General features: G+C 69.8%; 54 protein-coding genes, 1 tRNA gene and 1 pseudogene (1 of these 56 only partly in view). 18 read left to right on the top strand and 38 right to left on the bottom strand.

Annotated features, from left to right (window positions below; translation table 11 throughout):
- The 4 genes from VFR64_09285 to VFR64_09270 all read right to left on the bottom strand — a co-directional run.
- Positions 1 to 991: the 5' portion of an aldehyde dehydrogenase family protein gene (locus VFR64_09285; protein ID HET9489929.1), read on the bottom strand. It extends 446 nt beyond the left edge of the window; 991 of the gene's 1,437 nt are visible here — the first part of the coding sequence; the start codon lies at positions 989 to 991; its stop codon lies beyond the left edge, outside the window.
- Positions 992 to 1,067: 76 nt separating this feature from the next.
- A complete protein-coding gene (locus VFR64_09280) occupies positions 1,068 to 2,669 on the bottom strand; it encodes a D-aminoacylase (GenBank protein HET9489928.1) in 1,602 nt (533 codons plus the stop codon).
- 3 nt (positions 2,670 to 2,672) lie between these two features.
- On the bottom strand, positions 2,673 to 3,107 hold the full coding sequence (locus VFR64_09275; protein ID HET9489927.1) for a peptidylprolyl isomerase: 435 nt from the start codon (positions 3,105 to 3,107) through the stop codon (positions 2,673 to 2,675).
- 133 nt (positions 3,108 to 3,240) lie between these two features.
- The gene (locus tag VFR64_09270) at positions 3,241 to 3,771 is read right to left on the bottom strand and encodes a peptidylprolyl isomerase (protein ID HET9489926.1); all 531 of its coding nucleotides are present in this window, start codon (positions 3,769 to 3,771) and stop codon (positions 3,241 to 3,243) included.
- A gap of 66 nt (positions 3,772 to 3,837) precedes the next feature.
- Here VFR64_09270 and typA point away from each other — a divergent pair, with 66 nt between their 5' ends.
- The 5 genes from typA (at position 3,838) to VFR64_09245 (ending at position 8,403) form a co-directional block, all read left to right on the top strand.
- The gene (gene typA, locus VFR64_09265; GenBank protein ID HET9489925.1) at positions 3,838 to 5,637 is read left to right on the top strand and encodes a translational GTPase TypA; all 1,800 of its coding nucleotides are present in this window, start codon (positions 3,838 to 3,840) and stop codon (positions 5,635 to 5,637) included.
- A gap of 20 nt (positions 5,638 to 5,657) precedes the next feature.
- On the top strand, positions 5,658 to 6,512 hold the full coding sequence (locus VFR64_09260; GenBank protein HET9489924.1) for a class I SAM-dependent methyltransferase: 855 nt from the start codon (positions 5,658 to 5,660) through the stop codon (positions 6,510 to 6,512).
- Between the two features lie 38 nt (positions 6,513 to 6,550).
- The gene (locus tag VFR64_09255; protein ID HET9489923.1) at positions 6,551 to 7,519 is read left to right on the top strand and encodes a cupin domain-containing protein; all 969 of its coding nucleotides are present in this window, start codon (positions 6,551 to 6,553) and stop codon (positions 7,517 to 7,519) included.
- Between the two features lie 13 nt (positions 7,520 to 7,532).
- A complete protein-coding gene (locus VFR64_09250) occupies positions 7,533 to 7,955 on the top strand; it encodes a MaoC family dehydratase (GenBank protein ID HET9489922.1) in 423 nt (140 codons plus the stop codon).
- Between the two features lie 202 nt (positions 7,956 to 8,157).
- Complete coding sequence (locus tag VFR64_09245) at positions 8,158 to 8,403, top strand: hypothetical protein (GenBank protein HET9489921.1); 246 nt, start codon at positions 8,158 to 8,160, stop codon at positions 8,401 to 8,403.
- A 1-nt stretch (position 8,404) separates the two neighbouring features.
- On the opposite strand, the gene VFR64_09240 is transcribed toward VFR64_09245, so the two are convergent.
- The 11 genes from VFR64_09240 to VFR64_09190 all read right to left on the bottom strand — a co-directional run bounded on the left by VFR64_09240 (position 8,405) and on the right by VFR64_09190 (position 16,357).
- A complete protein-coding gene (locus VFR64_09240; protein ID HET9489920.1) occupies positions 8,405 to 10,060 on the bottom strand; it encodes a Na(+)/H(+) antiporter subunit D in 1,656 nt (551 codons plus the stop codon).
- Positions 10,053 to 10,235, bottom strand: coding sequence for a hypothetical protein (locus VFR64_09235; GenBank protein HET9489919.1), 183 nt, complete (start codon positions 10,233 to 10,235; stop codon positions 10,053 to 10,055). Before VFR64_09235 ends, VFR64_09240 begins: the two co-directional genes overlap by 8 nt.
- An 8-nt stretch (positions 10,236 to 10,243) precedes the next feature.
- Positions 10,244 to 11,722 carry a proton-conducting transporter membrane subunit gene (locus VFR64_09230; protein ID HET9489918.1) on the bottom strand — a complete coding sequence of 493 codons (1,479 nt, stop codon included), beginning with the start codon at positions 11,720 to 11,722 and terminating at the stop codon, positions 10,244 to 10,246.
- A complete protein-coding gene (locus VFR64_09225; GenBank protein ID HET9489917.1) occupies positions 11,719 to 13,173 on the bottom strand; it encodes a proton-conducting transporter membrane subunit in 1,455 nt (484 codons plus the stop codon). The genes VFR64_09230 and VFR64_09225 overlap by 4 nt, the downstream gene beginning before the upstream one ends.
- A complete protein-coding gene (locus VFR64_09220; GenBank protein ID HET9489916.1) occupies positions 13,173 to 13,538 on the bottom strand; it encodes a cation:proton antiporter subunit C in 366 nt (121 codons plus the stop codon). The genes VFR64_09225 and VFR64_09220 overlap by 1 nt, the downstream gene beginning before the upstream one ends.
- Positions 13,535 to 13,972: an MnhB domain-containing protein gene (locus VFR64_09215; protein HET9489915.1), complete on the bottom strand. Its 438-nt coding sequence runs from the start codon at positions 13,970 to 13,972 to the stop codon at positions 13,535 to 13,537. Before VFR64_09215 ends, VFR64_09220 begins: the two co-directional genes overlap by 4 nt.
- A 7-nt stretch (positions 13,973 to 13,979) precedes the next feature.
- Positions 13,980 to 14,507, bottom strand: coding sequence for a DUF4040 domain-containing protein (locus VFR64_09210; GenBank protein HET9489914.1), 528 nt, complete (start codon positions 14,505 to 14,507; stop codon positions 13,980 to 13,982).
- A complete protein-coding gene (gene mnhG, locus VFR64_09205; protein HET9489913.1) occupies positions 14,504 to 14,821 on the bottom strand; it encodes a monovalent cation/H(+) antiporter subunit G in 318 nt (105 codons plus the stop codon). The genes VFR64_09210 and mnhG overlap by 4 nt, the downstream gene beginning before the upstream one ends.
- Positions 14,818 to 15,093 (bottom strand): monovalent cation/H+ antiporter complex subunit F, encoded by a 276-nt coding sequence (locus tag VFR64_09200; GenBank protein HET9489912.1) that lies wholly within the window; start codon positions 15,091 to 15,093, stop codon positions 14,818 to 14,820. Before VFR64_09200 ends, mnhG begins: the two co-directional genes overlap by 4 nt.
- Positions 15,090 to 15,557, bottom strand: a complete 468-nt coding sequence (locus VFR64_09195) for a Na+/H+ antiporter subunit E (protein HET9489911.1) — start codon at positions 15,555 to 15,557, stop codon at positions 15,090 to 15,092. The genes VFR64_09200 and VFR64_09195 overlap by 4 nt, the downstream gene beginning before the upstream one ends.
- A gap of 161 nt (positions 15,558 to 15,718) precedes the next feature.
- Complete coding sequence (locus VFR64_09190) at positions 15,719 to 16,357, bottom strand: NAD(P)-dependent oxidoreductase (GenBank protein ID HET9489910.1); 639 nt, start codon at positions 16,355 to 16,357, stop codon at positions 15,719 to 15,721.
- Between the two features lie 393 nt (positions 16,358 to 16,750).
- On the opposite strand from VFR64_09190, the gene VFR64_09185 reads away from it, so the two are divergent.
- Both VFR64_09185 and VFR64_09180 read left to right on the top strand, forming a co-directional pair.
- On the top strand, positions 16,751 to 18,640 hold the full coding sequence (locus VFR64_09185) for a sodium:solute symporter (protein ID HET9489909.1): 1,890 nt from the start codon (positions 16,751 to 16,753) through the stop codon (positions 18,638 to 18,640).
- 202 nt (positions 18,641 to 18,842) lie between these two features.
- A complete protein-coding gene (locus VFR64_09180; GenBank protein HET9489908.1) occupies positions 18,843 to 20,303 on the top strand; it encodes a DUF294 nucleotidyltransferase-like domain-containing protein in 1,461 nt (486 codons plus the stop codon).
- 20 nt (positions 20,304 to 20,323) lie between these two features.
- Here VFR64_09180 and VFR64_09175 read toward each other — a convergent pair whose 3' ends face one another.
- The 4 genes from VFR64_09175 to VFR64_09160 are packed head-to-tail and all read right to left on the bottom strand — an operon-like array spanning position 20,324 to position 26,312.
- Positions 20,324 to 23,581 (bottom strand): ATP-binding protein, encoded by a 3,258-nt coding sequence (locus VFR64_09175; GenBank protein HET9489907.1) that lies wholly within the window; start codon positions 23,579 to 23,581, stop codon positions 20,324 to 20,326.
- Positions 23,582 to 23,588: 7 nt separating this feature from the next.
- Positions 23,589 to 23,789: a hypothetical protein gene (locus VFR64_09170; protein ID HET9489906.1), complete on the bottom strand. Its 201-nt coding sequence runs from the start codon at positions 23,787 to 23,789 to the stop codon at positions 23,589 to 23,591.
- Positions 23,786 to 25,960, bottom strand: a complete 2,175-nt coding sequence (locus VFR64_09165) for an exonuclease domain-containing protein (protein HET9489905.1) — start codon at positions 25,958 to 25,960, stop codon at positions 23,786 to 23,788. The genes VFR64_09170 and VFR64_09165 overlap by 4 nt, the downstream gene beginning before the upstream one ends.
- Positions 25,935 to 26,312 carry a response regulator gene (locus VFR64_09160; GenBank protein ID HET9489904.1) on the bottom strand — a complete coding sequence of 126 codons (378 nt, stop codon included), beginning with the start codon at positions 26,310 to 26,312 and terminating at the stop codon, positions 25,935 to 25,937. Before VFR64_09160 ends, VFR64_09165 begins: the two co-directional genes overlap by 26 nt.
- A gap of 138 nt (positions 26,313 to 26,450) precedes the next feature.
- On the opposite strand from VFR64_09160, the gene VFR64_09155 reads away from it, so the two are divergent.
- On the top strand, positions 26,451 to 27,386 hold the full coding sequence (locus tag VFR64_09155) for a hypothetical protein (protein HET9489903.1): 936 nt from the start codon (positions 26,451 to 26,453) through the stop codon (positions 27,384 to 27,386).
- Between the two features lie 165 nt (positions 27,387 to 27,551).
- On the opposite strand, the gene VFR64_09150 is transcribed toward VFR64_09155, so the two are convergent.
- From VFR64_09150 to VFR64_09130, 5 genes are all read right to left on the bottom strand, one after another.
- A complete protein-coding gene (locus VFR64_09150) occupies positions 27,552 to 28,955 on the bottom strand; it encodes a sigma-54 dependent transcriptional regulator (protein HET9489902.1) in 1,404 nt (467 codons plus the stop codon).
- A gap of 10 nt (positions 28,956 to 28,965) precedes the next feature.
- The gene (locus VFR64_09145) at positions 28,966 to 31,935 is read right to left on the bottom strand and encodes an ATP-binding protein (GenBank protein ID HET9489901.1); all 2,970 of its coding nucleotides are present in this window, start codon (positions 31,933 to 31,935) and stop codon (positions 28,966 to 28,968) included.
- Positions 31,932 to 32,129 (bottom strand): hypothetical protein, encoded by a 198-nt coding sequence (locus tag VFR64_09140; protein HET9489900.1) that lies wholly within the window; start codon positions 32,127 to 32,129, stop codon positions 31,932 to 31,934. Before VFR64_09140 ends, VFR64_09145 begins: the two co-directional genes overlap by 4 nt.
- A 116-nt stretch (positions 32,130 to 32,245) precedes the next feature.
- Positions 32,246 to 32,419 (bottom strand): hypothetical protein, encoded by a 174-nt coding sequence (locus VFR64_09135; protein ID HET9489899.1) that lies wholly within the window; start codon positions 32,417 to 32,419, stop codon positions 32,246 to 32,248.
- A complete protein-coding gene (locus tag VFR64_09130) occupies positions 32,420 to 32,629 on the bottom strand; it encodes a hypothetical protein (GenBank protein HET9489898.1) in 210 nt (69 codons plus the stop codon).
- Positions 32,630 to 32,917: 288 nt separating this feature from the next.
- Between VFR64_09130 and VFR64_09125 the strand changes: the two genes are divergently transcribed.
- Complete coding sequence (locus VFR64_09125) at positions 32,918 to 34,003, top strand: SIS domain-containing protein (GenBank protein HET9489897.1); 1,086 nt, start codon at positions 32,918 to 32,920, stop codon at positions 34,001 to 34,003.
- 519 nt (positions 34,004 to 34,522) lie between these two features.
- Positions 34,523 to 36,016: a DUF222 domain-containing protein gene (locus tag VFR64_09120; GenBank protein ID HET9489896.1), complete on the top strand. Its 1,494-nt coding sequence runs from the start codon at positions 34,523 to 34,525 to the stop codon at positions 36,014 to 36,016.
- A gap of 401 nt (positions 36,017 to 36,417) precedes the next feature.
- On the opposite strand, the gene VFR64_09115 is transcribed toward VFR64_09120, so the two are convergent.
- From VFR64_09115 to VFR64_09070, 10 genes are all read right to left on the bottom strand, one after another.
- Positions 36,418 to 36,915, bottom strand: coding sequence for a hypothetical protein (locus VFR64_09115; GenBank protein HET9489895.1), 498 nt, complete (start codon positions 36,913 to 36,915; stop codon positions 36,418 to 36,420).
- A gap of 59 nt (positions 36,916 to 36,974) precedes the next feature.
- On the bottom strand, positions 36,975 to 37,337 hold the full coding sequence (locus tag VFR64_09110) for a DUF6152 family protein (GenBank protein HET9489894.1): 363 nt from the start codon (positions 37,335 to 37,337) through the stop codon (positions 36,975 to 36,977).
- Positions 37,338 to 37,375: 38 nt separating this feature from the next.
- The gene (locus VFR64_09105) at positions 37,376 to 38,809 is read right to left on the bottom strand and encodes a DEAD/DEAH box helicase (protein ID HET9489893.1); all 1,434 of its coding nucleotides are present in this window, start codon (positions 38,807 to 38,809) and stop codon (positions 37,376 to 37,378) included.
- Positions 38,810 to 38,816: 7 nt separating this feature from the next.
- Positions 38,817 to 39,563 (bottom strand): twin-arginine translocase subunit TatC, encoded by a 747-nt coding sequence (gene tatC / locus VFR64_09100; protein HET9489892.1) that lies wholly within the window; start codon positions 39,561 to 39,563, stop codon positions 38,817 to 38,819.
- Between the two features lie 13 nt (positions 39,564 to 39,576).
- The gene (gene thiD, locus VFR64_09095) at positions 39,577 to 40,365 is read right to left on the bottom strand and encodes a bifunctional hydroxymethylpyrimidine kinase/phosphomethylpyrimidine kinase (GenBank protein HET9489891.1); all 789 of its coding nucleotides are present in this window, start codon (positions 40,363 to 40,365) and stop codon (positions 39,577 to 39,579) included.
- 61 nt (positions 40,366 to 40,426) lie between these two features.
- On the bottom strand, positions 40,427 to 41,098 hold the full coding sequence (gene rsmI, locus VFR64_09090; protein HET9489890.1) for a 16S rRNA (cytidine(1402)-2'-O)-methyltransferase: 672 nt from the start codon (positions 41,096 to 41,098) through the stop codon (positions 40,427 to 40,429).
- Positions 41,099 to 41,214: 116 nt separating this feature from the next.
- The gene (clpX, locus tag VFR64_09085; protein HET9489889.1) at positions 41,215 to 42,462 is read right to left on the bottom strand and encodes an ATP-dependent Clp protease ATP-binding subunit ClpX; all 1,248 of its coding nucleotides are present in this window, start codon (positions 42,460 to 42,462) and stop codon (positions 41,215 to 41,217) included.
- 30 nt (positions 42,463 to 42,492) lie between these two features.
- Positions 42,493 to 43,143 carry an ATP-dependent Clp endopeptidase proteolytic subunit ClpP gene (gene clpP / locus VFR64_09080; protein ID HET9489888.1) on the bottom strand — a complete coding sequence of 217 codons (651 nt, stop codon included), beginning with the start codon at positions 43,141 to 43,143 and terminating at the stop codon, positions 42,493 to 42,495.
- Positions 43,140 to 44,408 carry a trigger factor gene (tig, locus tag VFR64_09075; protein ID HET9489887.1) on the bottom strand — a complete coding sequence of 423 codons (1,269 nt, stop codon included), beginning with the start codon at positions 44,406 to 44,408 and terminating at the stop codon, positions 43,140 to 43,142. The genes clpP and tig overlap by 4 nt, the downstream gene beginning before the upstream one ends.
- Before the next feature lie 118 nt (positions 44,409 to 44,526).
- A tRNA-Leu gene (locus VFR64_09070) sits at positions 44,527 to 44,612 on the bottom strand.
- 260 nt (positions 44,613 to 44,872) lie between these two features.
- Here VFR64_09070 and VFR64_09065 point away from each other — a divergent pair.
- The 3 genes from VFR64_09065 (at position 44,873) to VFR64_09055 (ending at position 47,473) form a co-directional block, all read left to right on the top strand.
- Positions 44,873 to 45,139 (top strand): hypothetical protein, encoded by a 267-nt coding sequence (locus tag VFR64_09065; protein HET9489886.1) that lies wholly within the window; start codon positions 44,873 to 44,875, stop codon positions 45,137 to 45,139.
- Between the two features lie 70 nt (positions 45,140 to 45,209).
- Complete coding sequence (locus VFR64_09060) at positions 45,210 to 45,440, top strand: hypothetical protein (protein ID HET9489885.1); 231 nt, start codon at positions 45,210 to 45,212, stop codon at positions 45,438 to 45,440.
- A 143-nt stretch (positions 45,441 to 45,583) separates the two neighbouring features.
- Positions 45,584 to 47,473 carry a transketolase gene (locus VFR64_09055; protein HET9489884.1) on the top strand — a complete coding sequence of 630 codons (1,890 nt, stop codon included), beginning with the start codon at positions 45,584 to 45,586 and terminating at the stop codon, positions 47,471 to 47,473.
- Here the strand turns inward: VFR64_09055 and VFR64_09050 are convergent.
- Both VFR64_09050 and VFR64_09045 read right to left on the bottom strand, forming a co-directional pair.
- Positions 47,470 to 47,625 (bottom strand): hypothetical protein, encoded by a 156-nt coding sequence (locus VFR64_09050; GenBank protein ID HET9489883.1) that lies wholly within the window; start codon positions 47,623 to 47,625, stop codon positions 47,470 to 47,472. The two genes, VFR64_09055 and VFR64_09050, sit on opposite strands and share 4 nt — an antisense overlap.
- A gap of 145 nt (positions 47,626 to 47,770) precedes the next feature.
- Positions 47,771 to 47,896: pseudogene (locus VFR64_09045) on the bottom strand (site-2 protease family protein).
- A 162-nt stretch (positions 47,897 to 48,058) separates the two neighbouring features.
- Between VFR64_09045 and VFR64_09040 the strand changes: the two are divergent.
- Positions 48,059 to 49,015, top strand: coding sequence for a sugar phosphate nucleotidyltransferase (locus tag VFR64_09040; GenBank protein HET9489882.1), 957 nt, complete (start codon positions 48,059 to 48,061; stop codon positions 49,013 to 49,015).
- Here VFR64_09040 and VFR64_09035 read toward each other — a convergent pair.
- On the bottom strand, positions 49,001 to 52,291 hold the full coding sequence (locus VFR64_09035) for an ATP-binding protein (protein ID HET9489881.1): 3,291 nt from the start codon (positions 52,289 to 52,291) through the stop codon (positions 49,001 to 49,003). The genes VFR64_09040 and VFR64_09035 overlap by 15 nt on opposite strands.
- A gap of 112 nt (positions 52,292 to 52,403) precedes the next feature.
- On the opposite strand from VFR64_09035, the gene glgX reads away from it, so the two are divergent.
- The 4 genes from glgX (at position 52,404) to VFR64_09015 (ending at position 56,877) form a co-directional block, all read left to right on the top strand.
- Positions 52,404 to 54,542, top strand: a complete 2,139-nt coding sequence (glgX, locus tag VFR64_09030; GenBank protein ID HET9489880.1) for a glycogen debranching protein GlgX — start codon at positions 52,404 to 52,406, stop codon at positions 54,540 to 54,542.
- Between the two features lie 55 nt (positions 54,543 to 54,597).
- On the top strand, positions 54,598 to 54,837 hold the full coding sequence (locus VFR64_09025) for a hypothetical protein (GenBank protein ID HET9489879.1): 240 nt from the start codon (positions 54,598 to 54,600) through the stop codon (positions 54,835 to 54,837).
- 88 nt (positions 54,838 to 54,925) lie between these two features.
- Complete coding sequence (locus tag VFR64_09020) at positions 54,926 to 56,299, top strand: amino acid permease (GenBank protein ID HET9489878.1); 1,374 nt, start codon at positions 54,926 to 54,928, stop codon at positions 56,297 to 56,299.
- Complete coding sequence (locus VFR64_09015) at positions 56,296 to 56,877, top strand: class I SAM-dependent methyltransferase (protein ID HET9489877.1); 582 nt, start codon at positions 56,296 to 56,298, stop codon at positions 56,875 to 56,877. The genes VFR64_09020 and VFR64_09015 overlap by 4 nt, the downstream gene beginning before the upstream one ends.
- Before the next feature lie 63 nt (positions 56,878 to 56,940).
- Here VFR64_09015 and VFR64_09010 read toward each other — a convergent pair.
- A partial coding sequence (locus VFR64_09010) for a proteasome ATPase (protein ID HET9489876.1) occupies positions 56,941 to 57,369 on the bottom strand: 429 nt, incomplete at its 5' end.

Below are 57,369 nucleotides of genomic sequence, written 5' to 3'. Positions count from 1 at the left end.
GCTGTTTGGACACGACGGGACCCATACGGGTCGCCTTGTCCATGGGATCGCCGACCTTGAGGCCCTTGACCCGCTCGGTGAGCTTGGCCATGAACTCGTCGTGCACGCGCTCCTCGAGGAAGAGCCGGGACCCGGCCGCGCAGACCTCGCCCTTGTTGTAGAAGATGCCGGTCATGGCGCCCCGGAGCGCCGCCTCCATGTCGGCGTCGGCGAACACGATGTTGGGCGACTTGCCGCCGAGCTCCAGGCTCAGGCGCTTGAGCGTACCCGCCGCCTCGCGCATGATCTGCTTGCCCACCTCGGTCGAGCCGGTGAAGGCGATCTTGTCCACCCGGGGATCCTTCACCAGGGCCATTCCCGCCTTGCCTCCGGGGCCGGTCACCACGTTGAGCACGCCCTCGGGCAGGCCGGCCTGCTGACACAGCTCGGCGAACTTGAGCGCGGTGAGCGGCGTCTGGGAGGCCGGCTTGAGCACGACGGTGTTGCCGGCGGCCAGCGCGGGGGCGATCTTCCAGGACGAGAGCAGGAAGGGGAAGTTCCACGGCACGATCGCCCCGACCACGCCGACCGGCTGCCGCAGGGTGAAGGTGAAGGCGTTGTCCCGGAGCTGCAGCGTCTCGCCGTGGATCTTGGTGGCCCAGCCCGCGTAGTAGCGGAAGACCTCGGCGGCGAACGGGATCTCGACCTTGCCCGAGTCGAACAGCGTCTTGCCGGTGCACTGGCTCTCCAGACGCGCCATCTCGTCCAGGTTGGCCTGGATGAGATCGCCGAGCTTCCACACGATCCGGCCCCGCTCGTGAGGGCTCATGCGCGGCCACGGCCCCTCGTCGAAGGCTTTGCGGGCGGCGGCCGCCGCCGCCTCGACGTCGCGCTCGTCGCCCCTGGCGACGGGGGTGATCGGCTCCTCCGTCGCCGGGTTGATGGGCGAGTAGGTCTCGCCGGACGCGGGTGGCTGCCACTGACCGTTGATGAAGATCTGAGCGCTCGGCATATTGTTCTCCTTCACTGGGCATGGGCCCCGGGGTTTGCCACGCCCATGCCCCGTTGGAATCACCATCGGCGGCGGGTCAGCGTTGGGGCTGGAGAATCCGGCCGGCGGCCGGGGTGAAGGTGCCCCGGTCGACCACGACCGCTCCGTTGATGATCACGTACGGAATGCCCGTCGGGTGTCGGTGCGGGTCCTCGAACGTCGCCTCGTCCCTGACGGTGACCGGGTCGAAGATCGCCAGGTCGGCGGCCTGGCCCGGACGCACCAGTCCACGGTCGTGGAGGCTCAGCCGGGCCGCCGGCATCCCGGTCATCTTCTGCACGGCGGCCTCGAGCGACAGCACCCGGTCGTCCCGCGCGTAGCGACCCAGCACCCGGGGGAACGTCCCGTACATCCGGGGATGCGGCTTGCCGGGGTGCGGCCCCGGCCCGCTCGTCAGCCCCAGGGAGTCGGAGCCGACCATGATGGCCGGGTGCGCCAGGACTTTGGCGACGTTGTCCGGGCTCTGCGAGAAGACCACCATCGAGACCGTCGCCCGTTCCTCGACCAGCAGATCCATCATGGCCTCGGGGGGCGACACCCCTCGCTTACCGGCCAGGTCGGCCAGCGACAACCCTTCCAGGTCTTTCTGACTGCAGGAGGCGATACGCACCTCGTCGAAGCCCACCGCTCCCATGGACTGCGTGCGCCAGCGCTCGCCGCCGACCAGGGATTCCTCCACGATGCGCCGGCGCGTGGCTCTATCGGCGATGCGCTCGAGCAGGCGGGCGGCCCCGCCGTCGTGCACCCAGGCCGGCAGCAGGTTGTCCATGCGAGTGGAGCCGGCGTGATACGGGTAGGCATCGCCGCTGACGTCGACGCCGCGGGCACGCGCCCGATCGATCAGGGCGAGCACCCGGTCGATCATCGCCCAGTTCTCACGGCCCGTGACCTTCACGTGAGCGATCTGGACGCCGACCCCGGCCTCCTCGCCGATCCGGATGGCCTCGTGGATCGAGTCCTCGACCATCGCCGCCTCACCGCGGATGTGCGAGAAATAGAGCCCGCGGCGCCGCGCCATCGCGCGGGCGAGGTCGATCAGCTCCTCCGTCGCCGCATAGGCGCTCGGCGGGTACACCAGCCCCGTGGAGAATCCGAACGCGCCGGCATCGAGCGCCTCGTGCAGCATGCGCCGCATGGCCTCCATCTCGCCCGCCGCCGGCGCCCGGTTCTCGGCGCCGACGGCGGCCAGGCGGAGCGCGCCGTGGCCGACGAAGGGAACGACGTTGATGCCGACCCGGGCCGCCCGCAGGGCGTCGAGATACTCGCCGAACGTCGTCCAGTCGATGTCCAGTCGGGCCCCGATGCCCGCGGCCCAGACCCGCAGCCGATCCCGCCCGGCGGCCGGCACCGGGGCCGGCGAGAACGAGCACATGCCGACGACCTCGGTGGTGCAGCCCTGACGGACCTTCGACTCGGCGGCCGGGCAGGCCAGGTAGAAGAGGTCGGAATGCGAGTGGATGTCGATGAACCCCGGGGCCACCACGTGCCCCCCGGCGTCGATCACCCGGCGGGCCTCGCCGGCGAGGTCGGGGCCCACCGCGGCGATCCGATCGGCCTCGACGGCGACGTCGGCCCGCCGCCGCGGCGCTCCCGTTCCGTCCACGACCTCGCCGCCGCGGATCAGGAGCGACCAGGCCACGGGCTATTCCTCGACGATGACCACGGAGGCCATTCGGTCGCCCTGCTTGATGCGATCCACGTGCTCCATGCCCGAGGTGACCCGTCCGAAGACGGTGTAGTTGCCGTCGAGGTGCGGCTGGGCGCCGTAGGTGATGTAGAACTGACTGCCGGCGGAGTCGGGGTGCTGGCTGCGCGCCATGGCCACCGCCCCCCGCTCGTGCTTGCGCTTGTTGAACTCCGCCTTGATGGTGTAGCCGGGCCCGCCCGTGCCGTCGCCCTTGGGGTCGCCGCCCTGGACGACGAAGGCGGGCACCACCCGGTGGAAGGCGAGGCCGTTGTAGAAGCCGTTCTTCGTCAGCGTCACGAAGTTTTCCACGGTGCGGGGCGCGTCCTCGGGAAAGAACTCCAGGCGGATCTCGCCCCCGCTCTCCAGCGTGATGACGGCGGTCTGCTTCACCGGCTCCTCCTCATTTGTAGCCTCACCTCGGACGGCGGGGCCCCAGCCCCGCGACGTCCTGCGGCTCGCACCTCATTTGTAGCCTCGCCTCGGACGGCGGGGCCCCAGCCCGCGACGTCCTGCGGCTCGCACCTCACCGATCGCCGACGGCGATGCTCTTGATGCGCTCGCCGACCTTGATCGTGTCCACGATCTCCATGCCTGTCACCACGCGTCCGAACGCGGTGTACTTGCCGTTCAGGAAGGGCGCCGGGGCCAGCATGAGGTAGACCTGGCTCCCGGCCGAGTCCGGGTCGTCGGTGCGGGCCATGCCCAGCACGCCGCGGTCGAACGGCCGCTTGTTGAACTCGGCCTTGATGGTGTAGCCGGGCCCGCCGCTTCCCATCCGCGGATCGTTCAGGGGCAGCGTCTTGGACTGCGGATCACCGAACTGCACCACGAACCCCGGTTCCACCCGATGCACCCGCTGGCCGTCGTAGAAGCGCTTGGCCGCCAGGTCCAGGAAGTTCTTCACGTGGTTCGGCGCGTCCGCCGGCCAGAGCTCCAGCGTGATCTGGCCGCCGCGCTCCAGCGTGATCACGGCTGTCGGCGACTTCGTGGGCTGGGCCCACACCGTCAGCGGCAAGGCGAGCCAGGCGACGATCAGCCACAGGACTCGAGGCATGCGACGACCTCCGGGCGCGCGAGGTGAGCGTCATTATACATGGCGTCGCGTGGTAGCATGATCGGGATGCAGCGACGCGACGACATTCGAAACATCGCGATCATCGCCCACGTCGACCACGGCAAGACCACGCTGGTCGACGCCATGCTGTGGCAGTCGGGGCTCTTCCGCGCCAACGAGTCGGTGCCCGAGCGCATCCTCGATTCCATCGACCTGGAGCGCGAGAAGGGCATCACCATCATGGCCAAGAACACGGCCATCACCTATCGTGGTGTCCACATCAACATCGTCGACACCCCGGGCCACGCCGACTTCGGCTCGGAGGTCGAGCGGACGCTCACGCTGGTCGACGGGGTGCTGCTGCTGGTGGACGCCGCGGAGGGCCCCCTGCCCCAGACCCGCTTCGTGCTGACCAAGGCCCTGGAGGCCGGGCTGCCGCCCATCGTGGTCGTCAACAAGATCGACCGCAGCGACGCCCGGCCGGCGGAGGTCCTCGACGAGATCTACGATCTCTTCATCGACCTCGACGCCACCGAGGGCCAGCTCGACTTTCCGGTGCTCTACACCAACGCCCGGGCCGGCACCGCCACCGCAGATCCGGCCGAGCCCGGGCGCTCGCTGGAGCCGCTGTTCGAGGCGATCCTCGCCACGGTGCCCGCGCCGCGCGTGGACCCGGCCCGGGGGCTGCAGCTGCGGGTGGCCATGCTCGACTGGGACGACTACGTCGGGCGGCTCGTCATCGGCCGCCTGGTGAACGGCCGCGCCCGCCAGGGCGACCGGGTGGCCGTGGTCCACCGCGATGGCGGCGTCGAGCCGGCCAAGATCACGGTGCTCTACGGCTACGAGGGGCTCAAGCGGGTGGAGATCCCGGAGGCCAGCGCCGGCGACCTGGTGGCCATCGCCGGGGTCGAGGCCATCGAGATCGGGGAGACCATCGCCGACGTCGAGCGCCCGGAGGCGCTGCCCCTCATCCGTATCGACGAGCCGACGGTCTCGATGCTCTTCTCGTCCAACACCTCGCCCTTCGCCGGTCGAGAGGGTCGCTTCGTCACCTCCACCCAGCTGCGGGAGCGGCTCTTCAAGGAGCGGCGGGTGAACGTGGGCATCCGGGTCGAGGAAACCGATTCCCCCGACACCTTCCGGGTCTCCGGCCGCGGCGAGCTGCAGCTGGCCATCCTGATCGAGATGATGCGGCGCGAGGGCTACGAGCTGGAGGTGGGCAAGCCCACCATCATCACCCGGACGGAGGCGGGGCAGGTCCACGAGCCCATGGAGCACCTGGTCATCGACATCCCCGAAGAGTTCATCGGGGCGGTGACCCAGAAGATCGGCCCCCGGCGGGCCGCCATGGTCAAGATGGTCAACCACGGCACCGGCCGGGTCCGCCTCGAGTACCGCATCCCGGCGCGGGGCCTCATCGGCTATCGCTCGGAGTTTCTCACCGACACCCGGGGCACCGGGCTCCTCAACCACCTCTTCGACGGCTGGGACGTCTGGCAGGGCGACATCGCCCACCGCCAGAGCGGCGCCCTGGTCGCCGATCGCCCCGGACGCACCACCGCCTACGCCATCGATCACCTGCAGGCGCGCGGAGTCATGTTCGTGGGCCCGGGCGAGGCCGGCTACGAGGGCATGATCGTCGGCGAGCACGCGCGCGACAACGACCTCGACGTCAACATCACCAAGGAGAAGAAGCTCACCAACATGCGCTCCTCCACCGGTGAAGAGGGCATCAAGCTCACCCCGCCTCGGGTCATGAACCTCGAGCAGAGTCTGGAGTGGATCCGCGAGGACGAGCTGCTCGAGGTGACGCCGAAGTCCTTGCGCCTGCGCAAGCGCCAGCTCACGGGCCGCCGCCGGTTCTAGCGCTCGGGCGGGCTCGGGGCGTGGCGCTTCGCCGCGGGCGGAGGTGGGTCGCGTGGGGCCTGGCCGGGCTCGTCACCCTGGCCGGCTGCCAGAGCACCCAGCCCGGCTTTCACGCTCCCGCCCTGCCCTACGTGGCCACTCCCGAGGGAGTCGGTGTCGAGATGCTCAGGATCGCCGGGGTCGGCCGCGACGACGTGGTCTACGATCTGGGCAGCGGTGACGGGCGTCTCGTCATCGCGGCGGCGCGCGAGTTCGGCGCGCGCGCCGTCGGCGTCGAGCTGGACGCCGACCTTGTGCAGACGAGCCGCGAGCGCGCGGTGAACGCCGGCGTGGCCGACCGCGCGCGCTTTCTCTGGCAGGACCTCTTCGCCACCGACCTGGGGGAGGCCACCGTCGTGGCCCTCTACTTACGCGAGGACGTCAACCTCCGGCTCCAGCCCAAGCTGGTGCACGAGCTGGCGCCTGGCAGCCGGGTCGTCTCGCACGACTTCCGCATGGGCCAGTGGGTGCCCGATCGGGTCGAGCGGGTCCAGGGCCCGGATCGCGTGCACACCATCTACCTGTGGACGGTTCCGGCCGACGTCGTCGGCCGCTGGGCCGGGACCCTGCGCGGGCGTGGCATCGAGCGGCCGGCGGTCCTCGACCTGGCCCAGCGCTTCCAGCAGGTGGTCGGCACGCTGCATCTCGACGGCAACCAGATCTTCATCACCGGACAGGTCGAGGGCGCTCGCATCACGGTCTCGGGAGAGCGCTTGACCCTCGTCGCCCGCATCGACGGCGACCACGCGAGCGGCGAGCTGGCCGGTGCCGACGGCACCAGGGGGGTGTGGACGGCTCGCCGCCAGGCGCAGCCGGCTGCCGTTCCCTCCCGGTGATCTCGCCACTGGCGACCTGGTTCCCCGATCAGCGGGCCATGACCAGATTTCGGCGCAGCCGCCTGGGGCGCTGGCCCACGTTGCTGGCCCCGCGGGATGGAGCCTGGCGGACCTTGACGCCGGGATTCGAGCGCGTCCGCCGGCTCACCGCCGCCGGCCTCCCCGTGCACCTCGTGACCGCCCGCCGCTGCCGCCGCGCCCCCACCCCGCGGCAGGTCGCTCGCGCGACGGCCGCGGGGGCGACCGTGTACCTGCCGCAGGTCCACCAGGTGCTGCCGCGCGTGATGCGCCTCATGGTGGCGCTGCGGGCCACGTGTCTCGGCCCGTTCCGCCAGGAGTGCTCGTTTCTCTTTCTGGTCGAGGGGCGGGACCGCCCGGGGATGGGCCTGCATCACGACGGCAACGTCCACGGCTTCTGGGTGCAGCTCGAGGGCCGGCGCACGGCGACGGTCGGGCCCGCGGTGCGACCCGAAACCCCGGCGGACCTCGACAGCGAGCGGGAGCGATCAGCACATCCGGGCTGGTGGACTCGCCACCTCGGACCGGGAACGCTGCTCTACCTGCCGCCGTACACACCGCACGAGGTCGTCTGCCGTGGTCGCTCGCTCGCCCTGTCACTGACCTGGTCGGCCGGGCGCCGGCGCGCGGCGGCCCCGGCCGTGACGGCGGCGGCCCTGACCGGTTGGGATGTCGCCAGCGGCCAGGCGGAACCCCGGCCACGCCGGAGCCGGTCCAGGCTGTGGACCCAGGTGCCGGCGGTGGCCGGCCCTCTCGATCCGGTCCGGGGGAAATTCCCGCTGTGGACGCCCGCCGGCGCCGTTTGGCTGCCGGCAAGCGCTCGCCACCTGGCGCGCCGCCTGCCCGAGATGCCGAGCCTCACGCGTCTCGAGGCCCGCCGTCACGACGGCGGCGCCGCCCTGGTCGCTCATGGCATTCTGGGCGACGAGGATCTGCCTCTGCTGGTCGTGCCCGATAACTCGGCCCGACTGGACGGCTGGAACTTCTGAACAGGACATCCCGATGAACAAGACGTTCGCGGCGCTCACCGTGGGCCGGAAGGTCGCGGTGCGCAAGACGATCAGCGAGTCGGACGTGTACCTCTTCGCCGGGATCACCGGCGACTTCTCGCCGAACCACGTCGACGAGGAGTTCATGCGCAACACCCGATACGGCCGCCGCATCGCTCACGGGGCGCTGTTGGTCGGCTATATGTCCCGAGCGTCGACTGCGATCTGCGAGGGACTGCCCGGCACGATCGTTTCCTATGGGTTCGAGAAGATCCGCTTTCCTGCTGCGGCTCTCATCGGCGACACGATCACCGTCACCTACGAGATCGTCGAGCGAGACGAGCCGGCGATGAAGGCCTTTGCTCGCGTCACCTGCACGAACCAGCGCGACGAGGTTGTCGCAGCGGCGATTCACATCCTCAAGGTCGTCGAGTAGCGTGTCCCGCGCCGGGACATTTTGACAAGGTTTCCGGCGGACCTTGCAGGTCAGGGCGGCGGACGGCGGGTCCTCCCCCTCAGTCGTGTGGCCAAGCTCGCGTCCTACCGGTGTTCTTCGACCCACTACAAGGTGCTCACCACTTCGGCGAGGTCTTTGCATCAGCTTCGGGCAAGACCGCGTGAGCACGGAGGTGGAGAGGGTGAACCGGCTCACTCAGGAGGAACGGCGCCGGGTGCGAATCGCTCAGCAGCGCGCGCAGGAAACGATGCTGGCGCAGCTGAGCGCGCCGCCCCGCGTGGTCATGCCGGAGGAGCATCGCGGCCGCTGGCGGCTGCTCAAGGTGCTGGCGATCGCGGCGCTGGTCGGCGGCGGGCTGCTCGCTTCGCAGGCCCTGGACTTCAAGCCCCCAGCCTCCCTGGTCGAAGCGCTGCTCCCCCGGCTCTAGCTCAGCGAAACAGGCCCAGCACCACGATGCCGGCGCCGAGAAGCAGCACGGCGAGCAGGGCATCGTAGCTCATCGACGCCAGCGCTCGAACACGCGGCAGGTGTAACGGCCGTGTAACCCCCGCGATTGCCCACTCTTCCAGCGCATCAGCCGCCCGGGCTACGCGTTGCCCGAGGCCGGCGACCAGCCGCCCGAGCGCCCGGTAGGCGCGGTCGGCATCCAGGGTGACGGTTGGCTTGCCCTTCAGCAGACGCAGCAGGAGCGTGAAGCCGAGTGCCGTTCCCACGAGAAGCTGAACGGCTCCGAGGACGTGATCCGTGGTGTAAGGCCTGTACGCGACGGCAAACGGCAACAGGCGGTACAGCATCTGGGGAGCGACGCCACTCAGGAAACACAGCGCCGCGGTCAGCCCCATCGCCAGCAATGCCGCCTTCGGCACGGGGCTCGGCGTCGCGCCGGACGACGCCCCACCGAAGGTGAAGAATGGCAGCTTGAGGCCGACGCTGAGGAACGTCCCCACCGAGGCCAGCGTCAGGAGCGCCGCGACCACGTCGCGGTGACTTGCCTCGGCCGCCGCCACGACCAGCGACTTGCTGATGAACCCGTTGAGCAGCGGCGCGCCGGAAATCGACAGCGCGCCGATCATGTACAGGGCCAGCGTCGCGGGCATCGCTGCGGCGAGCCCGCCCAGATCGGTCAGGCGGCGACGCCCCGTCGCCTGGACCACGGCCCCCGTGGCCATGAAGAGCAGTCCCTTGTACAGGATGTGCGAGAAGGCGTGCGCCACGGTCCCGCTGATTGCCAGCGACGTGCCCAGACCGACCCCGGTGACCATGTAGCCGACCTGGCTGACGATGTGGTAGCCGAGGAGCCGTCGAATGTCGTTCTCGAGCACGGCGAAGACCACGCCGTAGAGCGTCATCATCGCGCCGACCCACACCAGGGCCTCGACGCCGGGGAACACCCGCGCCAGCGCATAGACCGCGGCCTTGGTGGCAAAGGCCGAGAGCAGAACCGCGCCGGCGGGCGAGCTCTCCGGGTAAGCGTCGGTCAGCCAGGCATGCAGGGGCGGTGTTGCCGCATTGATCGCGAACGCCACGAGAATCAGAGCCCAGGCGCTCCCGGCCACCGGCCCGGCCACCAGCCCGCCACCGCCCCCGCCCAGGTGCACGCTGACGCCCGCGAGCAGACAGGCGCCCCCGAGGATGTGCATCAGCAGGTAGCGGTACGCGGCTGCCGACGCTCGGGGTGACGCCCCGTCCTTGATCAACACGAACGACGCCACGGCGAGCGTCTCCCAGGCCAGGTAGAACGTCACCCAGTCGCCCGCCAGGGCGATGCCGAGCGCCGCGCCGGTCGCGGTCAATCCTGCCGTGTGCAGCCGCCGCGACCCCGACCAGCCGTAGAGCAGGCCGAGCCCCCCCAAGAGGGCGAAGATGATCGTGAACGGCCGGGCCAGCGCGTCCGCGCGCAGCCAGAGGAGATCGTGCCCCATCACCGTCGCCTGCAGCTGTGCCCCCTGGGGTAGCAGCCAGGCCAGGGTTACGCCGACCGCCGGGGCGACGAGCACGACGATGCGCCGGGCGGCGCCCGGCGCCAGCCCGGCCAGCACCGCGCCGATCAGGAACGGCCAGGCGGGGTGCATCCACTCAGTCATCCGCCGGCTCCACGCGCTGGAGGCCGAGGCCGCCCAGCAGCTTGGCCACGGCCACGATCACGACGCACCCCATGAGCCCGAACGCGGCCGAGGCCCCCGGCGGCCAGTGGCCACTCGAAGGCAGCGCCAGCTCCAGCCCGAACAGGACGATCGCGATCGCGACCAGGACGCCCACCGGCCGCCTCATCGCACCCCCCCGACGCTGACGGCCACCGCCTGGGCCAGCGACCAGAGCCGCGCGCCGGCATCCGGGTCGACTCCTAGCAGCAGCCCCCCGGCCGCCGTCACCAGGAGCGGCACCAGCAGTGGCAGAGGAGCCTCCTGGATCGGCCCCTCGCGCCCCGGTCGAAAGGCGCGGATCACGATCGGCGCGAAGTACGCGATGTTCAGCACCGTGCTCGCGGAGAGCGTCGCCACTGCGAGCCAGGCGTGCGCCCCGACGGCGCCGGCGAGCAGGTGCCACTTGCTCGCGAAGGCCAGGCCGGGCGGCAGGCCGGCCAGCAGGAAGGCGGCCAGCGCGAAGGCCGCCATCGTGAAGGGCATGCGGCGGCCGATTCCATCCAGCTCGCTCACCCGCTCCGCGCCCGCCGCCACGTAGAGCGCTCCCGCACAGAAGAACAGCGTGATCTTGAGCAGGCCGTGGCTCGCGATGTGGAGCACGCCGCCCGCGAACGCCTCGGGCACCCCCAGGGTCACGCCGAGGACGATGTAGGACAGCTGGCTGACGGTCGAGAAGGCGAGCAGGCGCTTGAGGTTGTCCTGTCTCAGCGCGGCCAGCGAGCCGAGCAGGATCGTAGCCAGCGCCACCGCGGCCAGCGCGTGGTCGGCGCCCATCTCACCGAGCAGCTCCGGGCCGAACACGAAGCCGGTGACGCGGGCCAGGCCGAAGACACCGGCTTTGACCACCGCGACGGCATGGAGCAGCGCACTGACCGGCGTGGGCGCGATCATCGCCAGCGGCAACCACGTGTGGAGCGGCACGAGGGCCGCCTTCACGCCGCACCCCACGACGCAGAGCAGGAGGAGACCCCAGAGCGCCGCGGGGGTGACGCTCAGGCCGCCCAGGATACCGCCGGCCTGGAACTCGGTCCGGCCCGCCAGCACCTGGATCCCGGCCACGGCGCCCAGGAGCGCGGCCCCGGCGGTCAGCGTGTAGGCGAGATAGACCCGGCCGGCCCGCGCCGCTTCGGGCGTTTCTTTGTGGATGACGAGCGGGTAGGTCGCCACGGTGAGGATCTCGAAGAAGCCGAAGAACGTCACGAGATTCCCGGCCAGCGCCACACCGATCGTGGCGAAGAGGCTCAGGGCGAACGACGCGAAGTACCGGGTCTGCGCGTGCTCGCGGAGCGCGCGCGTGTAGCCGATCGAATAGACCGTGGTGAGCACCCAGAGGGCCGAGGCCAGCGTCCCGAAGAAGACGCCCAGCGGGTCGGCGCGCAGGACCAGCGGAACCCCTTCGGCCAGGGCGATCGGAGACCAGACGAGCTCTGTCCCGCCGAGCGCGGAGGGGATCATCGCCGCCAGGACCACCGTCTGCGTGATCGCGGCCAGAATGCTCCAGGTTTCCCGCACCACCGGGCGGCGGCGCGACAGGAGGATGAGGACGACGGCCAGCGCCGACGGGGCCAGCGCCAGCCCGGGGAGCGCCGAGGCCTGGCTCACCTGGCGGCCCCCGCAGCGGCCGGCTCGAGGACGTCCATGAACAGCTCGGCGTTGCCAAGCCCGACGACGACGGTCGCGACGGTCAGAGCCACCAGCCCCACGAGCAAGGGCGTCGGCGCCTCCGGCGGCCCGCCCGCGGCTCGCGGCGGGCCGAACCACACCGCCTCGGTCAGCCGATACATGTAGACCGCCGCCAGGAGGCTCCCGGTCAGGATCGCCCCGGCCAGAACCGGCTGGCCGGCCGCCACCGCGCCCTGGAGCAGGTACCACTTGGAGAAGAACCCCGCCACCGGGGGCACGCCCACCATCGAGAGCGCCGCGATCACGGCGCAGGCGCCGGTCACCGGCATGCGCTGGCCGAGACGCAACGCGGTCAGCGTGGGCCCGCGCCCGTCGAGGACGGCCGCGGCGAGCGCGACGAAGAGTGCCGCCTTCATGAGGGCGTGGGCCAGGATGTGCAGATACGCCCCGGCCAGCGCCTGCTGCACGCCGAGGCCGAAGCCCAGGGCGATGTACCCCATCTGGCTGACGCTGGAGTACGCGAGCAGCCGACGGGCGTCGGGCTCCCGGGCGGCCAGGGCGCCGCCGGCCAAGATGGCCACCGCACCGGCCCACGCGAGGGTCGCGCCCACGGGGAGGCTCTCCGGCTTGAGGACATAGAGGAGGACGCGCGCCAGCACGTAGGCCGCGGCCTTCGTCGCGATCGGAGCCATCACGGCGGTCACCGGAGCCGGGGCCCACGTGTAGGCGTCGGGCAGCCAACTGTGGAGGGGAAAGAGGCCCATCTTGATGGCGAGCCCGACCACCATGAATGCGATGCCACCGGTGAAGAGGGGGGAGTCCGTGGCCGTCGGGAGACGAACGATAAGGTCGGCGATGTTGAGAGTGCCGGTCAGCGCATACAGGCAGCCCACGCCCAGCAGATAGAACGAGGCGCCCACGGTGCCCATCACGACGTAGCGGAACGCCGCGGCCAGCGCCGGGCCGCCGCCACTGGCGACCAGGGCATAGCTGGAGATCGAGGCGACTTCCAGGAACACGAAGATGTTGAACAGATCGCCGCTGACGACCATCCCCAGGAGACCGGTCACCAGCAGCAGGGCCAGCGCGTAGTAGGTGCGCTCCTCGCCGCCGAACGTCGCCCGGGCCGATGGCCCTCCCGCCAGCAGGGTCAGCGTCGCCACCACGGCGATCACGCAGACGGTGAACGCGCTGAGTGGATCCAGCACGATCTCGATCCCCCAGGGTGGCGCCCAGCCTCCCACCCAGTATCGGCGGGGCCCGCGGGCCAACACGTCGAGGAGCCCGGCGATGCCGGCCCCGGCGGTGACGGCGGCCGTCAGGACGGCCAGAGGCCACGAGGCTCGCCGGGTCGCCAGTCCCACGATCGGCTGAAGCAGCGCGCCGAGGAGCGGCAGGAGCACGGGCAGGACAGGAAGCTGGGCCCGCATCAGGCGGGGCCAGCATCGTCGCTCGCGACGCGCCCCGCGATGACGTCCTCCTCGAGGGAACCGTACCGGGCGTACAGCCGGATCAGGATGGCCATAGCCACGCCGCTGGTGGCCACCATGACCACGATCGCCGTGAGCATGAGCGCGTGCGGCAGCGGATTCATGAACCCGGCCGGGTCGACGGGACCCGGCGAGACGATGGGCAGGCTGCCCTCGCGCTTGACCGCCAGCAGGAGGAAGAACAGGATGATCGCCGTCTGGAAGATCGTCATGCCCACGGCCTTCTTGAGAAGGTTCCGGTGGGCGATCATCGTGTACAGCCCGAGCATGAGCAGGCCGAGCGCCACCCAGTAGGGGTAGTTCATGGGCCGGTCTGCCGCTCGCCCAGTCGGCAGAAGAGGATGATCAGCGTGGCCGCCACGCCGAGCGTCACCCCGCTCTCGATGAACAGGATGCCGAAGTAGCGGGCCCGGACCGGCGTGACGGGCAGGGGGAGCAGAGAGTAGTCGAGGAAGTTGCCGCCACCGAGCATGCCCGCCACGCCGGTCAAGACGTACAGCAGGACGCCGGCGGCGCCCAGCGCGACGCACAGCGGCTCGTTCACTTTGCGGTCAAGCGTCTCGCGTCCGAGGGCGAGCGCCAGGAGGATGTACGACGCGCCCAGGATGACGCCGGCCTGGAATCCTCCGCCGGGGCTGTAATGACCGAAGGTGAGAACGTAGAGGGCAAACAGCTGAGCGAGCGGCGTCAACACCCGGACGAAGGTCTGCACGACCACACTGGCGTGACGCTCGATCACCGTCCCGTCACTTTCGACCTGGACTGAGCAGCAGCCAGCAGCCGAGGCCCGCCGTCAGGATCACCGTCGTCTCGACCAGCGTGTCGTAGCCCCGATAGTCGGCGAGCACCGACGTGACCGCGTTCGGCGTGCCCGTCTCCTCCAGGGTGCGGACCAGGTACCGCGGCGAGACGTGGAGCGCGGGCGGCGAGGCTGGGTCGCCCCACATGGGCAGGCCTCGGGTCACGCCCAGGAGCACCCCGCCGGTGCCCAACGCCACGGCCAGCGCGAGCCAGCGCACCGGGCTGGCCGCCGGCGAGCGCCGGCGGGACGTGCGCAGCAGGGTCGCGAGGAAGAGAACCGTGGTGGCGCCGGCGCCCACCACCGCCTCCGTGAAGGCCACGTCGACCGCACCGATCGCCGCCCACATGAGGGACAGGACGAAGCCGTACGCCCCCAGGGCGATGGCCGCCAGCAGCAGGTCGGCGGCGCGTACGGCGATGACGGCCAGGAGGACCAGCAGGAGCAGCAAGACGGCGACGAGGAGCTCGCTCATTCGTCTGGAGGTCCCGGGGCCGGCGCCCGTTCCCACGGCCGCACGCCGGTCCGCAGCGCGGCGCGACCGATGGCGTGGGTCGACGTCGGGTTGGCCAGGAACAGGAACACCGCGACGAACACGATCTTCAGCGCCAGCAGGCTCGGGCCGACCCAGAGGACGAGCGCGGTGGCGGTGAACACGACTCCCAGCGTCTCGGCCTTGGAGACCGCGTGCAGGCGCGTGTAGAAATCCGGCATCCGGAGCACGCCGACGGCCGCCACGGCGTGAAAGAAGAGGGCCGCGCCCAGGACGAGGACGAGGAGGACGATCACCGACGAGGGCCTCCGTGCTCGAAGTACTGCGCGGCGGCCAGCGACCCGATGAACATGAGCAGCGCATAGGCGAGGCCGACATCGACGAACATCTCGAAGCGCTCGTACACGGCCCCGATCAGCAGAAAGACCAGGGTGGCCTTGGTGCCGAACCCGCTCAGCCCGAGCAGACGATCGAACACGGTGGGCCCGGCGGCCAGGCGATAGAGATAAGCGGTCACCAGCACCAGGAGCGTGACCGCCATCCCCAGGAACAGCCCGGGGGGCGTCACGGCCACGCCTCGCCGAACACCGCGGCGATGCGGCGCTCCATCGTCCCGCCGGCGAGATCGGCCATGCCCCGCGTCAACGCATGCACCACCAATTCCGAGCCTTCGCTGTCGAGGGTCACGGTGCCGGGCGTCAGCGTGATGGAGTTGGCGAACGTCGTACGGGCCAGGTCGGTCGACAAGCGCGTGTCGAACCGAACGATCACCGGGTCGATGGGCAGGCGGGGATCCAGGACGAGGCGGGCGACCTGGATGTTGGCCACCGCGATCTCCTTGAGCAGCCACGGCACGTACGTGACCAAGCGCGGCGAGACCCGCACGGCGCGGCTGACCAGCTCGAGGTCGCGATTCGCCCAGGCGACGACGGCCGAGCTGACCACGCCCAGCGTGAGCGGCAGCGGCGCGAGGGAGCCCGACAGCGCGAGCCAGAACGCGAAACAGACCGAGAACACGAGCATCATCGCCATCGCCCCTCCCGCTCGTCGCCAGGACCGCCGTGGCTTTCCGCCGACCGCGTCCGCCCGCCGCCGACGGTATTGTACGAGGAAGCCGGCCGTTTCCGATGGCGTCGCTTGTTGCCGAGCGCGGCTCAGGAGGGAAGGGGCCGGGGAAGAGCTGCGGCGGGCGATCAGTCGCCGGGCGTGGCGACCCCGGCGCCGCCGAGGAGGGCCGCGATGTGGGTGTCGGCGGCGGCGGCACCGTCGCGCTTGATCACGGCGAGCAAATCGGAACGGACGATCCGCTCGAACAGAGAGCGCCGCAACTCGTGGTCGGCGACCTCCCGGCCCAGGCGCTCCCGCGCCCGGTCCAGCGCGGCGATGAAGTCGCCGTACTCAGGACTCAGCGCTCGTTCGAGATCCTCGCTGATGCGCCGGGCCAACGCCGTGTTGGGTGTGCCGGCGTGCAGGGCCAGGGTGAGCCCGCCCCGGTGCACGAACGAGGGAACCACGAAGTCGCTGAGAGCCAGCTCGTCGGCGACGCTGACCAGCACGTTCCACTCCAGGCCCTGCCGGGCCGCGTGCAGGTTGACCGAGGGGTCGTCGTCCACGGCCAACGCCAGCAGCGCGTCCTCCAGATCGCCGTTCTGCAGCCCGCGCTTGATCAGGGTGAGGTTGGGCGCGCCTCGAAACCGTGAGAAGCCGGCCGACAGCCGGGGACTGATCACGCGCACCTCGGCTTCGCAGGCCAGCAACGCCTCGACCGTCCGCACGGCGAGATCGCCACCGCCCACGACGACGACGATGCGCCCTGCCAGACGCACGAACATCGGAAAGAATCCCGCCACGCCTGACAAGGTACACCGGCGACGGCAAGCCCCCTAGAGGTCACCGGAGATCGTCCGCTGGCCTGAACACCATGGCGCCTTGGTAAGGAGGCCGTCATCTAATCCCCGAGAAAGTCACGCATGAACACAACTGCAGGCGCCGCTCCATGGTCCTGCTACCAGATCCGGCCCTGGCCACGCTAACCGTCGCACGAGGCCCTAAGGCCCTGATTTATCGCCACATACAGATCTTCGGGCTGCCGAGAGAGCAAGCTGGCATACCGGGTGCTTGCAGCGTCCTCCGCTCCGGCTTGCCCGGCCGGGCGAAGCCCTCACGCCAGGCGTGCGGACGACCCTGGTGGAGCGCGCAGCGAGCCTCAGCGAAAGGAGCCGCGCATGAGTCCAGTCGCATGGGTGTGGACCCTCGTCATCCTGTACTGGATCTACTGCATTTACTGGGGGATCCAGGGCGCCCGCAAGTCGAGAACGGCGGGCGCCTATATGGTTGCGGGGCGGGCCCTGCCGATGTGGATCTTCATCCTGGCTGCGACCGCCACGTCCTTCTCGGGATGGACCTTCATCGGACACCCCGGCCTGATCTGGCGTGACGGGCTCTCCTACGCCTTCGCCTCCTTCTACGTCCTGACCATCCCGATCACCGGGGCCTTCTTCGCCAAGCGGCAGTGGCTCCTGGGTAAGCGCTACGGCTTCATCACGCCGGGCGACATGTACTCCTACTACTACGGCTCGGAGTTCATGCGCTGGCTGGTGGTCATCGTGGCCTTCCTGTACTCCTCGTTCTACTCGGCCGTCCAGCTCATCGCCTCTGGCAATCTCTTTCACCTGGTGACCGGTAAGCAGATCCCCATCGTGTGGGGCTCGGTCCTGCTGGCGTCCATCGTGGTGTTCTACGTGGCGGCGGGCGGCATCCGGTCGATCGCGTGGGTGGACGCGCTGCAGTGCATCCTCCTGATCAGCGGCATCATCACACTGGGCGCATTCGTGCTGCATTCCACCGGCGGCTGGTCGGTCCTGGCCCCGAAGATCAGCGCCCTCGACCCGAAATACCTCGAGATCCCGGGAGGCCCCGGAGCCACGGCCGGATCACCCGGGATGATCCAGTTCACCTCGGGCAAGACGATCTGGACCGGGGCGATGATCCTCACCTACATGTTCTCGCTCATGGGGATCCAGTCCTCGCCGGCCTTCACCATGTGGGCCTTCTCCAACAAGAACCCGCGCCCCTTCCCCTGGCAGCAGGCCATCGCCTCGACCTTCTTCGTGGGCTTCGCCCTCTTCTTCTTCACGGCCATCCAGGGTATGGGCGGCCGCGTGGTCGCCGAAGAGGTGTCCAAGGCCCTCGGGGTGGTCGTCTCGGATCGCAACCTGGTGCCGGCGCTGATGGAGCACTACCTGCCCGGCTTCTTCCTGGCGTTCGTGACCATCGGCGCCCTGGCCGCCATGCAGTCGACCGCGGCGCCCTACATCGGCACCGGCTCGACCATCCTGGCTCGCGACGTGTACTTCCGCTACATCCGGCCCACCGCCGGCCACGGCGAGCAGATCTGGATGGCCCGGGTCTTCGCCGTCGTCATCGCCTCGGTGGCCATGATCATCTCGATCTATTCGGCGGCCGCCCTCGTCATGCTCGGCGGGCTAGCCACCGCCTTCGGCACGCTCATGTACGTGGCGCTACTGGGAGTCGTCTATGGCTGGCCCATTCGCGGCGTGGGCGCCGTCGCCGGCCTCCTCATCGGCATCTTGGTGGTCATCATCACCGACATCAACATCAGCCCCTGGGCCCAGACCTTCGGGTACCTCTGGACGATCCACTCGGCGGGCTGGGGCCTCGGGGTCGGCCTGATCGTGGCGCTCGTCCTCAGCAAGATCTTCACGGACTCCCCCGAGATCCGCGAGCGGCAGCGCGAGATCCGGACCTGGCTGAACGACATCGACCGGGCCTCGGAGTCGCAGAAGGCGTGGCGGAAGGCGATGTGGGTGATCGTCCCTGTCTGGTACCTCTTCGCCATCGGGCCGTTCGCGGTGTGGGGGAACACGGCGTTCTCGTTCCTCGGCTTCCCGCCGCTGTGGGCCTGGCAGATCGTCTGGTGGCTGCTGGGCGTCATCATGATGTGGGGCCTCTGCTTCAAGGCCGGGCTCTCGTTCTTGGGTGAGGCCCAGATCCAGCGTGCCGAACGCGACGTCAAGCTCGTGGTGCACGAGGTAGCTCCGGCCCTGGCCGGCGGCAGCGACGCCGAGCCGGCCGGCAAGGAGAGCAGGGCATGAAGATCGGACTCCCCGAGATCTGGACCTTCGGAACGGTCATCTTCGCGCTCATCTTCATGTTCGTGTACTTCGGCTAACTGAAGTCTCGTCGGCCCGGCGGGGCGGAGGAGGACCTCCGCCCCGCCGCTCGCTCCCGCCTCACCGTCGTTTCCGACTATACTGACTCGCCGAGAACGCAAACGCTCCAGGAGACGAACGCAGCCTGGTCGACGCGACCTCCCCGCTCAGCCTTCAGATCCGCTCGCTGCTCAAGCGCCCGCTCATCACCTGCCTGATGACGGACACTATCGCCACGGCCAGTCGGGCCATGACCGCGCAGGGCGGAACGTCGATCATCGTCCTGGACCCCGATGGCCAGCCCCGGGGCATCATCACCGATCGGGACCTGCGGGAGCGGGTGCTGGCAGTGGGCCGATCGCCGGCGGAGCCGGTCATGGCCATCATGACCACGCCGCTGGTAAGCGTCTCGCCCGAGGCGTTCGTACTCGAGGCGGTCGTGGAGATGGCCCGTCACGGCATCCACCACCTGCTCGTCGTCGAGGGCGGCCGCCTGCTGGGGCTCGTGACCAGTGACGATCTCCTGCGGGTGGAGGCCACGCAGCCCCTGGAGCTGGTGCGGGCGATTCAGGCCAGCACGTCGTTCGATGATTTGGCCACCCGCGTTCCCGACCTAACGGCGGTGGTGCGGCAACTGGTCGATCAGGGCTTGAGCGGATACGAGATCGGCCGGATCGTATCGGAAGTCAACGACCAGCTCATCCGCCGCACGCTCGGTTTCGCTGAGGAGGGCCTGCGGGACGAGGGCTTCGCCGCGCCTCCGGTGGCGTTCTGCTGGCTGGCCCTGGGCAGCGAGGGGCGTCGGGAGCAAACGCTGCGCACCGATCAGGACAACGGGCTGGTCTACGAGGACCCACCGGCGGGGATGGGGAATGCGGCCCAGCGCTACTTCCTGGCCTTCGCGGAGCGCGCCATCGAGGGGCTGGTCCGGCTCGGCTACCCGCGCTGCCGCGGCGGGTCCATGGCCTCGAACCCCCGGTGGTGCCAGCCGCTGTCGGTGTGGCGCGGGTACTTCGAGGATTGGGCCCGCGACACCACGCCGGAGCATCTCATGTACGCCTCGATCTATCTGGACTTCCGGCCGGTGGCCGGGGAGGCGCGCCTGGCCCGAGATCTCCGGGACGAAGTTCGCGCCCGGGTCACGACCTGGCGGTCCTTCCCGAGGTATCTGGCCAAGATTGCGGTGTCTCACGCACCACCCCTGGGGCTCTTCGGCCGATTCAAGTGCCAGCGGTCCAACGGCCGCCGGGGGGTCAACGTGAAGCTGGGGGGCATGCTCCTCCTCAACAACGCCCTCCGGGCGTATGCGATCGAGCTCGGGCTCGACGAGACGAATACCATCGAGCGCCTGGAGGCGGCCGCCCGCGTCGGCCGCTGCTTCACCGAGGGCGAGACCGACGAGATCCGCGCCGCCTACGAAACGATCTTTCGGCTGCGGCTGCGCCACCAGCTGGCCCAGCTCGATGCCGGCCAGGAGCCCGACAACTTCCTCGATCCCTACGCGCTCGGCCGCGCTGATCAGCGCCGCCTGCGGGATGCCTTTCGGGCGATCCACCACCTCCAGGGCAAGGTCGAGGATCGTTACTTCACGCAGATCCTCAACTGAGGCCGACGTCGGGAGCGGCGTCAGGAGGCGCCCAGGGGCAGGCTCATCCGAAAGCAGCTCCCCCGGCCCGATTCGCTCCGCACGGTGAGCGACCCTCCGTGGTGCTGGACGATTTCCCGGCTGATGGGGAGGCCGAGCCCGGCGCCTTCCGGCTTGGCGGTCAGCGTGTCGCCGACCTGACGGAACCGCTCGAAGATCGTGTCGATCTGCGTCGGTGGAATGCCGGGACCGGTGTCCTCCACCTCGACGATGGCATCGGCCGCCGCCCGCAGCGTCCGGATCCGGACCCGCCCCCCGGCCGGGGTGAACTTGGCGGCGTTGGACAGGAGATTGGTCAGAACCTGGATGATCTTGTCGCGGTCGGCCACCACCGGAACGGCGCCGTCCACATGGTCGGTGGCGATGTCAATGCCCTTCATATCGAAGAGCGCCCGGTGGGTGTCGACGGAATGGGCCACGACCTCACCGAGGTCCAGCCGCTCCAGGCGCCACTCCATCTTGCCCGCCTCGATGCGCGAGAGGTCGAGGAGCTGGTTAATCATCCGGGACAGCCGCTGGCTCTCCTCGGTGATGATGGCCAGGAACTGCTCTTGACGGCTGCGGGCGATGTCGCCGCCGGCGCGGAGACTCTCGAGCAGGCTTTCGGACAGGGACCGGATCGACGTCAGCGGCGTGCGTAGCTCGTGGGACACCGTGGACACGAAGTCGCTCTTGAGCCGGTCCAGCTCCGTGAGCCGCCGGTTGGCTTCTTCCAGCTCAGCCGTCCGCTGGTGGACCTTCTCCTCCAGGGCCCGCGAGAGGTCGCCCAGCTCCCGGTAGAGCTGGGCGTTCTGGAGGCCCAGCCCCAACTGGGCGGCCAGGGTGCGAAAGAACTGTAAGAATTCAGGTGAGAAGTACACGTGGCCAGTGGAGGAGTAGGCCGACAGGACGCCGATCGGCCGTTCTTCTATGGCGATGGGAGCATGGACGAAGGATCGGGGCGCCGGGCCTTCCGGCCCCGGGAAGACCAGGGGCTTGCGGATGAGCGTGGTGTCCTCGACCACGATCACCCGGGCGTCGACGAAGCATTCGCCGAAGTAGGTGTCGCGCGACACCGGGTCGCCCCGCGAGAGGTCGGCACTGGGCGGGAGCCCGGCATGGCTCTTGATCCGGAGCCGGCCGTCGGCGTCGTGCAGGCGAACGGTCAGCACGTCGAACTGGAACTCCCGGCTCAACAGGTCGACCACGCCGTCCATCATGCGCTGGGGGTCGAGGCTGGAGGCGATGCGGCGGGTCACCTCGTTGAGCAGCGACAGCTCGCGCACCCGCCGCTGCAAGTCCTCCCGGCTCTGCTCCAGCGACTGCGACACCTTGCCGAAGACGTCGAAGATCGCCTCGAAGCGCCCGGTGGCCACCTGTCCGACGCCCTCGATGATGGCCTGGGCCGAGGCGGTCCCGACAGCGCCCGACAGCGTGCGCTCGGCGAAGGCCAGCAGCTCGCGGCGGTCGACCTCGGTGAGGTGCTGCCGGTCCCCCGTCCCCCGGCCCTCGAAGAACGCCGCGAACGCGGCCTGAGCCTTGTCGCGGCCGGTGAACTTGGCCACCAGCTCTTCGAGCCCCTCGGCGGCCAGCGCGTGGCCGGCCACCGGGGCCGGCGGCCGCAAGGCCGGCTCCTCGAATGCGCCCACGAAGCGGTCGGCCTGGGCAATGTCCAGCACCGACGGCCGGGTATAGAGCGATACTAGGGCGAAGGCGGTCACGTTGAAGGCCAGGGACCAGAAGACGGTGTTGGACCACGAGCCCATGACCACGCCGAAGAGCTGCTCAGGGCGCAGCCAGTCGACGCCGAAGGGGCCCGCCACCACCAGGCTCTCCGGCACCCAGCCGGAGCGGACGAACGAAGGCAGGAGCAGTGTGTAGAACCAGATGAGGAACCCGGCCGATAGCCCGGCCAGCGCGCCCTGCCGGGTCGCCCCCCGCCAGTAGAGGCCCCCGAAGAAGGCGGGGGCGAATTGGGCGACGGCGGCGAACGAGATCAGCCCGATGTTCACCAGCGTGTACGACTCCCCGATCAAGTGGTAGTAGGCATAGCCGAGGACGATGGTCACCACGATGGCCAGACGCTTCACGTTGATCAGCAGCCCCGAGATGTCCCGGGTCATGCCCAGGCGGACCAGCCACGGCACCACCAGGTTGTTGAGGATCATCGTGGACAGCGCGATCGACTCCACGATGACCATCCCGGTGGCCGCCGAGATGCCACCGATGAAGGCGAACAGGGCCAGCCCCTGCTGGTGCTGGGCCATGGGCAGGGTCAGCACGAAGTAGTCGGCGGTGGTGGCGGACGCCTGGGGGAAGATCAGCACGCCGCCGAAGGCGATGGGGAGGACGAAGATGTTGATCAGCAGCAGATAGGTGGGAAACATCCACATGGCCGTCTTGATGTGCGCCTCCCGGCTGTTTCCGATCACTGCCATGTGGAACTGTCGAGGCAGGAACATGATGGCCATCATCGACAGCCAGGTCAGGGCCGCCCAGTCGCCGTAGGAGAACGCCGGATCGCCCCCGAGGAACCGGGCGTACTCCGGGTCGCCGGCGATACGGTCGAAGATGTCGACGAATCCGCCGAATATCCCGTAGGTGACGAAGATCCCGACGGCCAGGAAGGCCAGGAGCTTGACCAGCGACTCGAAGGCGATGGTGGCCACCAACCCCTCGTGGCGGCGCGAGGAGTCGAGGTCACGGGCGCCGAACATGATGCTGAAGACGGCCAGGATGACGGCGGTGCCGAAGGCGGTGTCGGTGTAGAAAGGTCGGGTGGCCGAGGCGACCAGGTTCAGCGGTACGGCCGGGTACTGGCGGAGGACCTCGAAGGTCTGGGCGATCGCCTTGAGCTGCAGCGCAATGTAGGGGGTGATGCCCACGACCGTGACCACCGCGACCACCGCGCCCAGCAGCGCCGACTGGCCGTACCGGGAGCCGAGGAAATCGGCGATCGACGTGATGTTGTTGGCCTTGGCGATCCGGACCGTCTTGCGCAGCACGAACCACCACAGGACCGCCATCAACGTCGGCCCGAGGTAGATGGGCAAGAAGCCCACGCCGGAGGCCACGGCCCGCCCGACGCTGCCGTAGAACGTCCACGATGTGCAGTAGACGGCGAGCGACAGCGAGTAGATGACCGGGCTGTCGATGACGCGGTGTCCGGCCCGGGCCCGCCGGTCGCCGACATAAGCGATGGCGAAGAGTCCCAGCACGTAGATGAGGGCGACGGTGAGGATGGCCCACGGCGTCAGCATGGCCGGCTCAACCCTCGTCGTCCCACGGGGTGCGGGCCAGGACGTACACGGCGGCGATGCCGACGATCCAGAGGCCGAACAGATAAAGGTACAGCCCCGGGACCCCGCCCACGACCAGGCCGCGGTTGAAGATGGCGAGCAGCGGGAAGTTCAGGAGGAGCGCGCCCCCGATGAACAGCAGCACCAGCTTCCCGGTCACGCCCTTCACGGGCCCGCCCCGGGGGTGACGTCGTCGGCCCGCGCTCCGTGGACCTTGCGCGTCGCGTCCAGGGCGTGCCCCAGTGTCACGATCTCCCGCCTCTTCAAGAGCTCGACCAGGCGCACGAAGATGTCGGCGGTCGTGAGCGCGTCGCCCAGCGCCGAGTGCCGCCCGCGGACGGCCACCCGCAGGCGCGCGGCCACTGCCTCCAGGCTGTGGCCCGGGAGGACCCCGTGCACGAGCTCGGAGAGGACGAGGGTGTCCAGGACGGGGTGGACCAACGTGATCGGCGGCAGCCCCAGACGCGCCGCCTCGAGAGCGAGGAAATGGACGTCGAACCACACCTGGTGACCGACCAGCACGGCACCATCGGCAAACCGCAGGAAGGCCGGCAGCACGACGTCGATGGGGGGCGCCTCGGCCACCATACCGTCGGTGATGCCGTGGAACTTGACGCTCGACGACGGAATCGAGCGCCGGGGGTTGACGAGGGCGTCGAAGGTTTCCCCCCGCTTCACCATGCCGCCCCGGACCCGCACCCCCGCGATGGACACGATCCGGTCGCCCTCTTCCGGCCGGAGCCCGGTGGTCTCGATGTCGAAAACCACGCAGGGGACGTCGCCGAGGGGCCGTTCCCGGTCGGTGGCCACGACGTGGCGGTCCATCTCGTCGAAGAGCGAGAAGTCGTAGAAGTCGGGGCGCTCGGCGTCCGGCTCTTCGCGGGCGAGCCCCGATGCGGTGCCGGCGCCGATGAAGCCCGCCCCCGGCGCCACTCCCGCCGCCCCCACGGCGGGCTCCCACGGCTCCACATCGGGCAGCGTGATCCGGAAGCCGACCCGGCCGTCATCGCCGTAGGCCCACACCTCGCCGGCGTGCTGTCGGACGATGTTCCGTACCGACACCGGGCCGGTCCCACCCACCGGAACGGGCACGTCCAGCAACGCATCCAGGCCCATCCAACCGGCGCGGCTCTCGGCGCCCGCCTCGATCTGGAGCAGGCGCCCGCGCCGTCGCGGACGCAACCAGGCCTTGCCCCGTCGGTCGCGCTGGGCCAGGAGGGACCGCAACAGGTGGCCGAGGGCCGCGCTGAGCGCGGAGACCTCGGCCCTGAGCCGTGGCGACGGGGACGGCTCGCCGATAACCTCTACCTCGGCGAAGGCGACGCCGTCCTCACGCAGGCGGCGGAGGGCGATGGCGGCCAGGTCCTCGAACGAGATCTCCTCGAAATGCCAGGGTGGCCGGGCTAGCCCCAGTCGCGAGGGCTCGCCCATGTCCCGGACCACGGCGGACAGGCGGACCGCTTCGGCATAGATAGCCTCCAGCAAGCGTCGATCCGGCGCCCGGGCGAAGGCCGGCTCGCCGAGAAGGCTCTCCGACAGCGACCGGACAGAGGCGATGGGACCGCGCAACTCGTGGAGGATCTCGGCCAGCGAGTGACGCCGGGCCTCCGCCGTGCGGGCGGGCCCGGTGACGTCGTGGAACACCAGGGTGAAGCCGATCAGCCGGTGGGCGTCGTCGAACAGCGGCGTCATGACGCTATCGAGGATGGCGCCACCGGGCGGGTGGAGGCTGAAGCGCTCGGCCCCCGCCGGCGCCGTTCGGAGCCGGTCGAAGAAGTGGATGACCTTCTCGCGGTCGACGAGATCGAAGAGGCTCCGGCCAAGCAGACCGCCCGGGCCGACCCCGAGCACCGCATGGGCGGCACGGTTGGCCAGGACGACGCGCCCCTCGGACGTCGCCACCGCCACGCCCTCGCCCAGCGTCTCCAGCACGCCGGCCAGCCGGCTCCGCTCGGCGTCGAGCTCTTGCGTCGCCCGCTGCACCTCGCGTTCAAGCCCCTGCCGAGCCTCGCCCAGGCGGTCGGCCATCCGGTTGATCTCCTCAGCCACCGGTGCCAACCAGTCGCCGGGCCGGATGGGAAGCCGGTGCTCGGGATTGACCGTCGCCATCAGTTCCGCTCCCAGCCGGATCTCCTCGAGGCGGCGGCCAGCCAGGCGGCGGACCATGAGCGCGGCGAGGCCGAGGCCAACCAGAACGATCGCCGCGGCCACGGCCGACGAGAGCGGAGGCCGGACGCCGAGGAACAGGGCGGCGACGACTGCGGAAGCAGCCAGGATGATGATCGCCAGAAGAGTGACGAGGCTGAGGGGAAGCTTACGCTCGAACGTCGAGAACGGCACGGATGGATTCCAGGATCTCGGCATTGCCGAAGGGCTTGGTCACGTATGCGGCGGCGCCCAGCTCGAGTCCTTTCATGACCTCCACCTCCTGCCCCTTGGCGCTCAGCATGATCACAGGAATCGCGCGCAGCTCCGGATCCGCCTTGATGGCCTGGCACACCTCGTAGCCGTTGCGCTTCGGCATCATGACGTCGAGCAGGACCACGTCGGGACGCAGGCGCCTGGCCAGGGCGAGGCCTTCCTCGCCGTCGGTGGCCGAGGCGGTTTCGTACCCCGCGCGCTCAAGGAGGAACTCGAGCGACAGCAGAATATGGGGCTCGTCCTCGATGAGCAGGACACGGGACTTCCCCATCGACGTGTAACCCTCCGGAGCCGATTATAGTCCCGCGCCCCCGACACCGCCGCCCCTCCCGCGCTATACTCGGGCCGTGGATCGTGGCCGCCCGATATCTCGATGGTCGGGCCTGCGGCGGGCGCGAATCACGACGCCATGAGCGGCTCGACATCTCGGGGTGGGCGGGCCCGGCTGGCCCTCGTGGCGCTCGGTGTGATTGCTGCGGTGGTCGCGCTCACCTGGGTCCTCGAGCATGCCCTGCCGCCTCCCTACTCCGGCTATCTCGCCGTCGTAATCATCGGGCTGGTGAGCCTGCAGATCTACAAGCGCCAGCCCCGGCAGCGCGCCCAGAGCCTCTTCCGCGCCTACCTCGCCGCGAGAGCGCGCGGCGTCGACGAGCCCACGGCCCGCCAGCGGTTGCTGGCGCGCCTGCCCACCGATGAGGAACGCCAGCGTCAGGGCCGGCAGGACCTGGAAACGGCCTGGACCGGGCGTTCCGAGAAGGAGCGGGCGGTGGGCGGCGTCGGCGCGCTGCTCGGATGTCTGGGAGTCCGCCTGGACGGCGAGGTGCTCGGCCACGTCTACGATCGCGTCCGCGACCGCCTGACCATCTCCGGATGGGAGACGCTTCCGGTGGAGTTCGTGGACGAGGTCCGCGCCCGCCTGGACGAGAGCGAGTGGGCCCAACTCGACAGTCTCGTCGACCGCTATCGCCTCTTCCACCAGCGGTTCTTCCGGAGGGCCTCCTCGCTGGTCGCGGATCAGGCGGCGAGCGTCGAGGACTTCGCCCGCCTGCTCCACAGCCTCGGCAACCGCATGTCGAAGGAGCAACCGGGGGACGCCGAACGGGCCTACCGCCTGTCGCTCCGCCTGCGTCCCGACCGGAACCTCGCTCATGCCGGGCTGGCCTTGGTGCTGGCCCAGACGGGCCGCACCCGGGAGGCCGGACGCGAAGCCCAGCGGGCGCTGGTCGTGCTGGACGAGTTCGCCCAGCGGGCCACGAACGAGCCTCCATCCACCGAGGACATCTCACCCTTCCGATCGCCCAAGAGCCTGCGCGAGGCCCTCGAGCGCGTGGCAGCCACGTCCTGAGGGAGGGCCTGGCGTGGATCGAGAGCGGCTGCGCCGCATCGTCTGGGTCGTCTCGCTGGTCCTGGCGCTGGCCGGGTCCGTTCTCCTCCTGGCCCGCTACGGCGCCGAGTGGGGTATCGGCGCCGCGCCCTGATCCCGGCGGCGGGCGTTCTTCGGCGGGACCGGCTATGCGGGGGAGGCGCTGTCGGGGGACGGATCGTCGCTGTGGGGGCGGCGCAGCCCGTACTTGGCGACTTTCTCCCAGAAGTTCTTGGGATCCATGTCGGCATGCTTGGCGGCGGCGGTCAGCTTGCCGCCGTGCATCTCGAGCACGCCCGCGATGTACGCGCGCTCGAACTCCTCTACCACCCGGCCTTTGGCGTCGCGGAACGGCAGGGACAGATCGACTGGCGGTCGCTCGCCGGCGCCAGCCAGGAATGCCTCCACGTCGGCGATGGCCTCGCCCTTGGCCACGATCACGGCGCGCTCGATGACGTTCTCCAGCTCGCGCACGTTGCCCGGCCACGCGTACCGGCAGAGGGCGTCCATGGCGCCCGGGGCGATCACCCGCACGGGTTTCTTGGCCCGCCGCGCGCTGACCTCGAGAAAGTGCTGGGCCAGGAGCGGGATGTCGCCCGGCCGCTCGCGCAGGGGCGGCACCCGGATGGGCACGACGGACAGGCGATAGAACAGATCGCGACGGAAGGCCCCGCGCTCCACCTCGGCCTGGAGGTCCTTGTTGGTGGTGGCGATGAAGCGGACGTCGATGTCGACCGCCCGGTCGGCCCCGATGGGCGTCACCCGCCGCTCCTCGATCGCCCGCAAGAGCTTGGACTGCAGGCCCACCGGCATCTCGCCGATCTCGTCGAGCAGCAAGGTGCCGCCGTTGGCCGTCTGGAAGAAGCCGCGCCGGCTCTCGCTGGCGCTGGTGAACGCGCCCTTGCGGAAGCCGAACAGCTCGGACTCGAACAGCTCGGCCGGAATGGCCGCACAGTTCACGGCCACGAACGGTTTGTCGCGCCGAGGGCCGGAGAAGTGGATGGAGCGGGCCAGAAGCTCCTTGCCCACCCCGGTCTCGCCGTGGATCAGCACGGTGGTGTCCATCTCGGCCACCGAGCGCAGGAGCTCGAAGACTTCCTGCATGGCTTCGGACCGGGCCAGCACGTTGCCCAGCGTGAACTGCTCCTGATTCCGGCGCAGGCTGGCCCGGCTGGCCGCCCGCAGCTCCTGGAACTCGATGGCGTGCCGGATCACCATCAACACTTCGGCCGTCTCGAAGGGCTTGACCAGGTAGTCGGACGCGCCCAGCCGCATGGCCTCCACGGCGGACTCGATGGTGCCGTAGGCGGTCATCACGACCACGGCCTGGTCGGGATGCTCGGCCTTGAGCCGCCGGACCAGGTCGACGCCGTCCACGCCGGGCAGCCGCTTGTCGGTGAGGACCAGGTCCACGTCGTCCCTCTTGAGCGCGTCGATGGCCTCCTCCCCGCTGGCCACCACCAGGACCTCGTAGCCCTCGATCTCCAGCGTCCGTTGCAGCGGCCGCAAGAAGATCTGGTCGTCTTCGACGATCAGGACGCGACGCTTCATGGACTCCCTCCTATCCGACCCTGGTTGACGCCGCCAGCGGGGCCGGCGGGAAGACGAGCCGGACCGTCGTGCCCTGGCCCGGCCGGCTGTCGACCTCGATCTCGCCGCCGTGCAGATCCATGATCTTCTTGACGATGGCCATGCCGAGCCCCGTGCCCGTCGGCTTGGTGGTGAAGAAGGGCAGGAAGATCTTGTCTCGATGCTCGAGATCGATCCCCACGCCGTTGTCGGCGACTTCCACCACGGCGGCGGAGTACCGCTGGTACAGGCGGACGGTGACCCGGCCCTGGGGATGGCGCTCGGTCGCCTCCAGGGCGTTCTTCATGAGATTGCTGACGACCTGCCGCAGGCGCGGTCCGTCGACCGCGGCGACGAGGTCGTCCTCCAGACCTTCCGCCCTCACCTGCACGCCGCGCTGCTCGCCCTCGGTGGCGGCCGCGGCGACCACCGGCCCCAGGATGAGGCCCAGCGGGTACTCCTGGGGATCGAGCCGGGTCTCCCGGGCGTAGTCGAGCAGATCGGTGATGATCCGCTCGATCTCGGCGATGCCCGTCACGATGGTGTGGGCCATCTCCTGCGGAATGCGACCGCGGCTGAACTCCCCCGAGGCGAGCAAGCGGGTGGCCATCTTGATCCCGCCCAGCGGGTTGCGGATCTCGTGGGCCACGCCGGCCGCCATCTCTCCCAGGGAGGCCAGCTTCTCCCGCTGGATCAGCCGCTGCTGGGTCGCCACCTGCTCGGTGAGGTCGCGCAGGACGCCGACCGTGCCCAGGACCCGCCGCTGGGCGTCGAAGACGCAGGCGATGGCCAGGTGGGCGGGGAATCTCTGGCGGCTGCGCGTGAGGGCGCTGACGTTGCCGCGCCAGGCCCGCCCGTCGGCGACGGCCTGCTCGATGGCCGGGCCGACTCTGCGTCGATCGGCTTCGTCCAGCACGTCGAGGTAGCTCTGGCCGGGCGTGGCACCGGCGCTCAGGCCCAGCAGCCGCTGGCCGGCCCGATTGACGGTGATCAGCCGCCCGTCGATGTCGGTGGTGAAGATGCAGTCGTCGACGCTCTCGACGACGGATGCCAGCAGCTGCTCGCTCTGCCGCAACAACCGCTGCATGGCCTGGAAGGATTCGACCAGCTGACTGGCCTCCTGCTTGGAGATGGTGAAGCGGTCCTCGATGATGTAACGCGCCGCCGCCGCGCCCAGCGAGGCGGCCATGATCCGTTCCAGGCGGATGCGCAGGTCGAGCAGGTCCGGCAGTGACAGCTCCCGCGGAGCCTTGCCGACCAGCAACTCGCGCAGGATGGCGTCCGCCTCCTCGGCGGGCACGTAGAGGTGGAGCAGGCGCTCGATCTCGGGCACCGAGAGGATGGCCGGCGTTCGCGAAGGCTCCACCGCGGCGCCCCCGACGAAGGCCACCGCCTGGGCGCGCTCGTCGGCGTCCTGGGTGGCGATGACCGACACCAGCAGGTAGGAGCCGATGTTGAGGAGCAGCGACCAGAACACGCCGTGGCTGAGGGGATTCAGGCCCTCCAGGCCCAGCAACGCCGTCGGGCGCAGCCACCAGAAGCCGAACGGCCCCTGCTCGAGGACAGAGATCGGCAGCACACCCTCCTTCACCAGGGCCGGGATGATGAGCGTGTAGAACCACAGCGCGAAGCCCAGGGAGATGCCGGTCAGCGCGCCCGTGCGGCAGCCCCGCCGCCAGTACAGCCCGAGGAGCACGGCCGGGGCGCACTGAGCGACCGCGATGAACGAGAGCAACCCCATCTCGACCAGCAGGAACTGGCCGCGCTCGAAGTGAGCCCAGAGGTAGCCCAGGATGACGACGACCAGGATGCCCAGCCGGGTCGAGGCCAGGCCGACCCAGTAGACTTCCTCGAGGTGGCGGCGCCGCAGGACGATGGGCAGCACGATATCGTTGGAGATCATCTTGGAGAGCGCCAGCGAGTCGACGACGATCATCGCCGTGGCGGCCGAGAAGCCGCCCAGGAAGACGATGACGGCCATCAGCTCCGTCCCAGCGTGCAGCGGCAAGGCCAGGATGAAGCTGTCCGCCGCCGTCCCGCTCCCGAAGGTGAGCAGGCCGGCAAAGGCGATGGGGAGCACGAACGCGTTGATGGCCAGCAGGTACAGTGGGAAGGCCCAGGCCGCGGTGTGCACGTCGCGTTCGTCCGGATTCTGCACCACCAGCACGTGGAACTGCCGGGGCAGGAACATCACCGCCGCCATCGAGACCAGGAGCATCGCCGCCCAGCGGTCGTAGGAGGCGGTGGGCGCCGCGCCCAGGGTGACGAGCGCCGACCACTCGGGGTGCTCGACGATCCGGGCGAAGATCGCGGCGAATCCGTCGAAGAGCCCCCAGGTGACGAAGGCCCCGACGGCCAGGAAGGCGACCAGCTTGACGAGGGACTCCACCGCCACTGCCGTCATGAGCCCCGTCTGCTGGCGCGTGAAGTCGAGGTTGCGCGCGCCGAACAGGATGCCGAAGAGGGCCAGGGTGCCGGCCACCAGGATCGCGGGGTCGTACCCCGACAGCACCGAGTCCTCCCGGATCATCATCTGGAACGTCACTGTCACCGCCTTGAGCTGGAGCGCGATGTAGGGAATCATCCCGCACACGACCAGCGCCGCCACCAGGGTGCCCAGCGACGCCGACTTGCCGTAGCGGCTGGCGATGAAATCCGAGATCGTGGTGATCCGCTGCTCCTTGGCGACGCGGACCAGCTTGCGGAGCACCGTTGGCCACATCAGCGCGACCAGGGCCGGCCCCAGATAGATGGTGAGGAACTCCAGCCCGCGGTTGGCGGCCAGGCCCACGCTGCCATAGAACGTCCACGCCGTGCAGTAGACCGAGATGGCCATCACGTAGGTCAGGGTGCGCAGGCGCGGCGCCATGAGCCGGTGGCGGAAGCGTTCGGCGACGGCGGCAACCAGGAACAGGAAGACGAGGTAGGCCAGGAGGACGGCGACGAGCGGAGTGGCCCTCATGGGCCGTCCCCATTCCCGCGCCGGGCCGCCCAGACCAGCGCGGCGACGATGATCATCCAGATGACGAACAGGTAGAGCACCAGGGAGGGGAGCCCGGCCACCAGGACGGCCCGGTTGGGGATGCTCAGGAGCGGCCAGACGAGCAGCGCGGTGAACAGCAGGAAACAGGCAGGCAGCAGATCCCGCGCTCGCACGGCGCGAAACTACCCGCCGCGGCCCAACACGGCACGCGTCCCGCTCATCTTGGGCCGGAAGTATTACATGCCGGGTACATGCCCACAAGCCGCGCCGCGGCCGTCGGCCGGTCGGCTCACTCCCACAGACCCGCCACCAGCACGCCGAGAGCCGTGAGGAGCAGGGCTCCTGCGAACGACGCGGTGTAGACCCGGATGGCCTGGGCTCGGAGCAGGCGGGTTTCCTCCGAGTCGGGCACGGCCTCGGGCCCGGCGTCCATGTCACGCGCGCCGCGCGCGGCGAGTCGCACTCAAGTCCCCTGGCGAGCCTGAACGATCCCCAACGCCCCGGCGAGGAACAAGGGAAAGGCGAGGAGCAGCCAGGCCGGCGTCGCGTCGCCGGCGATGAGGGCGACCACGACGATGACGCCGACGGCCAGCATGCCGATACCGAGTGCTAGTCGCCGGCGCCGTTCCCGGGGGCCGATGTTGACGGCGTGGAACGGGCTCACTTCACTCACGGCTCAGAAGACGGCGATCGGATTCACCGGCGAGCCGGTGGCGTTCTGCAAGCGGAGCGGGGCAATGGTCAGCATGAGCGCCCCGGCGGCCCCAGTTGCTCATGCTGTCGATCATCTTGACGACGTCGGTCTCGCTCGGCGCGTGTGTCATGCCCTGCTCCCGGTCGCCGTCCCGCGACAGGGACGGGAATCGAACCGGCGTCACTATACACGATGGCGCCCGGCTGCCCGGAGCCGGCGCGCGATGATTGTTGACACCTCGTGGCGCCCCTGCCTACAGTCCGCGCCATGACCTGGACACCACCGCCCCCGCGCTCCGGCCATCCTTACTACATGCACGACGCCATCTACGCCCAGCCCGGCGCCCTGCGCCTCGTCCTCCGCGGGCAGGAAGCGGTGCTGGACGAGGCCGCCCACCGCCTGCGGGCCATGGACCGCGTACTGCTCTCGGGCATCGGAACCTCCTGGCACGCCACCCTGGTCGGCGAGCTGCTGCTGGCCCATGTCGGCCGCCTCGGCCATCGCGTCCGCGCCTTCCACTCGTTCGAGTTCCAGAACTACTGGGCGGGGCCCGATCCCAGGACGGGCGCGATCGTGGTCAGCCACCGCGGCACGAAGCGTTTCTCCCTGGAGGCGCTGGCCACGGCCAAAGCCGGCGGCGGCGTGGCCCTGGTCATCACCGGCAAGGGCAGCGGCGAGGGCCTGGCCATCGCCGACTACACGCTACGCACGGTGGAGCAGGAATCCTCCGCCGCCCACACCGTGAGCTACACGTGCGCGATGTCCTTGCTGGCGGCCCTGGCCGCCGCGCTCGGCGGCGATCACGGGGTGCGTCGCGACCTGGATGGCATTCCCGACCACCTCGCGACGCTGCTCGGCCAGGAGGCCTGGGACGACCTGGCCGCGCGCTTCGCCGACCGCCGTTGCTACTGCTTCGTGGGAGGCGGCCCCAACACGGCGACCGCGCTCGAGGGCGCCCTCAAGATGAACGAGGCCAATCACGCGGTAACGGTCGGCTACAACTGCGAGCAGTTCCTGCACGGGCCGTGGGCGGCGCTGGACCCCCGCGACGTCGTGTTCGTCATCGCCCCGCCCGGCCGCTCCTACGAGCGCTGCCTGACCGTGGCCCGCGCGGCGAAGGAGGTGGGCGCGCCGGTCGTGGCCCTCGTGCAGGAGGACGACCAGGAGATCAGCGCGCTTGCGGCCGAGACGATCGCCATTCCCCCGGTGAACGAGCTGCTCTCGCCCATCCTCACCGTCGTGCCGTTGCAGCTCTTCACGTATCACCTGGCGCTGCGGCGCGGCGTGAACCCGGACACCATGCGCGCCGATCAGCCCCCGCACGGCCGCGCCCGCGCCCTGATGGCGCTGTGAGCAGAGCGAGCCGTCGGCTTGACACCCTCAGGCGGAACCCTACGATGTGTTGGATTCGTGCCGGGGCGCATTCCTTCAGCGCTCCAGAGGTGAGCGTGATCCGCCGACCGAAAGCGTCGGCGTCGAAAGCCAGGTGACGTGTTGCCGTCCGCAGCCTGCGATTGTGATCGGCTGCTCGTCCGGGAAAGAAAGCCTACCGAGCCGAACGGATGTGGGGGCTGTCGGCGGAGCCCCCGGATGCTCGAGACGGGTCAGAACACGGCCGTACCGGACGTGCCGTACGTCGCTCCGCAGGAACGGGTGTATCTGAACTTAGCTCTTGACAGGGTTTGTTTTCGGGCTGACCGCGCTTCGCGAGTGACTCCGAAATAGCGGCCCAGCGGCCCGCTGGCACCCGTACAAGCCCGCCGGAGGTTCGTGTCTCGCAAAGAACTTGATTTCTGCGAGATCACTGCGCATCGCGCCGTCCCGGTGGCGCCGAAATCGGAGTGTAAAGTCGCCCCAACGAAGGGGGGCGGCATGGAGATTCACTCGCCGATTCGTGTTCCCACCGACGATCGCACCGCAGAGCTCGACCGGCTGGGCGACGAGATCGCTGAGCTGGCGGCCCACCTGGACGCCGCCATCGCCCGCCTCCTGGATCTCATTCGCGAGTTCGACGCCCGCGGCGGCTGGGGCAACGGGTTCAAGTCCTGCGCCCACTGGTTGACCTGGCGGATCGGACTCGCTTCCGGCGCTGCCCGTGAGCACGTGCGCGTGGCGCGCGCTCTCGGGACGTTGCCGTTGCTGGCCCAGGCGCTCGCCCGCGGGGAGCTCTCGTACTCGAAGGTCCGGGCCCTGACACGTGTCGCCAGCCCGGTGACCGAAGAGCGGCTGCTCGCCGTCGGGCGGGCCGGGACGGCCGAACACGTCGAAAGGATCGTGCGGGGCTGGCGGAAAGTCGACCGGCAGGCCGAGGCCCGGGAAGCGGCACAGCGGCACAAGAGCCGAGCGCTGCACGTGTATCACGATGAGGACGGCATGGTGGTTCTGCGGGGGCGGCTGGAGCCCGAGGTCGGCGCGCTGGTCATGCAGGCGCTGGCCGCCGCCCGTGAGGCGCTGTATCAAAAAGCGCGCGCCACCGACCCGGGCGACGTTCCAGCTGGAACGTCTCCGGCCGGCGTTCCTGCAGGAACGTCGACTGCGCCGGCACTGGGTGGCACCCCGACGTCGACCCCCGACACTGCCGCGGGAACGTCTCCGGTCGTCCCGGACATCTCCACCCTGGCCCAGCAGCAGGCCGACGCCCTGGCGCTACTGGCCGAGACGGCCCTGCACCAGGGGCTCGATCCCGGGGCTCCGGGCAAGCATTACCAGGTGGTCGTCCACGTCGACGCCGAGGTCCTGGCGGATGCCGATGCACCGGGCCAGTCGGTGCTTGAGGAGGGCACGCGCGTTCCAGCTGGAACGTCTCAGCGCTTGGCCTGCGATGCCAGCCGGGTGATCATGCGCCACGACAAAGACGGCCGCCTGCTGGAGGTCGGCGCCCGGACGCGCACCATCCCACCCGCCCTGCGCAGAGCGCTGCAGCATCGCGACCGCGGCTGCCGCTTTCCCGGCTGCGGCGTGCGGTTCGGCCAGGGGCACCACATCAGGCACTGGGCACAGGGCGGCCCCACCACGCTCTCGAATCTCACGTTGGTCTGTCGCCGGCACCACCGCGCGGTCCACGAGGAGGGCTTTCAGGTCGATCGCCAGCCCGACGGCACGCTCCGGTTCCAGTGGCCCGACGGCCGGCTCCTCGCCGAGGTGCCACCGCCGGCCGCCGTGCCGACCGATCCGGCGGACGCTCTTCGATCCGGCCACGTCGCGCAGGGGCTCAACATCCACCCGCGGACGTCGTGCCCCGGCTGGCTGGGAGAGCGCCTCGATGCCGCCTGGGCGATCGACGTCCTGCATCCACGTGCTCTCGGGGAGTCTCCCGATCTCGGGGAGTCCCCGTCACCGCCTGAGTCCGCGGGGCGAGCTGACTAGCCGCCTTGTAGGCGGGTAGTTCCTTCCTCGCCCGGGTCAGCAACTGCACGAGTTCCACCGGGTCGACCGGTTTGACGACGTGGTGATCGAACCGGGCCTCGGCTGTCCGCCGGCGGCTGTCGCTATCACCGTAACCGGTCAGCGCCACCAACAAGACACCGTCGCCCAGGGTCTCTGCCAGCAGGTCGGGGGCGATGCCGACCCCCCTTGGTCTGTCGCGCAAGACGGCCTCGCGTCCCTCCCGGTCCCGTTCACCCAGATCTGCCCGCAGCCTGTCGCTGGTCCAGCACCCCAGCGAGGCGCGCGCCGGCAAGCCGTTCGACGCCGGCACTCGCGCCGGATGACACTGCGCCGGTGATGGGCCCCGGGCCCGGTCTCGGAACCCGGGCCAGCGGGTGACGTCACAAATACGCGAGCAGCCGGCCGCAGGAGATCACGCCCGTCCACAGGGACAGCGACAGCACGGCCGCGCACTTCGCGGCCAGAGGTGTGTCGGCCACGACGTTCCAGGCGCTCACGGCGCGGAACGGCCAGCGGTGGAAGGCGACCGCGTTGAGACAGGCCGCGGCGATCAGACCCAGCTTGAGCTTGAACGCCGGGTTGTCGGCGAACTCCGTCGCGTGGGCCACGAACATCGTGGCCCCCGTCACCGCGACGATGCCCAATCCCAGGCGCGCCCACGGCAACAGGTGGCGCGCCATGTCGGCGACGGGCAGGCGGCGCGAGAGCCCCAGCAGCCGGAGGTCGAACATGGCGGCGGCACCGACCAGGAGCACGATGCCGACGATGTGGACGATCTCCACGATCGGGTAGAGCCACAGCCACTGGCGCATGGCGTCCGCCAGGGCGGTCGTCTCGAGCCAGACGAGCCAGGCGGGGCCGGTCGGCGAATGGGTCAACTATTCACCGAGGGCGCGAGCCCGGAAGAACCGAGGGTGGGCTGGTCTGGGTGCGCCTCTCAACGAAGCTGGACGGTCTTGCCGTTGACGGTGATGCGCTCGGCGCGCATCTCCATGGGATCGGTGCGGTTGGGGTAGCCGACCACGGTGACCTTGGTCCCGACGGCCAGGTCCGAGGGCGGGAGGCCACGCCGCTCCATACGCGAGGGCGGGGCCAGCACGACGAGCCACGTCTTGCCCGGCACCTCCAGCCTCATGTGGCCGTGCGGGTGCTCGTAGCCCGACTCCTTGACCTCCCCGGTCAGATTCAACGGCGTACTGCTGTCGTAGCCGCTCCATCCGTGATGCGCCGCCGCCCCGCCCGGCAGCGCGGTGGCCCACGCCCCGACGATCAGCAGCGCCAACGTCACCCAACTCTTCATCGTGACCTCCGGCTAGAGTCTGCCACAGGTGCTGCGCCTCAACTCGAAGGCGCCGGACCGCCCGGCCGTGGGCCCCGGCGACGCCGGCTACGCCGGCGGCGACGGCGCTGGCCGGCCGCGACGTCGCCGGCCGGCGCCGTACCCACCGGGGGAGGCCCGGGGGGCGGCTGACGGACCGGGCCGGCGTCCGCTCGGCGCTCGCGGCCACGCTCACGGGAACGGCGGTCGCCCCCGCGGCCACGCTCGCCATCACGGCGGCCGGCAAGCCGAGCTCGACGCTCTTCGGCGTAGCGCCGCCGCTCCTCGGGCGTGGGCGGGATCTCGGTGACCATGAGGTCCTCCTCCGCCCACTCCACCGGGATCTTCTGATTCAGAAACTTTTCGATGGCCTCGATGCGGAGCGCGCTCACCTCGTCGACGAGGCTGATCGCCTTGCCGCCCGCTCCGGCCCGGGCCGTGCGGCCGATCCGGTGGATGTAGTCCTCGGCGTCCTCGGGCAGGTCCCAGTTGATCACGTGGCTGACCGCCTCGATATGCAGCCCGCGCGAGGCCACGTCGGTGGCGACGAGGACCGGGAGCCGGCCCTCCTTGAAGTCATTGAGGAGCCGCAGCCGCTTCTTCTGGTCGACGTCGCCGGTCAGGGCCCGGGCCTCCCAGCCGTTGCGGGTCAGGCGGTCCTCGAGCCGGCGCGCCTCCTCCCGGGTGTTGCTGAAGATGAGGATGCGGTCGCCGCCCTCCCGCCGCAGGAGGCCCAGGAGCACCGGAAACTTCTCCTCGCGGGCCACGTGAAAGAGGCCCTGCTCGACCTTCTCCACCGTCTTCTGCCGGGGTGCAATTGAGATCTGGGCCGGGTTGTTCATGAACTCCCAGGTGATCTCCAGCACCCGAAAGGACAGGGTGGCCGAGAAGAGGAAGGACTGGCGATGCTCCGGCTGAGGCAGGCGGCGGAGGATGAAGCGCAGATCCGCGATGAACCCCATGTCGAACATCCGATCGGCCTCGTCGATGACCAGCACCTCGACCCGGCGCGGGGACCACACGTGCTGCTTGAGATAGTCGATGAGCCGGCCCGGCGTGCCGACCAGGATGTCGCAGCCTTCCCGCAGCGCCTCGCGCTGCCGGTTGTAGTCGATTCCCCCGTAGACGCTGAGGATCCGGAACGGCGTGAACTTGCCCAGCAAGCGGGCATCGGACTCGATCTGGACCACGAGCTCGCGGGTCGGAGCGATGACCAGCACCCGGGGACCGTCGGACGGCCGGCCGGACCGCTCGTCCTCGCGCAGGAGTCGAGCGAAGGCGGCGATGAGAAACGCCGCCGTCTTGCCCGTGCCGGTCTGCGACTGTCCAGCCAGGTCCTTGCCCTTCAGCGCCAGGGGCAGGGTGGCTTCCTGGATGGGCGTCGTGGTGACGAAGCCGGCCTCGCGGATGCCCCGCATGACCGGCTCGGGCAGGTTCAGCGCTTCGAACTCCATTACCGGGTCATGCGGGCGTCTCTTCCCCGGCCGGGGCGGGCCTGGCGCGCCGCGAGAAGATGCGGGCGGAGATGATCCCGATCTCGTAGAGGAGGATGAGGGGGCCGGCCATCAGCATCTGGTTGAAGGCGTCCGGCGTGGGGGTTAGCACGGCGGAGGCCACGAAGGCCCCCAGCACCGCGTATTTCCGGTTCCGGGCCAGCGCCTTGGGCGTCACCAGCCCCAGGCGGGCGGCCAGCGTGATGGCCAGCGGTAGCTCGAACACGAGGGCGAAGGCCAGGGTGAACTTCAGCAAGAAGTCGATGTAGCTGCCGATGGAGATCATCGGCGTCAACCCGGGTCGACTGAACGACAACAAGAACTGGACGGCGTAAGGCGAGACGATCTTCAGCGAGAAGGCGCCCCCGGCCACGAAGAGCAGGGAGCCGACAATCACGAACGGGGCGGCGTACTTCTTCTCGTGCCCGTAGAGTCCGGGCGAGATGAACGCCCATACCTGCCAGAGGATGGCCGGCGAGGCCAGGAAGAGCCCGGTGAGGAGGGCGACCTTCATCTGCACCCAGAAGGCCTCGGTGACGGCCAGGAAGACGAGGTTGTTGCCCGTGGCCTGGATCGGCTGGGCCAGCCAGTCGACGATGCGCTGGCTCAGCGGGAAGGTGACCACGAGGCCGACGAGGAGGGCGATGAGGCTCCGCACGATCCGGGTGCGGAGCTCGCCGAGATGCTCCATGAACGACATCTTGTCGCTGACCACGTGTGCCATTCGCCTACCAGCGCTCCACGAAGTGGCGGAGGGCCCCCACGCCATGCCCGACCTGGAAGCCCTCGCGGATCGCCGCGGTCACGTAGGCCTTGGCGTCGCCGACGGCCGCCTCCAGCGCCCGGCCACGCGCCAGCCCGGCCGCGATGGCCGACGAGAACGTGCATCCGGTGCCGTGGGTGTTGGCCGAATCGAGCCGGGGCCCGGGGAAGCGGGTGAGCGCGCGGCCGTCCCACAGGATGTCGGTCGCCGCATCCTTGAGGTGACCGCCCTTGACCAGCGCCGTGCGGGCGCCGCGGGCGACGATCCGCCGCGCCGCCTCGATCATGTCGGGCTCGCTCTCGACCGGCATCTCGGCCAGCGCCGCCGCCTCGTGGAGATTCGGCGTGACCACCAGGGCCAGGGGCAGCATCTCGGCGATCAGCGCCGTCCGGGCGTCGGGCTGCAGCAGCGGGTCCCCTGATTTTGCGATCATGACCGGATCGAGCACCACGCGATCATGACGGGCGCCCCGCAACCGCTCGGCCACGACGCCGATGATGGGCGCCGTGGACAGCATGCCGATCTTCACCGCGTCGGCTCCGAAATCGGCCAGCACGGCGTCGAGCTGCTCCCCGACGAAGGCCGGGGGCAGGTTGAAGACGGCCTGCACGCCGAGGGAGTTCTGCGCCGTCACCGCCGTCAGCACGGACATGCCGAACACGCGGAAGGCCGAGAACGTCTTGAGGTCCGCCTGGATGCCGGCCCCGCCGCCCGAGTCCGAGCCGGCGATGGTCAGCGCCTTGGGAACGCGCATCGCTCGAAGTATACGCGCCGGCCCGGGCCCCGACAAACGGCCGAGCGGCGACGCGGTCGGCTCAGCGGGCCGGGATCACGAGGGTGAACTCGCCGCGGATGGCTCCGGCGCCCAGCCGGGCCAGGTGGGCCGCGGGCGGCGCGCTGACGAGTTCCTCGAACTGCTTGGTGAGCTCCCGCGCCACCACGATCTCTCGCTCGCCGAACACCTCGGCGATCGCGTCCAGGGTAGCCAGGATGCGGTGGGGAGACTCGTAGAGCACGATCGTCGTCTCCAGAGCCTGGAGCGCGCGCAGGCGCGTGAGCCGCCGGCCCGGCCTGATGGGCAGGAAACCTTCGAAGAGGAAGCGGTCGGCGGGGACGCCGGCCCCGCTCAGCGCCGTCGCCACCGCCGTCGCGCCCGGGACCGGCACGACGGCGAGCCCGGCGGCCCGCGCCTCACGCACGAGGAGAAAACCCGGGTCGGACACGCCCGGCGTGCCGGCATCGGTCACCAGGGCCACCGACTGGCCCTCCTGCAGTCGCCGCACGAGCTCCCGGCCCCGGGCCACCTTGTTGCCTTCGAAATAGGAGATGGTCGGCGTGTGAATATCGAAGTGGCTCAGCAACCCTCGCGTCCGCCGCGTATCCTCACACGCAATCAAATCCACCTCCCTGAGCACCCGCAGCGCGCGCAAAGTGATGTCCTCCAGATTCCCGATGGGAGTCGCCACGACATAGAGCGTCCCGCTCATCTGCTGCTTTCGAGCGCGGGCTTCGCCCGCGCGATCGATCCTTGGGGGGAGGCAGGCGCGAGCGGGCCGTCAGGCCCGCAGCGCCGTCGGAAGGGGGGCGAAGCCCCCCTCCGAGTTCAAGCCGACTGCTCCTTCGCTTCCGACACCAGCACGGGCCGCTCGTGACTCAGGATGACCTCGCGGGTGATCACGCACTCCTTGAGGCCCTGGATCGACGGCAGCTCGTACATGATCTCCAGCATGACCTCTTCCAGAATGGCGCGCAGGCCACGGGCGCCGGTGCCCCGCTTCAGCGCCTCCTTGGCGATGGACACGACCGCGTCGTCGGTGAAGCGCAGGCGAACCTTTTCCAGCTCGAAGTACTTCTGGTACTGCTTGATGATCGCGTTGCGCGGCTCTTTGAGGATGCGGACCAGCGCCTGTTCGTCGAGATCGTGCAACGTGGCCACCACGGGCAGCCGGCCCACGAACTCCGGGATCAGCCCGTACTTGAGGAGGTCCTCGGGCTGGACCATGGCCAGCAGGTCGCCCACCCGCCGCTCCTCCCGGCTCTTGATCTCGGCGCCGAATCCCATGCCTGACCGGCCAACCCGTTGTTCGATGCTCTTGTCGAGGCCGACGAACGCGCCGCCGCAGATGAACAAGACGTCCGACGTGTCGACCTGGATGAACTCCTGGTGGGGATGCTTGCGGCCCCCCTGGGGCGGCACGTTGGCGACGGTCCCCTCCAGGATCTTGAGCAGAGCCTGCTGCACCCCTTCGCCGGACACGTCGCGGGTGATCGACGGATTCTCCGATTTGCGCGCGATCTTGTCGATCTCGTCGATATAGACGATGCCTCGCTCGGCGCGCTCCACGTCGTAATCGGCGGCCTGGAGCAGGCGGAGGATGATGTTCTCCACGTCCTCGCCCACGTAGCCGGCCTCGGTGAGGGTGGTGGCGTCGGCGATGGTGAAGGGCACGCGCAGGACCTTGGCCAGCGTCTGGGCCAGCAAGGTCTTGCCGGAGCCGGTCGGGCCGATGAGGAGGATGTTGGACTTCTGCAGCTCCACGTCGCCGGCATCGCCGCCCGATTCGATGCGCTTGTAGTGATTGTGGACGGCGACGGCCAGGATCTTCTTGGCCCGCTCCTGGCCGACCACGTACTGATCGAGGACGGTCTTGATCTCCGCGGGCTTGGGGAGGCTCCGGATCTCCCGGCTCTTCTCCTCCTCCCACTCCTCCGCGATGATGTCGTTACAGAGCTCGATGCACTCGTCGCAGATGTAGACGGTGGGGCCGGCGATGAGCTTGCGGACGTCGTTCTGACTCTTGCCGCAGAACGAGCATTTCAGCGCGCCATTGCCCTCTCGTGTGCGTGCCATCAGTGGACCAGCTTCCTCCGGCCGGCAGGCCTACTTCTGGGCCTGGGCCGTGAGCGCCGCCTGCTCGCTGACGGCGCGCGTCGTCGGCTTGGAGGAGATCACCTCGTCGACGATTCTATAGTCCTTGGCCTGCTCGGCGGTCATGAAAAAGTCCCGATCGGTGTCCCGCTCGATCCGCTCCATCGACTGACCGGTGTGGTGGACCAGAATCCGGTTGATCTCCTCGCGCATCCGGAGGATCTCGCGAGCCTGGATGTCGATGTCGGTGGCCTGCCCCTGCACGCCGCCCAACGGCTGGTGGATCATGATGCGCGCGTGCGGCAGCGCGAAGCGCTTGCCCCGCGCGCCCGCCGCCAGCAGCAGCGCTCCCATGGAGGCGGCCTGACCCATGCAGATTGTAGCGATGGCCGGCTTCACATACTGCATGGTGTCGTAGATGGCCATCCCCGCGGTGACCGAGCCACCCGGCGAGTTGATATAGAGGTAGACATCCTTGTCCGGGTCCTCGGCCTCCAGGAAGAGCATCTGGGCGATGACCAGGTTGGCCAGCTCGTCCTCGATGAACGTGGGCAGGAAGATGATCCGTTCCTTGAGCAGCCGCGAGAAGATGTCGAACGCGCGCTCACCGCGCGGGGTCTGCTCGACCACCATCGGTACCAGGGCCATGAGCTTCTCCTTCATGCGTGGATCGTCGCCCGCTCGATCAGGAGGTCCAGGGTCATACGCTCCCGGAGGCTCAGTCGCAGGCGCTCGAGATCGCCGCTTTTCTCCATCATACGCCGGACGGCCGGGGTGGGACGCTGTGTGGCTTGCGCGATCCGGTCGACCTCGGCGTCCACGTCGGGCTCGGCCGGCGTCAGGCCCGTCCGCTCGGCCACGGCCTCCAGCAGCAACGCGCGGCGAACGGCTCGCTCGGCCCCGGGACGTAGCTCGCCCATGAGCTTGGGGTAGTCCCACGGCATGGCGTCGGGATCGACGCCCTGGCGCCGCAACCGCTCCCGGGCGTGCTCCACCTGGTGCGCGACCTGGCGCACGATCATGGATTCCGGCACGGCGAACGGGTGGGCGGCCAGCAAGGCATCGACGATCTTTTCCTCGAGGCTGTGGCGGTCCTCGGCGGCCCGCCGCGCTTCCAGCTGCTTCTGCACCTCGGCCCGCAGCGCAGCCAGGGTCTCGAAGTCGCCCGCTGACTTGGCGAGATCGTCATTGAGCTCGGGCAGGACCTTTTCCTTGACCTCCACGACCTTGACCGCGGCCGTGCCCGGGCGCCCCCGCAGCGCCTCCTGGCGGTGGTCATCGGGGAGCCGGACGGCCACGGTGCGCTCTTCGCCGGCCCCCATACCGGCCACCGCCTGATCGACCTCGGGCAGCACCGAGCCGTCACCGACGAGGAAGGCGTAGCCGCTCTGCTGCGACGGCGCCTGCCCCTCGATAGTCAGGACGTAGTCCATCAGGACGAGATCGCCGGGGGCGGCCGCCCGGTCCACGCTCACGAACTGCGCGTGCCGCTCTCGTATGTGCTCGAGCGCTTCGTCGACCTCGGCGTCGGTCACCGGGCGCGGGGCGTGTTGCACCCCCAGGCTCTTGTCGGCGTCGACGTCGATGGGCGGCTTGACCTCGACCACGGCCACGAAGGACAGCGGCGCATTCTCCTCGAGGCGGACGTCCTGGAGGTCAGGCTCGTCGACGGGATCCAACCGCGCCTCGGCCAGCGCCTGCTGGTAGACGTCGGGGATCAGGTGCTGGGCTACCTCGCGGCGCACGTCATCGGCGAAGTGCGCCTTGACGAGGGAGCGGGGGACGTGCCCCTTGCGAAAGCCGGGCAGCCGCGCCTGCTTCTGCACCCGGCCATAGGCTCGTTCCCACTCCTGCTGCACGACATCGGCCGGCGCTTCCACAGCCAGCCGCCGCTTGCAACCTTCCAGCGTTTCGACCGCGACCTTCATCCACTCTCCATCGGAGGTCTGAGACCAGCCGGATTATACCAGCCGGGCGAGTTCCGCCGTCATGGCCAGACGACCCGGCGCGAACAGGTCAGCGGAGCGCTTCAGCCGGCGGGGCGTTTGGTGCGAGAGGGGGGAGTCGAACCCCCAAGGGTTTGGCCCACTGGATCCTAAGTCCAGCGCGTCTGCCAGTTCCGCCACTCTCGCCCGAACCGTTTTCCGTATGTTGCACTGTGCACGGGTTTGACGCCGCCGTCAATTGTCCGGAGTGTGCAGGAGGCGCTCACCCGCGCGCCTCCTGCGTGTCGCTCGTCGGCAGCCCGGCCGTCGCGCTGCCCGCCGGCGTTCGCTTCCGCGCTCCTCCCCTCCGCTAGCCCGCGTCCTCGCTCGTTCCATCGTCCCGGAGACCCGGTACTCGGCCGGGCCGCCATCTTCGTCGAGCGCGGGAGGATCTCATGCACGGGCGTATGGTTGCGATTGTCATCGGTGTCGTCATCGGGTTCCCGGCCTGGGCGGCGCCGGACTCTCCAGCGGTGGTCCAGGCGCCGCCGGGACAGGCGCCTCCGCCCCCGGGCGAGTTGACGCGCCCGCGCCAGCCGTTCTCGCTCTACGGCGAGCGCCGGCCGGGGCAGCTCCTGTTCGGCCTCGGCGTGGTCGGTGACTTCGTCGGCAACATCAGGCCGGGACCTTCGCCGGGCGCGAGAACCGGTTCTTTCCGCGCGAGATCGAGCTGATGTTCTTCGGCCAGATCGATCCCTACGCGCGGGGTGAGGTGCGTGTCGAGGGCGGGCGAAGGGTTCGAGGATGAAATGCCTGATCGCCACGCTGTGGGCGCCGTTCCTCATGTGCCTGGTCCTCACGGGCATCCACGCCTACTTGGGCATCCACGTCATCGCCCGCGAGGTCATCTTCGTGGATATCGCCATGGCCCAGATCGCCGCCCTCGGGATCGCCGCGCTGGTCGCGAGGCCTCGTGCGGCCTCTTCAACCGTGCGTGATACGCTGATCTCGCGTGACGGGGGACCGGTGCCGTGACACGGTCCGGTGGCTCGACTGTTCGCAGGTCCCGGGTGAGGGGTGAGCCCGAACGAGCCCCGGTCGAAGCGAACCCCGCCGTGGCATGACTTCAAGATTCTCGTCCGGTGGCGCCGCCGTCCGCGTGGAGGTAGGGTGTGACCATGGCGATGTCCAAGATCTCCGACGGCCTGATCCACGCCCTGGAGGACATCGCCACCCGGCTGCGGATCGATTGCATCCGGGCCACCACCGCCGCGCGCAGCGGACATCCCACGAGCTGCGCCTCAGCCGCCGACCTCGTGGCGGCGATCTTCTTCACCGCCCTCCGGACCGAGCCCCAGCAGCCCCGCGCGCCGACCAGCGATCGGTTCGTGCTGAGCAAGGGCCACGCCGCTCCCTTGCTCTATGCGGCATGGGCCGAGGCCGGCCTGCTCTCGCGAGAGCAGCTCACGACGTTGCGTCAGCTCGACAGCGATCTGGAAGGGCATCCCACCCCGCGCCTGCCGTTCGTCGACGTGGCCACGGGATCGCTGGGCCAGGGTCTGTCGGTCGGTGTCGGGCTCGCGCTGGGCGCCCGCCTGAGCGGTCATGACGCCCGCGTGTGGGTGTTGCTCGGCGACGGCGAGACCGCCGAGGGCGCGGTGTGGGAGGCCGCCCAGCTCGCGGCCCATGCGCGCCTGGACCACCTCGTCGCCGTGGTGGACGTCAACGCGCTCGGCCAGTCCGGACCCACCATGTACGGCCACGACGTGGAGGCCTACCGGCGCCGGTTCGCCGCGTTCAACTGGCGGGCGCAGGTCGTCGACGGCCACGACATGCGCGCCGTCGTGCAAGCCGTGCGTTGGGCCCAGCGGGGACGGGGCACGCCGAGCGCGATCGTAGCCCGTACGGTGAAAGGGCGAGGAATCGAAGGAATAGAGGGACTGGACGGTTGGCACGGCAAGGCGCTGCCGCCCGACGCCGCCGCGCGGGCGATCGAGCGCCTACAGCAGGGACTGCATCATGTGCCGCCGCCGCCCATGCTCCGCCCGCGCCCACGCCCCGCGCTGGCGGTCGCCGTCACGCCGTCCGCGCCGGTCGACGCCTCGCCCGGCACGGCGGGCGCCATCGCCACGCGTCAGGCCTACGGGGAGGCGCTGGTGCGTCTCGGCGCGCGGGAGCCACGCCTGGTCGCGTTGGACGGCGATGTGAAGAACTCCACGTTTGCCGAGCGGTTCGCGCAAGCCTATCCCGAGCGATTCGTCGAGGGTTTCATCGCCGAGCAGAACATGGTGAGCATGGCTGCCGGCCTGGCCGCTCAGGGATGGATCCCCTTCGTCTCGACGTTCGCCTGCTTCCTCACCCGCGCCGCCGACCAGATCCGCATGGCGGGCATCTCCGCCAGCAACGTCAAGTTCTGTGGCTCCCACGCCGGCGTGAGCATCGGCGAGGACGGGCCCTCGCAGATGGGGCTGGAGGATCTGGCGCTGTTCCGCACCGTGCCGGGGGCCGTCGTCCTCTACCCCGCCGACGGGGTGGCCACCAAGGCCTGCGTGGAGCTGGCGGCCGACCATCCTGGCGTGGCCTATGTGCGCACGACCCGCATGGCGACGCCCACGGTCTACCCCGAGGGAGAGTCGTTCCACATCGGCGGCCTGAAGGTGCTCCGGCACAGCGCGCACGACCGACTCACGCTCGTGGCGGCCGGGATCACGCTGCACGAGGCGCTCGCGGCCTACGACGCGCTGCAGGCGGCGCAGCTGCCGGTACGGGTCATCGACCTGTACTCGGTGAAGCCCGTCGACACCGCCGGGCTGCTGGAATCCGCTCGGGCAGCCGGCGGCACCATCGTGACGGTGGAGGATCACTACCTGCAGGGCGGGCTGGGCGACGCCGTGCAGGAGGCAGTCGGCCCGTCCGGGGTCCGCGTCCACCGCCTGGCCGTCCGCGAGGTGCCCCGTAGCGGCCCACCGCTCGCGCTGCTCGAGCATTACGGCATCGGCCGCAACGCCATCGCGGCCGCCGTGCGCGCGCTGATCGCCGACGAGGCGGATCGACGCACCGCGGCCTAGAGATAGCCGACGAGCCGGTAACCGTCGAGCACGGCGAGCCGGCCGAGCCGGTTGCCCGACGCTTTCTGGAGCGCCTGCTGCACTTCGTCGTCGGGGCAGGCGATCATGTCGTCCGTCAGCGGCTGCATCACGTCCCCCGCCCGGGCCTGCATCCACTGCTCCGCGGAACGCCCTCGACCTGATCGATCGTGGCGACGCCGGCCACGCGGCCGCCATCCACCACGGGAAAGCTGGTGAAGTGATGACGCCATGCCTGATGAAGGCGCCCTGCAAGATCTCCAGCGCGCCCAGCGGATGTGAGACCCCGCCGAACACGTGCAGCGTGATGCCGTGCACCCTCAGGCCGTAGGCGTGCGCCACCAGTGAGTGCGACAGCTCGTGGAGCAGCACCGACGCGAACAGGAGCAGGGCCGCAACGAGCCCGTTGACCCCAGCCGTGGCAGTGCACGGCCCGTTGAAAGAGTTACGACAGGGCGCAGTTGCCCGAAGCTGGCCCCGGCGGGTCCGCGTGAGGTCCTCTCACGCGAGCGAATTACCCAGAAAGGACAATCGTCGGGCCACAGCACCTTCGATCGCGCCGACTTCATGACGACGCGCCTGGCCGTCGATTTGCACGGAGCACGGCTCGTGGATCGCTCATGCCTGATCCTGGCCGGCGGCGATAGCGGAAGGCTGAGCGAGCTGACCCGGTCCATATGGGGCGACGATCGCCCCGTGCAGTTCTGTCCAATGCTCGGCGGGACCACGCCGCTGGAACTTACCAGGCAGCGCGCCGGGCAGGTGATTCCGGCGAGCCAGACCGTGGTGGCCCTCGTCGAGAGCCACGAGCGATTTTACAAACGGCTGCTCTCGGATCTCCCGCCTGCCCAGATCATCGTGCAGCCCGAGAATCGCGGCACCGCGCCGGCCATCCTCTACGGCCTGCTGCGGCTGGCCGCCCTCGGGGCGGCCGGTCCGGTCGCCGTCTTGCCGTCGGATCACTACGTCTCTGATCCAGGCCGCTTCATGGCCCACGTGGAGGCGGCCTTTCGGGCGGTGACAACCCGGCCGGATCTCGTGATCTTGCTGGGGGTCCAGGCCCGGTCACTGGAGCTCGAATACGGGTGGATCGAGCCGGACGAGCCGATTCCGGGTCGCTGGCGGGAGACGTTCTATCGGGTCCGGCGCTTCTGGGAGAAGCCGCGGCCGGCCCTCGGCACGGACTTGCTCGCCCGGGGCTGCTTGTGGAGCAGCTTCGTCATGGTGGCCCAGCCGATCGTGCTGGCCACGCTCATTCGACGAGAGCTGCCGTCCCTGGTCGAGCGCTTGCTCGCGCTGAGGACGCGGCTGGCCGAGCCCGGAGTTCCCGACCGGGTCCGCCAGCTCTACGCGCGCCTGGCGGCCGCCGACTTCTCGCGCCAGATCCTGGCGACCCGCCCCCCCAATCTCGCCGTGTTGCCGGTGACCGGAGTGGAGTGGAGCGATCTGAACCATCCCGAGCGAGCCGGCCGGGCCCTGGCCCAGGCGGGCATCGACCTCACCCCGGCATCACTCTCCGCCTGAATCGACCCGGGCTGGCGCCGGCCGCGAGTGGCCGGCGTTGACCAGCCTGCCGATCAGCCCGGCAAACTCCGCGGGGTCGATCGGCTTGGCGATGTGCACATCGTACCCGGCCTCCAGGGCCCGCCGGCGGTCTTCCTCTCTGGCATGTGCCGAGACCGCCACCGCCGGGAGCCGGCGTTGCCGCTCGGAGGACCGCGACCGCACCTGACGGATGAGCGCGTACCCGTCCTTGCCCGGCATGGCCAGGTCGCTGACGAGCACCTCGGGGACCCGGATGTCCATCTCGGCCAAGGCCTCCCCCGCGGACGACACGGCGCGGACCCACGCTCCGGCCCGAACCAGCGTCGTCGAGAGCAGCTCTCGGCCATCGGCATCGTCGTCGACGACCAGTACGTCGATTCCGTGCAGCAGGGCCGGCGCCTCGGGCGGCAGGGCGATCGGAGGCGACGCCGCCTCGCGGGGCGGGGCCGGGTCGGCGGCGAGCGGTAACCGCACAGTGACCATGGAGCCGCGACCCTCGCCGGCACTGTCCGCGCGGACCGCGCCCCCGTGCAACTCGACCAGGTGGCGAACGATCGCCAGGCCCAGACCGAGCCCCCCGTGCTCCCGAGTCGTCTTGGCATCGCCGAGCCGAAACCGCTCGAAGATATGGGGCAGCAATGCCGGCGCGATGCCCGAGCCGGTGTCGGACACCCGGATCTCGACCCAGCTCGCTCGCCGCTCGAGCGTGATCTGCACCCGGCCCCCGGCCGGCGTGAACTTGATAGCGTTGTCCAGCAGGTTGCCGAAGATCTGCTGGAGCCGAAAGGCGTCGCCGCTGACGGCGACGGCGTTGGCGTCGGTGGCGTGCTCGAGCCGGACGCCCTTGACCTCCGCCATGGCGCGGACACCCTCCACGGCCGCCTGGAGCACGGCCGGCAGCTCCACGCGACGCCGCTCGATCTGCATCTTGCCGCTCACGATGCGGGAGACGTCGAGCAGATCGTCGATCAGCTGGGTCTGCAACTGCGCGTTGCGGCCGATCGTCTCGATCGCCCGCTCGACCGTCGCCGGATCCAGCGAACCGAACCGGAGCATCCGGCTCCAGCCCAGAATGGCGTTGAGCGGGGTGCGCAACTCGTGGGAGAGGACGGCGAGGAACTCGTCTCGGGCCTGGTTGGCGGCCTCCGCTTCGGCCCGCGCCTTCTGCTCGCCGGCCAGGACCACGCCCCGTTCCTCCTCCGCCCGCTTGCGGTCGGTGATGTCCATACACACACCGACCACACGCTCGGGTCGTCCGTGACGCTCGCCGACCAGCCGGCCTCGCCCCTCCAGCCAGCGCACGGTGCCGTCGGCACGGATGATGCGGTACTCCAGACGCAGATCCTTCCGATGCTCGACCGATTCGTGGATCGTCTGCAGCACCCGGTCGCGGTCTTCGGGATGGATTTCCCGCTGGACTGCGTCGAACGTGCCGGGGAAGGCTCCGGGGGCCAGGCCGTGGATGGCCTCCAGCCCGGGCGACCAGGACACCCGGCCCGTGTCGATCCGCCATTCCCAGGTCCCCATGCGGCCGGCCTCGACGGCCATGCGCAGCCGTTCCTCGCTCTCGCGCAGGGACTCCTCCCCACGCTTGCGATCGCTGACGTCGTGGAAATAGACGGCGAGCCCCTCGGGCGACGGGTAACCGCGGAGCTCGAACCAGGCGCCGAGCGGCGGATAGAAGAACTCGAACTGCACGGGGACGCCGTCCCGCGCGGCCCGCTCGAACTCCCGCTGGATCATGGAACCGACCAGATCCGGGAACTCCTCCCACAAGACCTTCCCGATCAGGCCGTCCGGGGAGCGCCGGAGCCGGCCGATCGTCTCCTCCGCCCGCCGGTTGACGTAGACGACGCGCCACGCCTGGTCCAGGGTCATGAAGCCGTCGGTGATGCTGTCGAGCACTTGCACGATTCGCCGGTTCGCCGTTTGCATTTCTCGCCGGCGCCGCTCGGACTCCGCGCGCGCCGCCGCTTCGCTGGCCGTGGCCCGGTGCAGAGTCTCCACGTGACGCTGCAGCGCCGTGGCCATGCGATTGAGGTTCCAGCCGAGCTCCCTGAGCTCCGGCTGCTCGGCCGGCGTGACACGGGCCGTGAGGTCCCCGTCGGCGACGCGTGCCGCCAGGGCACCGTACTCACGCAGGGCCTGGTCCACCGCGGCCTTGGTCTCTCGCTCGACGGCCAGCCGGCGGCGGAGGACCGCGACCATTCGGTTGAAGCTGCGGGCCAGTCCCACCATCTCCCGGGGGCCCTGCTCCGGCGCGTGCCCGGTCACGTCGCCCGCGGCGATGGCCGTCGCCGCCGCCTCCACCGCTCGCACCGGCAAGGCGGTGAACAGCGCCAGGGCGACGGCGACCGTGCCCAGCCCGGTGAGCGCCACCAGGACCCACGGCAGCACTCCTACGAACGCCCGGGCGATCTCCTCGTCGACCTCCGCGGTCTCCTGACTCACCCACACTTTCCAGCCAGCCGGCCGCACCGTGGCAAACCCGGCCAGGCGTTCCGGACCGGTCGGGTCGGCGTAGGAGGCGATGCGTCCCGAGTCCGCTGTCATGAGCGCCCAGAGGGAATCGCGCGACAGATCCGGACCCACGGTGGGCAGGTCGAGATGTGCGAAGCGGACGCCGTCGGCGGAGGCCACGCTGGCCTGCCCCGTCCGCCCGAGCTGGAAGCCGGCGGCCAGGGATTGCACGAAGGCCAGGTCGAGGGCGCCGGTGACCGCTCCCCCGACCTCTCCGCGGCTGTCGATGATCGGCGCGGCCAACGCGACCGTGGGAGGCGCCTGCGGCAGGCTCGGCTCGACGCTCTTGTCGACTACCGGGCGTCGGGAGAGCAGCATCTCCCTCCACCAGGCCCGCTTGGAAAGATCGTCCCCCGGGGAGCCATCGGCGCCGGGGCTGGTCGACAGGTCGGCGACGACGAGGCGACCGTTCCGGTCGACGACGCCCAGGCTCGCCAGCGCAGGGTAACTTTCTCTCGTCCTGAGCAGCATCGACGAGACGTTATTCGTGTCGAGGGCGGTCTGGACGGCGGCGAAGGCCGCCACCATCCGCACAGCCTGCAAATGCAGGCTCAGGAACTGGTCGCTCTCGGCGGCCAGGCGTCTGGCCAGCTCCTCGTGGCGCTCCAGCGTCTGGGCGATGGTCAGCCGGCGGATAGCGGAGGCCGAGCCGATGCCGATGACCGTCGCCACGATGGCCCCGGCCAGGAGCACCCCGACGACGAAAATGGTCCGTAGGCTGAACCGGCTCAGCACGGTGCAGGCATTATTTCACGGGGCGCCGACAGAAGTCTTTGGCGACAGCCGAAGGGTAAGGAAACTTTTTCTCATCGTGGCTCCGGCATCGGAGTTGCTTGCTCGTCACCGCGTGAAGACGCAGCCCGGCCAGCCCTATCCGCTCGGCGCCACCTGGGACGGCGCCGGCGTCAACTTCGCCCTGTTCTCCGAGCACGCCACCGGGGTCGAGCTGTGCCTCTTCGATCGCGACAGCCAGACCGAAACGGCGCGCGTCTCGATCGTCGAGCAGACGGATCAGGTCTGGCACATCTACCTTCCCGAGGTCCGTCCCGGGCAGCGCTACGGCTATCGCATACACGGGCCCTGGGAGCCTGGCCAGGGGCACCGGTTCAATCCGGCCAAGCTTCTGCTGGACCCGTACGCGCGAGCGCTCGACGGCACCGTGGCATGGAACGACGCGGTCTTCGGCTACCCGATCGGCAGCGGCGACGACCTGGCCCGGGACGACCGCGACAGCGCCGCCTACGTGCCCAAGGGGGTGGTGATCGACACCACCTTTGCCTGGGGGGACGACCGGCCGCTGCGCATCCCGTGGAACGAGACGATCATCTACGAGGTCCACGTCAAGGGATTCACGGCCCGACACCCGGACGTGCCGGAGGCCCAGCGGGGGACCTGTGCCGGCCTTGGCTCACCGGCCGCCGTCGAGTACCTGACCGCGCTCGGCATCACCGCGGTCGAGCTGATGCCCGTGCACCACTTCGTCGTGGACAAGCCGCTGCTCGATCGCGGATTGACCAACTACTGGGGCTACAACACCATCGGCTTCTTCGCGCCCCACTCGGCCTACGCCGCCGCGGCGTCGTTGCACGGTCAGGTGGGCGAGTTCAAGACGATGGTGAAGACGCTGCACCGGGCGGGGATCGAGGTCATCCTGGACGTCGTCTACAACCACACGGCGGAGGGCAACCACCTGGGCCCGACCCTGAGCTTCCGGGGGATCGACAACGCCTCGTACTACCGCCTGGTGGCCGATGACCCCCGCTACTACATGGACTACACCGGGTGTGGCAACACGCTGAACATGCTGCATCCCCGCACCCTGCAGCTCATCATGGACAGCCTCCGCTACTGGATCCAGGACATGCACGTGGACGGCTTCCGCTTCGACCTGGCCTCGGCGCTGGCCCGGGAGCTGCGCGACGTCGACCGGCTCGGCGCCTTCTTCGACATCATCCACCAGGATCCCGTCATCTCCCAGGTCAAGCTCATCGCCGAGCCGTGGGACCTGGGGGAAGGCGGCTACCAGGTCGGCAACTTCCCCGTCCTGTGGGCGGAGTGGAACGGCATCTATCGGGACACCGTGCGGGCCTTCTGGAAGGGCGACGCGGGCCAGGCCGGGTCGCTGGCCTACCGGCTGACCGGCAGCAGCGATCTGTACGGTCGCGACGGGCGCAAGCCGTACGCCAGCGTGAACTTCGTCACCGCCCACGACGGCTTCACGCTCCAGGACCTGGTCAGCCACAACGAGAAGCACAACGAGGCCAATGGCGAGGACAACCGCGACGGCCACGACCACAACGTGTCCTGGAACTCCGGCGTGGAGGGCCCCACCGACGACCCGGCCGTCCTCGCCCTGCGGGAGAGGCAGGTGCGGAACTTCCTGGCCACGCTGCTGCTGTCCCAGGGGGTGCCCATGCTCTGCGCCGGCGACGAGGCGGGCCGCACCCAGCAGGGCAACAACAACGCCTACTGCCAGGACAACGAGCTGTCCTGGCTCGACTGGGATCTGGACGAGCGCCGCGGGAACCTGCTGCAATTCACGCGCGATCTGATCGCGCTGCGCCGCCGCGAGCCGGTTCTGCGTCGGCGCCAGTTCTTCCACGGCCGCCGGATCTACGGCTCCGAGGTCGAAGACCTGGCCTGGTTCCGGCCCGACGGCAAGGAGATGAGCGAGCCGGACTGGGGGTCCGAGACCCGCTGCTTCGGCCTCCGGCTGGCCGGCGAGGCCATCGAAGAGGTCGACGTGAAAGGCGAACGGACCGTGGGCAACACGCTCCTGATCCTGTTGAACGCCCATCACGAGCCGATCGACTTCACGCTGCCCGCCCGCCGGCCCGATGTCCGCTGGTCGTCCCTGTTCGACACCGGGCGCCCGCGAGGTCCGGAGGCCCCGGCGCCGATCGACGGCGGCGCCGCCTACCGGCTGGAGGGCCGCAGCCTGGCCGTCTTCCTGCGCGACGTTCAGCCCGGCCGGGCGGCGACGTGAGGCGCGAGATGCTCGCGTTCGTCCCGGCCTCTGCGCTAGGATGCCTCGCGGGAGCATGGATCGACTCATCTTCATCGTTCGCGCGGACCGCGCCGATCTCTACGAGGCGCTGAGAGCCGCCTTCGCCCGCGAGCACGAGGTCGAGGTCGTCCTGGAGCGCCGGTCGGCCGTCAACCGCCGGCAGCACACCCTGCCCCACCCGACGGAGCGCCGGGGCGTGGATCGTCGCGCCCGGCCCGCGGTCGACGCCGAGCTCCGGGAGCGCGGATGGTCCCTGGTCCGGCGGTCGTCCTGAACCGGCGCCGGCGCGCCTGACCGGCCGGTCGTCCGGCGCGCCGGGCGAGCGGAGCGGACGCTTGCCTCCTGCGGTACCATTTCCCGGCGTGGCCCGCCTTCCCGTGACGCCGACCGCGTCGGCGCCGGCGCCGTCGGCTGCGCCTCGGCCCAGTCTGAGCCTGCGCGACACCATCGCCCTCATCGTGGGCACGGTGATCGGCGTCGGCATCTTTCGCACACCGTCCCCGGTGGCCTCGTTCGCGGGCAGCGAAGGCGTCGTGGTGCTGGCCTGGGTGGCGGGCGGGCTGATCTCACTGTTGGGCGCCCTGTGCTACGCGGAGCTCACCACGAGCTACCCGCACCCGGGCGGTGACTACCACTTTCTGCGTCGGGCCTTCGGCCCGCGCCTGTCGTTCCTCTTCGGGTGGGCACGCATCAGCGTCATCCAGCCGGGATCGATCGCCCTGCTGGCCTTCGTGCTGGGGGATTACCTCGGGACGCTCCTCTCCCTGGGCCCGGCCGGCCCGGCGATCTGGGCGGCGCTGGCCATCACGCTACTGACCGGCATCAACGTCCTGGGCATCCGCCACGGCAAGACCACCCAGAACGTGTTCACCACGCTGGAGGTCCTAGGAGTCCTGCTCGTGGCCGGGGCCGGGCTCATGGTCGCTCCCGCTCCGCCGGCCGCCGGCGCCTCACCCGCCGTGACGCCGTCCGGGCTGGGGCTGGTGATGGTGTTCGTGCTGCTGACCTATGGGGGATGGAACGAGGCGGCCTACGTCTCGGCGGAGGTGCGGGACCCGGCCCGCAACATGGTCCGGGCCCTCGTGCTGAGCATCGTCCTCGTCACCCTGCTCTACGTGGGGCTCAATCTCGTCTACCTCCGGAGCCTCGGACTCCAAGGCACCGCGAGCTCGCAGGCGGTCGCCGCCGACCTGCTGGCCCGCGCCCTGGGTCCCGCCGCCGCCGGCATCATGGCCCTGCTCGTGGCCATCGCCGCCTTCACGTCGGCGAACGCCGCGGTCCTCACCGGCGCGCGCAGCGCCTTCGCCGTCGGCCGCGACGTCGGCGCCTTCCGCTTCCTCGGCCAGTGGAACGCCAGCACTGGCACGCCGGTCAACGCGGTGCTGGCCCAGAGCGCGGTGGCCCTCGCCCTCGTCCTGCTCGGCGCGCTCACCCGCCGCGGCTTCGAGACGATGGTGGAGTACACCGCGCCGGTCTTCTGGTTCTTCTTCCTGCTGACGGTCGCCTCACTTTTCGTTTTGCGTCGGACGGATCCCCATCGCAGCCGTCCCTTCCGCGTCCCCGGCTACCCCGCGACCCCGGCCGTCTTCTGCCTGGTCGCGGTGTACCTGCTCTATTCGAGCGTACGGTATGCCGGTGTCGGCGCCCTCGTGGGCCTCGTGGTCCTCGCCAGTGGCGTGTTTGTCATGCGCGTGACGGCCGGCGTGACCCCCGGCCCGGGAGAGAATTCACGATGAGATCACTCAGGGTTTCGCTCGCCCTTGTCCTCGCCCTCACCGTCGTGGCTGCCACCGCCCTCGGACAGACGACGACCCAGCAGAAGGTCCGGGAGCCGGACGTGCAGTACGTGCCGACGCCCCAGTCGGTCGTCGACCAGATGCTCCAGATGGCCAAAGTCGGCAAGAACGATCTCGTTTACGATCTCGGCTCGGGCGACGGCCGCATCCTGATCACGGCCGCCAAGAAGTACGGGGCGCGGGGCGTCGGCTACGACATCGATCCCGAGCGGGTGCGGGAGGCCACGGTGAACGCCGCCAAGGCGGGCGTCGACAAGCGCGTGCGCTTCATCCAGGGCGATCTCTTCGACGCCGATCTGCGCGAGGCCACCGTCGTCACGCTGTATCTGCTGCAGTCGCTCAACATGAAGCTGCGCCCCAAGCTCTTCGCCGAGCTGCGCCCGGGGACGCGCATCGTCTCCCACGATTTCGACATGGGCGACTGGAAGCCGGATCAGACCGTGAAGGTGCAGGTCAACGGCCGCGAGCACATGGTCTACTACTGGCTGCTGCGAAAGCCTCGGGCTTCCCAGCGCTGAGCCGCGCGCGGGGACTGCAGGAGGCGGCGGTCGCCCCCTGCAGCCCCGCCGGCGCGGCCGGGCTCAGAGGTACTGACCGGTCGTCACCACGGCTTCGACGTCGCGGAGAGGTTGTGCGGCGCCGGTGACGATCGGCCGCACGTCCACGATCCGCTCGGCGCGGCGGCCCCCGATCTTGGCCCAGTCGTCGGGATGGGTGGTGTTGGGCAGGTCCTCGTTCTCCTTGAACTCTTCGCGCACGGCGGCCAGCAGGTCGTCGGCGATGAGGCCCTTGCCTCCGCCGGCGATGTGCCGCTTGAGGGCCATCTTCTTGGCCCGCCGCACCACCGACTCGATCATGGCGCCGGAGGCGAAGTCCTTGAAGTAGAGGACCTCCTTGTCACCGTTGGCGTAGGTGACCTCCAGGAACCGGTTCTCCTCGCTCAGGCTGTACATCTTGTCCGCAGTGGCCGCGATCATGGCGCCGATGGCCGCCGCCGCGTCGCCGTGCCG

The sequence above is a fragment of the Candidatus Methylomirabilota bacterium genome, assembly GCA_035709005.1.
GTDB lineage: Bacteria > Methylomirabilota > Methylomirabilia > Rokubacteriales > CSP1-6 > 40CM-4-69-5.
The sequence above is the reverse complement of the archived record's forward strand: the minus strand, read 5'-3'. Positions and strand labels throughout refer to the sequence as shown.

Coding starts and splice junctions, on each gene's coding strand:
- VFR64_09060 (HET9489885.1), top strand. CDS start 45,210: ATGAAATGCCTGATCGCCACGCTGTGGGCGCCGTTCCTCATGTGCCTG.
- VFR64_09125 (HET9489897.1), top strand. CDS start 32,918: ATGACCTGGACACCACCGCCCCCGCGCTCCGGCCATCCTTACTACATG.
- VFR64_09150 (HET9489902.1), bottom strand. CDS start 28,955: ATGAAGCGTCGCGTCCTGATCGTCGAAGACGACCAGATCTTCTTGCGG.
- rsmI (HET9489890.1), bottom strand. CDS start 41,098: ATGAGCGGGACGCTCTATGTCGTGGCGACTCCCATCGGGAATCTGGAG.
- VFR64_09120 (HET9489896.1), top strand. CDS start 34,523: ATGGAGATTCACTCGCCGATTCGTGTTCCCACCGACGATCGCACCGCA.
- VFR64_09155 (HET9489903.1), top strand. CDS start 26,451: ATGAGCGGCTCGACATCTCGGGGTGGGCGGGCCCGGCTGGCCCTCGTG.
- typA (HET9489925.1), top strand. CDS start 3,838: ATGCAGCGACGCGACGACATTCGAAACATCGCGATCATCGCCCACGTC.
- VFR64_09175 (HET9489907.1), bottom strand. CDS start 23,581: ATGCTGACGCCGTGGGCCATCCTCACCGTCGCCCTCATCTACGTGCTG.
- VFR64_09145 (HET9489901.1), bottom strand. CDS start 31,935: ATGAGGGCCACTCCGCTCGTCGCCGTCCTCCTGGCCTACCTCGTCTTC.
- clpP (HET9489888.1), bottom strand. CDS start 43,143: ATGAAGGAGAAGCTCATGGCCCTGGTACCGATGGTGGTCGAGCAGACC.
- VFR64_09105 (HET9489893.1), bottom strand. CDS start 38,809: ATGGAGTTCGAAGCGCTGAACCTGCCCGAGCCGGTCATGCGGGGCATC.
- VFR64_09160 (HET9489904.1), bottom strand. CDS start 26,312: ATGGGGAAGTCCCGTGTCCTGCTCATCGAGGACGAGCCCCATATTCTG.
- VFR64_09240 (HET9489920.1), bottom strand. CDS start 10,060: ATGACTGAGTGGATGCACCCCGCCTGGCCGTTCCTGATCGGCGCGGTG.
- VFR64_09025 (HET9489879.1), top strand. CDS start 54,598: ATGGATCGACTCATCTTCATCGTTCGCGCGGACCGCGCCGATCTCTAC.
- VFR64_09210 (HET9489914.1), bottom strand. CDS start 14,507: ATGAGCGAGCTCCTCGTCGCCGTCTTGCTGCTCCTGCTGGTCCTCCTG.
- VFR64_09255 (HET9489923.1), top strand. CDS start 6,551: ATGACCAGATTTCGGCGCAGCCGCCTGGGGCGCTGGCCCACGTTGCTG.
- VFR64_09040 (HET9489882.1), top strand. CDS start 48,059: ATGACGACGCGCCTGGCCGTCGATTTGCACGGAGCACGGCTCGTGGAT.
- VFR64_09250 (HET9489922.1), top strand. CDS start 7,533: ATGAACAAGACGTTCGCGGCGCTCACCGTGGGCCGGAAGGTCGCGGTG.
- VFR64_09065 (HET9489886.1), top strand. CDS start 44,873: ATGGTTGCGATTGTCATCGGTGTCGTCATCGGGTTCCCGGCCTGGGCG.
- VFR64_09055 (HET9489884.1), top strand. CDS start 45,584: ATGGCGATGTCCAAGATCTCCGACGGCCTGATCCACGCCCTGGAGGAC.
- thiD (HET9489891.1), bottom strand. CDS start 40,365: ATGCGCGTTCCCAAGGCGCTGACCATCGCCGGCTCGGACTCGGGCGGC.
- VFR64_09190 (HET9489910.1), bottom strand. CDS start 16,357: ATGTTCGTGCGTCTGGCAGGGCGCATCGTCGTCGTCGTGGGCGGTGGC.
- VFR64_09195 (HET9489911.1), bottom strand. CDS start 15,557: ATGGCGATGATGCTCGTGTTCTCGGTCTGTTTCGCGTTCTGGCTCGCG.
- VFR64_09110 (HET9489894.1), bottom strand. CDS start 37,337: ATGAAGAGTTGGGTGACGTTGGCGCTGCTGATCGTCGGGGCGTGGGCC.
- VFR64_09050 (HET9489883.1), bottom strand. CDS start 47,625: ATGCAGGCCCGGGCGGGGGACGTGATGCAGCCGCTGACGGACGACATG.
- VFR64_09220 (HET9489916.1), bottom strand. CDS start 13,538: ATGAACTACCCCTACTGGGTGGCGCTCGGCCTGCTCATGCTCGGGCTG.
- VFR64_09015 (HET9489877.1), top strand. CDS start 56,296: ATGAGATCACTCAGGGTTTCGCTCGCCCTTGTCCTCGCCCTCACCGTC.
- tig (HET9489887.1), bottom strand. CDS start 44,408: ATGAAGGTCGCGGTCGAAACGCTGGAAGGTTGCAAGCGGCGGCTGGCT.
- VFR64_09225 (HET9489917.1), bottom strand. CDS start 13,173: ATGCGGGCCCAGCTTCCTGTCCTGCCCGTGCTCCTGCCGCTCCTCGGC.
- VFR64_09270 (HET9489926.1), bottom strand. CDS start 3,771: ATGCCTCGAGTCCTGTGGCTGATCGTCGCCTGGCTCGCCTTGCCGCTG.
- VFR64_09185 (HET9489909.1), top strand. CDS start 16,751: ATGAGTCCAGTCGCATGGGTGTGGACCCTCGTCATCCTGTACTGGATC.
- clpX (HET9489889.1), bottom strand. CDS start 42,462: ATGGCACGCACACGAGAGGGCAATGGCGCGCTGAAATGCTCGTTCTGC.